Below are 56,283 nucleotides of genomic sequence, written 5' to 3'. Positions count from 1 at the left end.
CGGCGGCAGGGCGCTGGGGCCGTTGGGGACGTCCGCGGTGAGCTGCTGCAGCTCCTCGATCGTGCGCGCGGCCATGGCACGGCCGATGCGGTAGTCGTACTCGTCCTTCGTCAGCCTGCCCTCCGCGTAGGCAGCCTTGAGCACGTCGGCCGCTCGGTCCCGGTCCGCGTTTCCCGCCAGCATCCGCACCACCCCCAGAACCTCATATTGCACAGAGGGCGGCCATCCCCGGTAGGGGTGACCGCCCTCTGTAGCAGAGCTATGACCTCGGCTCAGGCCGTTGGACCGGCTCAGGCGTTGTACGGCCCGTAGTCGTAGTCCTCAAGCGGAACGGCCTGCCCGGAGCCCGTACCGAACGGCGAGTAGTCGATGTCGTCATAGCCGACGGCCGAGTACATCGCGGCCTTGGCTTCTTCGGTGGGCTCCACCCGGATGTTGCGGTAGCGGGACAGGCCCGTACCCGCCGGGATGAGCTTACCGATGATGACGTTCTCCTTGAGGCCGATCAGGGAGTCCGACTTGGCGTTGATCGCCGCGTCGGTGAGGACCCTGGTCGTCTCCTGGAAGGACGCCGCCGACAGCCACGACTCGGTGGCCAGCGAAGCCTTGGTGATACCCATCAGCTGCGGACGGCCGGAGGCGGGGTGACCGCCCTCCTGCACGACCCGACGGTTCTCACCCTCGAACTTCGTGCGCTCCACCAGCTCGCCCGGCAGCAGCTCGGCGTCACCGGACTCGATGATCGTCACGCGGCGCAGCATCTGCCGGATGATGATCTCGATGTGCTTGTCGTGGATCGACACGCCCTGCGAGTTGTAGACCTTCTGGACCTCGCCGACCAGGTGCACCTGGACCGCACGCTGGCCGAGGATGCGCAGCACGTCGTGCGGGTTGGTGGCACCCACCGTCAGCGCCTGACCGACGCTCACGTGGTCGCCCTCGCCCACCATCAGGCGTGCACGCTTCGACACGGCGTACGAGGTCTCGTCCGAGCCGTCGTCCGGGGTGACGACGACCTTCTTGGTCTTCTCCGTCTCCTCGATGCGGACCCGGCCGGCCGACTCGGAGATCGGCGCCACGCCCTTGGGCGTACGGGCCTCGAACAGCTCGACGACACGCGGCAGACCCTGCGTGATGTCGTCACCGGCCACACCACCGGTGTGGAAGGTACGCATCGTCAGCTGGGTGCCGGGCTCACCGATGGACTGGGCCGCGATGATGCCGACGGCCTCGCCGATGTCGACCAGCTTGCCGGTGGCCAGCGAACGCCCGTAGCACATGGCGCACGTGCCGACCGCCGACTCGCAGGTGAGGACCGAGCGGGTCTTGACCGTCTCCACGCCGTGCCGCACCAGCTCGTCGATGAGCACGTCGCCCAGGTCGGTGCCCGCCGGGGCCAGCACCTTGCCGTCGACGACGATGTCCTCGGCGAGGCAGCGCGCGTACACGCTCGTCTCGACGTCGTTCGCCTTGCGCAGCACGCCGTCGGCGCCCTTGGCCGCGATCTCCAGCTTGAGGCCGCGGTCGGTGCCGCAGTCCTCCTCGCGGATGATCACGTCCTGCGAGACGTCGACGAGGCGACGCGTCAGGTAGCCGGAGTCGGCGGTACGCAGAGCGGTGTCCGCGAGACCCTTACGGGCACCGTGCGTGGAGATGAAGTACTCCAGCACGGAGAGACCCTCACGGAACGACGCCTTGATGGGCCGCGGGATGGTCTCGTTCTTCGCGTTGGACACCAGACCGCGCATACCCGCGATCTGACGCATCTGCATCATGTTCCCTCGGGCGCCCGAGTCGACCATCATGAAGATCGGGTTCGTCTTCGGGAAGTTCTCGCTCATCGCCTCGGAGACCTCGTTGGTCGCCTTCGTCCAGATCGCGATGAGCTCCTGCGTGCGCTCGTCCTTGGTGATCAGACCGCGCTCGTACTGCTTCTGGACCTTCTCGTCCTGCGCCTCGTAACCGGCGATGATCTCCGGCTTGGCGTCGGGCACGACGACGTCCGAGATGGCGATGGTGACGCCCGAACGGGTCGCCCAGTAGTAACCGGCCGACTTCAGGTTGTCCAGCGCCGCGGCGACGGTCACCTTCGGGTAGCGCTCGGCCAGATCGTTGACGATCTGCGAGAGCTCCTTCTTGCCGACCGAGTACTCGACGTACGGGTACTCCTCGGGCAGCAGCTCGTTGAAGAGCGCGCGGCCCAGCGTCGTCCGCAGCCGGAAGCCGTCGCCGGGCTGCCACTCGGGCTCGCCCTGCTCGGGCATCGGCGGCGTCCAGTCCGCCGGCGGCACGGAGCCGATCGGGAAGCGGATGTCGATCTCGGCCTGCAGGGAGAGCTCCCCGGCGTCGAACGCCATGATCGCTTCGGCGGTGGAGTTGAACGACCTGCCGTCGCCGACCGTCTCGCGCTGCTCCTCGGTGGTGGTGAGGAAGAACAGCCCGAGCACCATGTCCTGCGTGGGCATGGTCACCGGACGGCCGTCGGCCGGCTTGAGGATGTTGTTCGAGGACAGCATCAGGATGCGGGCCTCGGCCTGCGCCTCCGCCGACAGCGGCAGGTGCACGGCCATCTGGTCACCGTCGAAGTCCGCGTTGAACGCGGTGCACACGAGCGGGTGGATCTGAATGGCCTTGCCCTCGACCAGCTGCGGCTCGAAGGCCTGGATGCCGAGGCGGTGCAGGGTCGGTGCGCGGTTGAGCAGCACCGGGTGCTCCGCGATGACCTCTTCCAGCACGTCGTACACGACCGTGCGGCCGCGCTCGACCATGCGCTTCGCCGACTTGATGTTCTGCGCGTGGTTCAGGTCGACCAGGCGCTTCATCACGAACGGCTTGAAGAGCTCCAGCGCCATCGCCTTCGGCAGACCGCACTGGTGCAGCTTGAGCTGCGGGCCGACGACGATCACGGAACGGGCCGAGTAGTCGACGCGCTTGCCGAGCAGGTTCTGACGGAAGCGGCCCTGCTTGCCCTTGAGCATGTCGGACAGCGACTTCAGCGGACGGTTGCCGGGGCCCGTGACCGGGCGGCCGCGGCGGCCGTTGTCGAAGAGCGCGTCCACAGCCTCCTGCAGCATCCGCTTCTCGTTGTTCACGATGATCTCGGGCGCACCGAGGTCGAGCAGACGCTTCAGACGGTTGTTGCGGTTGATGACACGGCGGTAGAGGTCGTTGAGGTCGGAGGTCGCGAAGCGGCCACCGTCCAGCTGGACCATCGGACGCAGGTCCGGCGGGATCACCGGCACGCAGTCGAGCACCATGCCTTTGGGGCTGTTGCTGGTCTGCAGGAAGGCGGAGACGACCTTGAGGCGCTTGAGCGCACGGGTCTTCTTCTGGCCCTTGCCGGTGCGGATGATCTCGCGGAGGCGCTCCGCCTCCTCGTCCAGGTCGAAGGTCTCCAGGCGCTTCTGCAGGGCAGCGGCGCCCATGGAGCCGTCGAAGTAGGTCCCGAAGCGGTCGCGCAGCTCGCGGTAGAGCAGCTCGTCGCCCTCCAGGTCCTGGACCTTGAGGTTCTTGAAGCGCGACCACACCTCGTCGAGACGGTCGATCTCGCGCTGCGCGCGGTCGCGGATCTGCTTCATCTCGCGCTCGGCGCCCTCGCGCACCTTGCGGCGGACGTCCGCCTTGGCGCCCTCGGCCTCGAGCTCGGCCAGGTCGGACTCCTGCTTCTTGGCCCGGGCCTCGAGGTCGGCGTCGCGGCGCTGCTCGATCTGCTGACGCTCGACGCCGACGTGCGCCTCCAGGGAGGGCAGGTCGCGCGTGCGGCGCTCCTCGTCGACGTACGTGATCATGTACGCCGCGAAGTAGATGACCTTCTCCAGGTCCTTCGGGGCGAGGTCGAGCAGGTAGCCCAGACGGGACGGGACGCCCTTGAAGTACCAGATGTGCGTGACGGGCGCGGCCAGTTCGATGTGGCCCATCCGCTCACGGCGCACCTTGGCGCGGGTCACCTCGACGCCGCAGCGCTCACAGATGATGCCCTTGAAGCGGACGCGCTTGTACTTGCCGCAGTAGCACTCCCAGTCCCGGGTCGGACCGAAGATCTTCTCGCAGAAGAGTCCGTCCTTCTCGGGCTTGAGCGTGCGGTAGTTGATGGTCTCCGGCTTCTTGACCTCGCCGTGCGACCACTGACGGATGTCGTCGGCGGTGGCGAGGCCGATCCGCAGTTCGTCGAAGAAGTTGACGTCGAGCACTCTCGTCAATCCCTCTCAGGGTTGTGTCGATGAATGGTCTGAACGGGGTTTGGAGGCCGGAGCCTCCAGGCCCCCAGGGCCGAGGGGGAGGCCGGAACGCCTGGTGGTCGCGTCCCGGCCAAGCCCGTCAGACCTCTTCGACGCTGCTCGGCTCACGCCGGGACAGGTCGATACCGAGCTCCTCCGCCGCGCGGAAGACGTCCTCGTCGGTGTCACGCATCTCGATGGACATGCCGTCCGAGGACAGCACCTCCACGTTGAGGCAGAGCGACTGCATCTCCTTGATGAGCACCTTGAACGACTCAGGAATGCCCGGCTCGGGGATGTTCTCGCCCTTGACGATGGCTTCGTAGACCTTCACCCGGCCGGTGACGTCGTCGGACTTGATGGTGAGCAGCTCCTGCAGCGCGTACGCGGCGCCGTACGCCTCCAGGGCCCACACCTCCATCTCACCGAAGCGCTGGCCACCGAACTGGGCCTTACCGCCCAGCGGCTGCTGGGTGATCATGCTGTACGGGCCGGTCGAGCGGGCGTGCAGCTTGTCGTCGACCAGGTGGTGCAGCTTGAGGATGTACATGTAGCCGACCGAGATCGGGTCCGGGAACGGCTCGCCGGAACGGCCGTCGAACAGGTGGGCCTTACCGGAGGGCAGCACCATCCGGTCGCCGTCCCGGTTCGGGACCGTGGCCTGGAACAGGCCGGTGATCTCGTCCTCGCGCGCACCGTCGAAGACCGGTGTGGCGACGTTCGTGCCCGGCTCGACGTCGTCCGCGCCGATCTGCTGCAGACGGCGCGCCCACTCCTCGTCGATTCCCGCGACGTTCCAGCCCTGGGAGGCGAGCCAGCCCAGGTGGATCTCCAGCACCTGTCCCGGGTTCATCCGGGACGGGACGCCGAGCGGGTTGAGGATGACGTCGACGGGGGTGCCGTCCTCGAGGAACGGCATGTCCTCGACCGGAAGGATCTTGGAGATGACGCCCTTGTTGCCGTGCCGGCCGGCGAGCTTGTCACCGTCGGTGATCTTGCGCTTCTGGGCCACGTAGACGCGCACCAGCTGGTTCACGCCCGGGGGAAGCTCGTCCCCCTCCTCGCGGTCGAAGACGCGGACGCCGATGACCTTGCCGGTCTCGCCGTGCGGCACCTTCAGGGAGGTGTCACGGACCTCGCGGGCCTTCTCACCGAAGATCGCACGGAGCAGGCGCTCCTCCGGGGTCAGCTCTGTCTCACCCTTCGGGGTGACCTTGCCGACCAGGATGTCGCCGGCCTCGACCTCGGCACCGATGCGGATGATGCCGCGCTCGTCCAGGTCGGCCAGGACCTCCTCGGAGACGTTCGGGATGTCCCGGGTGATCTCCTCCGGGCCCAGCTTGGTGTCGCGGGCGTCGACCTCGTGCTCCTCGATGTGGATCGAGGAGAGGACGTCGTCCTGCACCAGACGCTGGCTGAGGATGATCGCGTCCTCGTAGTTGTAACCCTCCCACGGCATGAACGCGACCAGCAGGTTCTTGCCGAGGGCCAGCTCGCCCTCCTCGGTGGACGGGCCGTCTGCCAGCACCTGCCCCTCGACGACGCGGGCGCCCTCGTCCACGAGCACCTTCTGGTTGAAGGAGGTGCCCTGATTGGAGCGGGTGAACTTCGCGACGCGGTACGTGGTGTACGTGCCGTCGTCGTTGGTCACCGTGACGTAGTCGGCGGAGACCTCCTGGACGACGCCGTCCTTCTCGGCCTTGATGACGTCACCGGCGTCGACCGCGCAGCGGTACTCCATGCCGGTGCCGACCAGCGGCGACTCGGTCTTGATGAGCGGCACGGCCTGCCGCATCATGTTCGACCCCATGAGCGCGCGGTTGGCGTCGTCGTGCTCGAGGAAGGGGATCATGGCCGTCGCGACCGACACCATCTGGCGCGGCGAGACGTCCATGTAGTCCACGTCGTCACCGGGGATGAGGTCGACCTCGCCGCCGCGGCGGCGGATCAGGACGCGGTCCTCGGCGAACCGCATCTCCTCGGTGAGCGGCGCGTTCGCCTGGGCGATGACGAAGCGGTCCTCTTCGTCGGCCGTCAGGTAGTGCACCTCGTCGGTGACGACGCCGTCGACGACCTTCCGGTACGGGGTCTCGACGAAGCCGAACGCGTTGACCCGTCCGTACGACGCGAGCGAACCCATCAGACCGATGTTCGGGCCTTCGGGCGTCTCGATCGGGCACATGCGGCCGTAGTGCGAGGGGTGCACGTCACGGACCTCGAAGCCGGCCCGCTCACGGCTCAGACCACCCGGGCCGAGCGCGTTGAGACGGCGCTTGTGGGTGAGCCCGGAGATCGGGTTCGTCTGGTCCATGAACTGCGACAGCTGGCTGGTGCCGAAGAACTCCTTGATGGAGGCGACGACCGGCCGGATGTTGATCAGCGTCTGCGGCGTGATCGCCTCGACGTCCTGGGTGGTCATCCGCTCGCGGACGACGCGCTCCATACGGGCGAGGCCGGTACGGACCTGGTTCTGGATGAGCTCGCCGACGTTGCGCAGGCGGCGGTTGCCGAAGTGGTCGATGTCGTCGGTCTCGATGACGATGTGGTCGCCCTCGGCCGACGTGGACTCCGTCTCGCCCGCGTGCAGCTTCACCAGGTACTTGATCGTGGCGATGACGTCGGCGGTGGTGAGCACGCCGGAGTCCAGCGACTCGTGCCCGCCGAGCTTCTTGTTGATCTTGTACCGGCCGACCTTGGCCAGGTCGTACCGCTTCGGGTTGAAGTACAGGTTCTCGAGCAGCGTCTGCGCGGCCTCACGCGTGGGGGGCTCGCCCGGACGCAGCTTGCGGTAGATGTCGAGCAGCGCGTCGTCCTGGCCCTGGGTGTGGTCCTTCTCCAGGGTGGCCCGCATCGACTCGTACTGGCCGAACTCCTCGAGGATCTGCTCGTTCGTCCAGCCGAGGGCCTTGAGCAGCACGGTCACGGATTGCTTGCGCTTGCGGTCGATGCGCACACCGACCATGTCGCGCTTGTCGACCTCCATCTCCAGCCAGGCACCCCGGGAAGGAATGATCTTGGCGGAGTAGATGTCCTTGTCGGACGTCTTGTCGATGGAGCTGTCGAAGTAAGCGCCCGGCGAGCGGACGAGCTGCGTGACGACGACACGCTCGGTGCCGTTGATCACGAAGGTGCCCTTGCCGGTCATGAGCGGGAAGTCGCCCATGAAGACCGTCTGGGACTTGATCTCGCCGGTCTCGTTGTTGGTGAATTCAGCGGTGACGAAGAGCGGAGCGGCGTAAGTGAAGTCACGCTCCTTGCACTCGTCGATCGAGTTCTTCGGCGGCTCGAAACGGTGGTCGCGGAACGTCAGCGACATCGACCCGGAGAAGTCCTCGATCGGGGAGATCTCCTCGAAAATCTCCTCCAGACCGGACTTGGTCGGGACGTCGTTTCCACTTTCCAGCGCCGCCTCGACCCGGGACTTCCAGGCTTCGTTACCGAGCAGCCAGTCAAAACTCTCGGTCTGGAGCGCGAGGAGGTTCGGAACCTCGAGGGGCTCCTTGATCTTTGCAAAAGAGATACGCAGCGGGGCGGTGCTGGCGCCGTTGTTCGAATTGGCAGTCGAGGCAGTGCGCGAGGCGGCCAAGAGGGGGTCCTTCCGAGGGCTCGGACTCTCTACGCGCATACCGGTGGCCCCTGGTGACGGGCAGGGAGCAGCTAACAGGCAGCGCAAAGGGTCAGTGTAGCCACAAGGCCCACTGATGTCCAGAGCAGATTTCCGGGGACCGGGTAGCGTCCCGGTCTCCGCCTCCAGCCGGTGGCAATCTCTCCTCCGGGAGGACCCTGTCCTTCGTTCCCTCCGGGAGGGCCCCCTAGTTGTTCATCTCCGCCGCGGCCCGTCCCGACGGCCTCGGATCGTCGGGGCGGAACGTGCTTGCCGCAACACTTCCCGCTTCGCCTTCGATCCATGCCTCGGAACACAGATCGATGTGTGGCGCGTCCCAGAGAATCGCGCGCCGAGTGCGGTTCGTCAAGGGCCCCACGAGCCCGAAGATCACCATACCCGCCCGTTCCGGGAGGCCCGGAACCCTTCCAGGGACGCCGAAGGGCGACCACCCGGCTGGGTGATCGCCCCTGGCTGGAGAGTCATACGACTCGGCAGGTCACTTGACCTCGACGGAGGCGCCGGCGCCCTCGAGGGACTCCTTGGCCTTGTCGGCAGCGTCCTTGGCGACCTTCTCGAGGACCGGCTTCGGGGTGCCGTCCACGAGCTCCTTGGCCTCCTTCAGACCCAGCGAGGTCAGCTCACGCACGACCTTGATGACCTGGATCTTCTTGTCGCCGGCACCCGTGAGGATGACGTCGAACTCGTCCTGCTCCTCGGCGGCGGCGGCCTCGCCACCACCCTGACCGGGGGCCGCGACGGCGACGGCGGCCGGAGCGGCAGCCTCGACGTCGAACTTCTCCTCGAACTTCTTCACGAACTCGGAGAGCTCGAGGAGGGTCATCTCGCTGAACTGCTCGAGCAGCTCGTCCTGGCTGAGCTTCGCCATGATGGCGGTCCTTCCACTAGTTCGGCTGGTGCCGTGTGTATGTATCGGCGGGCTTTCGGCCCGCTGCGGCCGGACGCGGTTGGCTACCCGGCCTCGACGGGAGCCGAATTACTCGGCACCGCCCTGCTCGACCTTGCTGCGCAGCGCGTCCGCGGTGCGGGCGAACTTCGTCAGCGGAGCCTCGAAGGTGGCCGCGGCCTTCGCCATGGACGCCTTCATGCCGCCGGCCAGCTTGGAGAGCAGCACCTCGCGGGATTCGAGCGCCGCGAGCTTGTTCAGGTCTTCGGCGCTGTACAGCGCGCCGTCGACGATCCCACCCTTGACGACCAGGGAGGGGTTGTCCTTGGCGAAGTCACGGAGACCCTTCGCCGCCGCGACCGGGTCACCGGTGACGAAGGCGACGGCCGACGAGCCCTGGAAGAACTCGTCGAGCTCGTTGATCCCGGCCTCGTTCGCCGCGATCTTGGTCAGCGTGTTCTTCACCACGCGGTACTGGGCGTTCTCACCGAGCGAGCGGCGCAGCTCCTTGAGCTGAGCCACCGAAAGCCCGGTGTACGCGGTGACCACTGCGGCGTTGGAGTCACGGAACTTGTTCGTGATCTCCTCAACGGCGGCGATCTTGTCGGGAGCGACCTGGTCCCTCGCCATGAGCCTCGGCCTCCTTCCGGGTGATGAGGACCGCTCGGAAGGGGCTGGAACGACGAAACGCCCCAGCGCAGGCGCATGGGGCGTGGCTCGACTATGGCGACGTGCATGCCACAGGAGCTTCCTCATTCACCTACGCGGGTCGCCCGCAGCTAGCGGATCCTTCGGTCACCGTGCTCCCGATTGAGCAAGATGACGACCAGCGGTCTTTGGCTTCGTACGAGATTACGCGAACGGCCCGCCAGCTCCAAATCCGCTGCCGGGCCGCCCGCGTACGGCTTCTGCCTGCCGGGACTCCCCCGGTCGGCGTCAGCTCTGCGAGCCGAGCACGTCCTCGAAGGAAAGCGTGTCGGAGGCCGCCGGCGGCTCGACGTTGACGTCGGTGCCGTAGTCCGAGTAGTACGCCGTCGAGTCCAGGTCGCCGTTCGTGCCCTTGGCCGTCTCCTGCTTCTTCACGAGCAGGTCGTCACCGTCGATCCACAGGTCGACTGTCTGGGTCTTGAAACCCTGCTCCTTCAGCTGGTCGGACAGCTGGTCCAGCTCCTTCTCGGTCAACTTCTTGGACTGCATCCGCGCCAGCTCGTCGACCTTGAGCGTGCCGCGGTAGTGGTCGGTCTCCTGGCCCTTGACCTTCTCCGTCCCGATCTTCTTCACCTTGCCGCTGGCCAGCAGCAGCTCCACGGAGCGGGCGGGGTTGTTGTTCTGCATCTGGTCCTTGATGAGTGCGCCCGACGGCCCCGCCTGCTCGGCGAGCTTGTCGTAGTCGTACTTCAGCCAGTGCTTGCCCTTGCCCGCCGTGGACGCGAAGTCGTCGCCCATGTTGAGGTACATGGCGTCCTCGGTGTACTTCGCCGGCATGGGCTTGCCGCTCGTCGGCAGCTTCTTGGCCGCGGCGCCCTGCTGCGTGACCGTCATCTCGGCGGTGGTGCCGCCGCCGGACCAGTCGAGCGCGCCCTCGGACTTCGTGGACATCTCGCCCTGCGGCGTGTGCTGCGTCTGCTCGGACTCGACCTTGGCCGAATCCTGCTCATCGGTGTTCTTCGACGCCTGCCTCAGCTCGGCGAGCACCGCCTGAGCGGGCGAGAGGCCGTCCTTGTCCGACCCGCCGCCTCCGGCGTTGTCGGAGCCGCCGCAGGCCGTGAGCCCGGCCATCAGAGCAACTGAGGCCGCAGCAGCGGCGATTCGAGCCTGACGCATCAGATCCCCCTGGTGTGAACTTGCACTGTCGGCGCACGAGCCTATCCCGCCCGTAGTCAGGACGTACAACGCCACTGGGCCCTGTCCTCCGCGGAGGACAGGGCCCAGTGGGTTCAGATCACGCCCGTGGCGCCGAGCTCGGCTCAGACGGCGGCCGGGTCCTCCTCGGTGAGGAGGTTGCGGGTGCGGTTGGGGTCGACCGGGATGCCGGGGCCCATCGTCGTGGTGATGGAGGCCTTCTTGACGTAGCGGCCCTTGGCGGCCGACGGCTTCAGCCGCTGCACCTCTTCGAGGGCCGCGGCGTAGTTCTCGACGAGCTGGGCGTCGTCGAAGGAGGCCTTGCCGATGATGAAGTGGAGGTTCGAGTGCTTGTCCACCCGGAACTCGATCTTGCCGCCCTTGATGTCGTTGACAGCCTTGGTGACATCAGGGGTGACGGTCCCGGTCTTCGGGTTCGGCATGAGACCACGCGGACCGAGCACGCGGCCGAGGCGGCCGACCTTGCCCATCAGGTCCGGAGTGGCGACGACGGCGTCGAAGTCCAGACGGCCTTTGGCGACCTCGTCGATCAGCTCGTCCGCGCCGACGATGTCGGCGCCGGCGGCCTCCGCGGCGGCTGCACGGTCACCGGTCGCGAAGACCAGGACCCGGGCGGTCTTGCCGGTGCCGTGCGGCAGGTTCACGGTGCCGCGGACCATCTGGTCGGCCTTGCGCGGGTCGACGCCCAGACGCATGGCCACCTCGACGGTCGCGTCGAACTTCTTCGTGGAGGTCTCCTTGGCGAGACGGACGGCCTCGAGCGGGGCGTAGAGACGCTCCCGGTCGATCTTCGCGTCCGCTTCGCGGAAGTACTTGCTGCGCTTCACTTCTGCTCCTGACAGTGGCGTCGTGCGGCGCTCGCCTCACGACAAATACGGAGTCGTGGTCCGGGCCTGCGCGGGCCCTCCCACAGGTCTGGGGCCGGTCAGCCCTCGACCGTCACGCCCATCGAACGAGCGGTACCGGCGATGATCTTCTCCGCCTGGTCCAGGTCGTTGGCGTTGAGGTCGGGCATCTTCGTGGTGGCGATCTCGCGCACCTGGTCGCGGGTGATCTTGGCGACCTTGGTGGTGTGCGGGGTGCCGGAGCCCTTGTCCACGCCCGCGGCCTTCAGGATCATCTTCGACGCCGGCGGCGTCTTCGTGATGAACGTGAAGGAGCGGTCCTCGTAGACCGTGATCTCCACGGGGATGACCCAGCCGCGCTGCGACTCGGTCGCCGCGTTGTAGGCCTTGCAGAACTCCATGATGTTGACGCCGTGCTGACCCAGCGCCGGGCCGACCGGCGGGGCCGGGTTGGCGGCGCCGGCCTGGATCTGGAGCTTGATCAGCCCCGCGACCTTCTTCTTCTTGGGAGGCATGCTCTCTCCGGGTCTTTAGTGAGAGGTGATTCGCCTCCATCCGTCATCCGCATGGAGGCATACCGCACCACGATAGCCCGTACCGTGGTGCGCACTGAAACCGGCAGCTCAGACGGCCTGGAGGCCGCACAGGAGCTGCCGGAAGCGGTCGGTGCGACTCAGTTCTTCTGGAAGTGGCCCGCCGAGTCTGCCACGTGCAGTTCCTCGTTAGCGCACCCTTTTGACCTGCACTGATCCCTCTGGCAGTTGTCGTCATCTGTCGCCGTTGGTCGCTCCCGCACGGCCCAGTGGCGGCCCGAAGTCACGACACGACCACTCTCACTGGTCTGAGCTGCGTACGCGCGGCATCCGAGCCTTGAGTTCTGCGACGGGCATCGTCCGGTTGATTCGAGCGATGCGGTCCGACGGGATTTCAGCGATCAGTGCATCTTCGAGGTCGTTGTTCGTGGTGATGTCGATGTGCACCCAGCCTGGTTCCGTTCGAACCTTCAGGGACTCTGTGGCCATCACGGCTGGGCGACCTTCGTACAGCGAGATGGCTTCACGGAAGTGGACGGTGGCGGGCTGCCACTCTGAGCGTTGGTTCATGTGGGTTATCGTAACTCATCGTAGTCATTCAACTACTCAGAGGTCGGTGGAGCGGCTTTGAGCTGGAGCTGCTTTGGGGCGAGAGATCAGGGGCTCGTAAGCTTGCCGCGACTCGGGCAGCATCTCGCCTGCCCGCAATAGCCCGAAGTGAGCCCCTGATCTTAGAGGCTCGCCCCAAAGTGGCTGCTTAAAGCCGTGGAGCCGGCCGACCCCCGCTCACACCCCTTCTTCTCCGCCCCTCTTCTTCCTGCGCCTTGGGGTTCGGCGGGTGGCTGCTCCGGGCCTGGCACGGAACTCGGTGTGCGCCGCATCGTTGCTTCGATCCTGCCTGGCTGCTGGTGGCTGGCGCTTGGGGCTGTGGGGTGCGTTGCCCGTGGGCGGGGTTCTGCTCTCCCGTGGGTTCGGCGCGGGCTTTGGTGGATCAAAGCGTCTATCGGACATCTCGCGGCGCTTTGCGGCGCGGGGCTGCGGCGCGGCGGCGCGGGCCGGAGGCAGGAGCGGAGCCGCAGCCGCGAGCCCCGAGCGGCCCGCATGTGCGGGCCGGAGGGCGTGTCCGTAGCGACGGCTGTGAAGCCGACTGATCTGCCAAGCGACCGGATGCCCGAAGGGCAAGAGCTTCCCCGCCATCGCGGTGCTGGCGCCGACACGTTGCCCCTGTGGGCTGGGCCTTCCGGCTGGCGCGGGCCTGGTTCGGTAGCTCCCGTACGGCAGCTTCCCCGGCTCCCTGCTCACTGCCGTTGAGGCTGACCGGTGCCGGCCGTCCCCTTCGACCGGTTCCCACTGAAGCGCACCGCCAGGCGAACCCCCACACCTCCCCACCCGAAGGGTGGTCTTGATGAAGTAGAGAAACCTGTAACGAGCGACAGCGGTTCAGGGGCCTTGCCTATGGAGCTGGCGGTGCTTCCAACTCCTTGAGCACGGACTCGGGCTCACCGTCGTACACAAGATGTGGCTCGTCTGGCTCAGGAGGGACAAACCGCCTCCGATAGCGACTCAAATCGTCTTCCGAGAAGTAGATCGAGTTCGGGTCTGCTTCATGCTGTGCATTCCGCTTGCTCACACGCGACCAGAGTTCTTCGTGAGTCGCCTCCAGGTACACCATCGCTACCGCGGCGCCTGCACTGGAAGCAATCGACCGCCAACGCTCACGTTCGCTCGGCGTCCAGAACCCGTGGTCGACCACCACGTCATGCCCGGCCTTGAGGTGGTCCCTCAACTCAACTGAGGTCTCCTCTAGGACTGGGCGTTCCAAGGTGGGAAACGAACCGCGGGGGAAGTCCACTCCGTAGACGCCGTGTCGGCGGTACATCTCTTCGTCTGGACACAGTCTGAGGAAGCCTTGGTCCTCGAGCGCCCGGGAGAGCGTTGTCTTGCCCGAGCCAGGCAGCCCGACCATGAGGACGCACTGCGGTCGACGGACGTGGTTGATCGTCATTACTGGGTGACTTCCGACTCCGTACGCCAAGTTCGGCCAGGGCCTCCGAGGTCGACGCCGTACTCAACAATGTCGCCATCACTATCGAGAAATTTGGCAGTCATCATGACCACCGGCTCTGCGGGGGGATTCGCGGGGTCCAGCTCCAAGAGCTTCGCGTCCTCGGGGGTCAGCAGTCGGGCCGATGCACTGTCGATGCGGTGGGTGATCGGCCTGCCGGTGGTCTCTGCGATGAGCTGGAGCGAGGTTCCCCCAGTCAGTCGCTCGCTCTTAGCAAGCTGAGGGATCAGCTTCCCGTACCGGGCCGGAATCCAAGATGTTGAGTGCGCGACGATCCCGTGACGGTCGCGATACACACGGCGCCGCCTGATCACGTCCGAGCCCGGCTTGATGTCCAGCGCTTGGGCAACGTCGGTGGGCGCCGGCGTGACGGTGGCCTGGTGGGAATCGGATCGTTCCCCTGATCCCCAGCTTGACCCAGTCACTCTGCCTCGATCTTGGCGTTGCGATCCCGAGGACATGGGGGCCGGGCGATCTAGCACCTCTGTGCCGATGCCGTGAATCCCCCGGACAAGACCCTCGTTGCGGAGCTTCCTTAGGGCCTTCTCAGCGGTTGCCGTGCTGACTTGCCACTCCTGCGAGAGGTTCTTGATGCTCGGCAAGAGCGTGCCCGGCTGCAGGTCGCCAGACGTGATCAGCTCCGCGTAATGGGCAGCAATGCGCGCGTATGGCGCGCGACTTTCGGTCAAATCGGCCATTTCGTCAGCCCCCTCTCGCGTCAGTGGGTCGGTTCCCTAGCTTACCCCTTGACACCCTAGGGTGCCCTAGGGAACCTTAGGGATGTGCACTTCGTTGATTCGCTCGGTTCGAAGAGCACGAAATGCCTGGTCAGCGACCAGGCAAAGCAAGGAGCGGCTCCTACCGCCAAGCAGACAGCCGCTCCCTGACCCTTGAAGGGGCACTCTCATGATGCCTGTGACGTTGGCCGCTTCGCACGTCGCATCTTTAACGCCGACGGAAATGTCGATTTCGGTCTCGGACCTGACGAATGCAGAGCGGGCCGTGGCGCTGTACGCATCCGACATGCCGAACGACTGCCGCTCTCAGCGTGGGGACCGGGATCGGCTGGAGTTCTGGATTGTTCAGGGTGCGACTCGTATGGGCCTGGAGTTCCTGTACCGCACGGCTGCGCTGCACTCCGGTTACCGGCTCTGTTGGCTCAACAAGAGCCTCTCCGCTGAACAGAAGCGGGCGGAGGCCGAGCGCTTCCCCAACAAGGCCCGTATCGACCTGGCCGGACAGATGGCCGCGAACTCGATCCTGCACTTCCGACCGAATGCTGAGGCCCTGGCTCGCAAGCAGGTCGCGTTCGACGGCGGGTGCCCCAAGTGCGAGGGCACTGGTGAGGTCTGGGGTCTGTGGGTCATCGACGTTGAGGCCGAGTGGTACGAGGAGGGCTATCGCTCCTGCTGGGTATGCCGCGACGACGAGCCCCCGACCACGGTCGAGTTCATGGCGGTGGCCGCGTGACTACCTTCCCCGTCTCGCCTGAAGCGGTGGCCCCTTCGGCTGCCGCGTTCGGCACCGACCCTGTGACTCTGGCGGACCTGCTGCGGGTGGCCAACTCCCCTGGCTTCGACCGATGGCAGGAACAGGTGCGCCGTACCGGCGGCTGCTCCGACCCGATCCGCCTGCAGGGCGGCACCGTCACCCGCGACGCCAAGACAGGGCAGGTGCTCTACTCCTACTCCACCGAGCACGAACCGGGCGGCACGCTACGGCTGGCGTGCGGCAACCGCCGCGCCTCGCGCTGCCCCTCGTGCGCCTGGACCTACGCCGGGGACACCTTCCACCTCATCCGGGCCGGACTCACCGGAGACCCCCGCAAAGGCACCCCCGCCACGGTGCGCACCCACCCCAAGGTCTTCGCCACCCTGACCGCACCCTCCTTCGGCCCGGTCCACAACCGCCCTGCCTCGGGCCGCTGCATCTGCGGGACCCGACACCCGGAAGATTCTCCGGCACTCGGGACGGCGGTCGACCCGGAGCGCTACGACTACGCCGGGGCGGTGCTGTGGAACAACCACGCCGGGCAGTTGTGGCAGCGCTTCACGATCTACCTACGCCGCGAGATCGCCGCACGCGCCGGGCTCTCCCAAGCCGCTCTGGCTGATCAGGCAAAGGTGTCCTTCGGGAAGGTCGCAGAGTTCCAGCGCCGTGGCGCGATCCACTTCCACGCCATCATCCGTATCGACGGGCCCGCAGGCCCCGAGACGATCCCGCCCTCCTGGGCCAGCACGGGCCTACTCGCAGATGCGATCCAGGCCGCCGCCACTCGGGTCGCGGTACCGGTGCCGGCATCCGGTGACCATCCCGCCCGGGAACTGCGTTGGGGCACCCAAGTCGACGTGCGCCCGGTTGGCGGGGATGAGGGGCAGGAACTCAACGAACAGGCCGTGGCCTCCTACGTCGCCAAGTACGCCACCAAGGCAGCCGAGACCACCGGCACCCTGGACCGCCGCATCGGCGAGATGAGCGAACTCGACAAGCACCCCGAACTGCCCGACCACACACGGCGGATGATCCGCGCCTGCCGCGATCTCGATGCGCTCTACCCGGACCGGAAGCTGTGGGCCTGGGCTCACATGCTCGGCTTCCGCGGCCACTTCTCCACCAAGTCCCGCCGCTACTCCACCACCCTCGGCGCCCTCCGCCAGACCCGAGCCGACTACCGCGCCCGCCAGGAACACCGCGAACGCGGACTCCCCGACCCCGACGACACGGAGGGCTCCACGCTCGTGCTCGCCCACTGGACCTACGCCGGCCACGGACACACACCCGGCGAATCCTGGCTCGCCGCCAACATCCACCGCGACCTGCAAACCAACCGCGAAACCGCACGCGAAGCCCTCGCAGACCTGGACGACTGGGAGGTGGCGGCATGAGGCGTCCGCTGCCTGAGCGGTACCTGACTCCGCTCGACCTTGCCGACCTGCTGGGCGTCCCAGTCGAGACGGTCTACCAGTGGCGCCGCAAGCGCACCGGTCCCCGCGGCTTCCGGGTTGGTCGGCACCTTCGCTACGACCCCGAAGACGTCCGGGCCTGGGTCACCTCCCAGATTGAGGAGGCTGCCTGATGGCCGGGCACGTCCAAGACCGCTGGTACAAGACCACCACCGGCCCCAACGGCAAACCCGTCAAGGTCAAGACCGACCGCCACGGCACCGGCATGCGCTACCGCGCCCGCTACGTCGCGCCGGACGGTACCGAGAAGAGCCAGTCCTTCCCCGACAAGCAAAAGCGCAAGGCTGACGCCTGGCTCGCCAACGTTGAAGCGGACATGAGCCGGGGGCACTACATCGACCCCAAGGCGGGCAAGGTCACGTTCCAGCGATACGCGATGGATTGGCTGGCGTCGCAGACCACCGACGTCACGACGCGCAACGCTGTCGAGATGCGGCTGCGTCTGCACGCCTTCCCGCATCTGGGCCCGCGTCCGCTGGTATCGTTCCAGCCTTCACACATCCGCTCGTGGGCTCGGCTGCTGGAGGACTCCGGAGCCGCTAGTTCGTACCGGCGTGTGATCTTCGGGAACGTCTCGGCCGTGCTCTCAGCCGCTGTCGATGACGGCTATCTCGCGCGGAATCCGTGCCGGGCTCGGTCGGTGCAGCGTCCGAAGCCTTCGGCCGGCCGAATTGCCCCGTGGACTGCGGATCGGGTCTTCGCCGTACGCCAGTCTCTGCCTGATCGCATGCGCGCGATCATCGACGTCGGTGCGGGATGCGGGCTCCGTCAGGGCGAGATCTTCGGGCTCGCAGTCGATGACGTAGATCCCCTGACGGGAGTGCTGCATGTCACGACGCAGGTGAAGCTCGTCAATGGTCGGCTGCTGTTCGCGCCTCCGAAGAACGGCAAGCTCCGGGACGTGCCGTTGCCCGACTCGGTGGCCTTCGCCCTGGCCGAGCACATGACGGCATTCCCGCCTGTAGAAATCACCCTGCCGTGGCTCCGCTCCGACGGACCTCCGGTGACGCGACTCCTCTACTTCACCGGCTCAGAGCTGGGCGCCCTGCGACGGAACGACTTCAACAAGCACGTCTGGAAGCCCGCTCTCGCTCAAGCGGGTGTGATCCCGGTGCCCGGCCCTGGTGAGAGGTACAAGGAGTCCCGCGAAGACGGCGTGCATGCGCTCCGGCACTTCTACGCCTCGGTCCTGCTCGACTCCGGCGAGAACATCAAGGCGCTGAGCACGTACCTCGGTCACGCCGATCCGGGCTTCACTCTGCGCACGTACACGCACCTGATGCCGGCCAGTGAGACCCGGACCCGGAAGGCCGTGGACGAGATGTACCGCACGGCCCGGAAGTCCTCCACGGCCCCGTGACGGCCCACAGGGCGTGAAACAGCCCCTGATCAACGCTAAGGCGCTGGTCAGGGGCTGTTTCGTGGGCTTGATCGCCTAGTTCTTCTGGATCTGGTCGAAGCTGAGCTCGACCGGGGTCTCGCGGCCGAAGATCTCGACGAGGCCCTTGACCTTCTTCGAGTCCGCGTTGATCTCGTTGATCGTCGCCTGCAGCGTCGCGAACGGGCCGTCCGTGACCGTGACGGAGTCGCCCACCTCGAAGTCCAGCACCTGGACCTCGACCTTCCGGCCCGGTCCGCCCGCCGGCTTGCCCTCCTCGTCGGCCGCGGCGGCCTTGGCGGCCTTCTCCTCGGCTTCGGGGGCGAGCATCTTGACGATCTCGTCGAGGGTCAGCGGGTACGGGTCGTAGGCGTTGCCGACGAAGCCGGTGACACCGGGGGTGTTGCGTACGACGCCCCAGGACTCGTTCGTGAGGTCCATCCGAACGAGGACGTAGCCCGGAAGCTTGTTCTGCCGGACGGTGCGGCGGTCGCCGTTCTTGATCTGGACGACCTCTTCCTGCGGCACCTCGGCCTGGAAGATGTAGTCCTCGACGTTCAGGGAGACGGCGCGCTGCTCGAGGTTCGTCTTCACGCGGTTCTCGTAACCCGCGTAGGTGTGGATCACGTACCACTCGCCGGGAAGGTGGCGCAGTTCGTCGCGGAGTTCCGCGACGGGGTCGGCGATCTCGGCTTCTCCGGCCTCTTCGGCCTCGCCCTCGGCCGCCGCGCCCTCCTCGGCGGACGCGGCCTCGTCGGCCTCGTCGGCCTCGTCCTTCTCGGAATCGGCTGCGGCCTCTTCCACGCCTGCTCCGGCTACGCCGGCGTCCGCCTGGTCCGCGCTGTCGTCCGCCGCCTCGACGATGTCGCGCGCGGTGTCGTCGCCCTCTGCAGGCTCGACGGCATCGTTCAGGTTCGGATCAGACACGTGGCTGCTTCTTCCTGGCTTCGTGGATTCCAACGTACGGAAAGCGCCGCGCAGCGGGGCCTGGCGGGCTCAGCCGAAAACGTACTTGATGGCCTCGGTGAACCCGTAGTCAATCACGCTCACGAAACCGATGATGATGACCACGAAGACGATCACCACGGAGGTGTACGTCGTCAGCTGCTGCCTGGTGGGCCAGACGACCTTGCGGAGTTCGGCGACGATCTGCCGGTAGAACAGAGCGAGGCGGCCCAAGGGGCCCTTCTTCCCACGCTTGCCCCCGCGACGGGGCCTGTCGCCCTCCGACGACCCGCCGGGCTCGGGGACCTCGGTGGTGTCCGTGATCTCCGTCACTCGTCCTCACCTGATCCGGGTCGTTGCCATGCGGCGTCCGGCCTGGCCACACGGCGGTGCAATTCAGTACGTACGCGCACACACGCCCTTTTGACGGTGTGTGGAGCAGGGCCGGAGGGACTCGAACCCCCAACCGCTGGTTTTGGAGACCAGTGCTCTTCCAATTGAGCTACGACCCTTTGCGATTCCCCAACTTACCGCATCGGAACGACTGCTCGGAGTTCGCGAGCCGAGAGGCGGTCGGGGCCAACGACGTAGGAGTGTACGTCCTCCACGGCCGGGCGTCGAACACGTAATGCTGCACACACAGCACCGTCCCCGGTGCCGGGGGCCGGGGACGTCTGGGAACATGCCCCTATGAGCGCTGCAACGCCACCTGCACAGTCCCCTACCGAACGACGCGTCTCGGCCCGCATCGGGTCGATCTCCGAATCCGCGACGCTCGCCGTCGACGCGAAGGCGAAGGCCCTGAAGGCCTCCGGACGGCCGGTGATCGGCTTCGGCGCGGGCGAGCCGGACTTCCCGACGCCCGGATACATCGTGGACGCCGCGGCCGAGGCCTGCCGTGACACCAGGAACCACCGTTACACGCCCGCCGGGGGCCTGCCCGAGCTGAAGGCCGCGATCGCCGAGAAGACGCTGCGCGACTCCGGCTACGAGATCGACCCGGCCCAGGTGCTGGTCACCAACGGCGGCAAGCAGGCCATCTACGAGTCCTTCGCGGCCCTCCTCGACCCGGGCGACGAGGTGATCGTGCCGGCGCCGTACTGGACGACCTACCCCGAGTCCATCCGGCTGGCCGGCGGCGTCCCGGTGCCCGTCGTGACCGATGAGACCTCCAACTACCAGGTCACCGTCGAGCAGTTGGAGGCCGCCCGCACGGAACGCACGAAGATGGTGGTCTTCGTCTCGCCCTCCAACCCGACCGGCGCGGTGTACCCGCGGGCCGAGGTGGAGGCCGTGGGGCAGTGGGCCGTCGAGCACGGACTGTGGGTGATGACAGACGAGATCTACGAGCATCTCGTCTACGGCGACGCGGAGTTCACCTCGCTTCCCGCCGTCGTCCCCGCCGTGCGCGACAAGTGCGTCGTCGTCAACGGCGTGGCCAAGACCTACGCCATGACCGGCTGGCGCGTGGGCTGGATCGTCGGGCCCAAGGACGTGATCAAGGCGGCGGCGAACCTGCAGTCCCACGCCACCTCGAACGTGAGCAATGTCGCGCAGGTCGCCGCGCTCGCGGCCGTCTCCGGCGATCTGGAGGCAGTGTCCGCGATGCGCACGGCCTTCGACCGCAGGCGCCGCACCATCGTGCGCATGCTGAACGAGATCGACGGTCTCGTCTGCCCCGAGCCGGAGGGCGCCTTCTACGTGTACCCGTCCGTGAAGGGCCTGCTGGGCAAGGAGATCCGCGGCAAGCGGCCCGCCACCAGCGTCGAGCTCGCGGAGGTCATCCTGGAGGAGGCGGAGGTCGCGGTGGTTCCCGGTGAGGCCTTCGGCACCCCGGGCTACCTGCGGCTGTCGTACGCGCTCGGCGACGAGGACCTGGCCGAGGGCGTCTCCCGCATGCAGAAGCTGCTCGGCGAGGCCCGCGACTGACGCGGCTGCCGGCAGGCACATTCTGAGGACGGTCCTCCGGCGTCGCCGGGGGACCGTCCTCATGTTCGGGCAAGCGCCCGTTCAGGGATGCGCGGCTTCCAGGTGGAGTGCGCGTACGGCAAAATCTGTGGATGGCTGTCCGAGATCTGCACGCCCTTCCCAAGGCTCACCTGCACCTGCACTTCACCGGTTCGATGCGTTCCTCGACGCTGCTGGAGCTCGCCGACAAGTACGGCGTCCACCTTCCGGCTGCGCTCAGCGGCGGTGAGCCCCCGAAACTGCGGGCCACCGACGAACGCGGCTGGTTCCGGTTCCAGCGCCTCTACGACATCGCACGCTCCTGCCTGCGCTCGCCGGAGGACATCCACCGGCTCGTGCGCGAGGCCGCCGAGGAGGACGTGCGGGACGGGTCGCGGTGGCTGGAGATCCAGGTGGACCCGACGTCGTACGCGCCCAGGCTGGGCGGCCTGATCCCCGCCCTGGAGACGATCATCGACGCGGTCGACGCCGCTGTCCGCGAGACAGGGCTGGGCATGCGGATCGTGCTCGCCGCGAACCGCATGAAGCACCCGCTGGACGCCCGTACGCTCGCCCGGCTCGCCGTGCGCTACCGGGACCGCGGCATCGTCGGTTTCGGGCTCTCCAACGACGAACGGCGCGGCTTCGCCCGGGACTTCGACCGCGCCTTCGCCATCGCGCGGGACGGCGGACTGCTCGCCGCACCGCACGGCGGCGAGCTGTCCGGCCCGAGCAGCGTCCGCGACTGCCTCGACGACCTGCACGCCGCGCGCCTCGGACACGGCGTGCGGGCGGCGGAGGACCCGCGGCTGCTGGCGCAGCTGGCCGAACGGAACGTGACGTGCGAGGTCTGTCCCGCGTCGAACGTCGCGCTCGGGGTCTACGACAAGCTCCAGGACGTACCGCTGCGCAAGCTCTGGGACGCGGGGGTGCCGATGGCGCTGGGCGCCGACGACCCGCTGCTGTTCGGGTCGCGCCTCGCGGCGCAGTACGCCATCGCACGGGAGACGCACGGCTTCACGGACAGCGAACTGGCGGAGCTGGCACGGCAGTCGGTCCGGGCGGCGGCGATGCCGGCCCAGGTCCGCGAGGACGTGCTCAGCGACATCGACAAGTGGCTGGCAGCGGGCTGATCCGCGGGCGTGCGGAGGCGGGGTGAGCCATGTGCGGGCCGGGCGTCGGCGAAAGTCAGGGGGCGGATTGGGGCATCGCCCGGCGCCCCCAGCGCACTCGGAGAGGACGCCAGTGCACCGGCCTGAGGGGCCGCGTGCCGCGCGGCCGTCCGTTCACAACTCGCAGCCGACCGTGACCGGTTCGTTGACCAGCGTGACGCCGAAGGCCTCACGGACGCCGTCGCGTACCTCACGGGCCAGTGCCAGCAGATCGGCCGTGGTGGCGTCTCCCCTGTTGGTGAGGGCCAGGGTGTGCTTGGTGGAGATGCGGGCGCGGCCCTTGCCGTAGCCCTTCTCGAACCCGGCACGGTCGATGAGCCAGGCCGCGGAGGTCTTCGTGCGCCCGTCGTCCGCCGGGAAGGCGGGAGCGGCGACATCGCCGCCCAGGCGTTCCGCGACTCGGGCCTTGAAAGCGGTGAACTCGGCTTCGTCCAGCACCGGGTTGGTGAAGAAGGACCCGGCGGACCAGGTGTCGTGGTCCTCGGGGTCGAGCACCATGCCCTTTCCGGCCCGGAGCTTGAGCACCGTCTCACGGGCCGTCTGCGCGGAGACCCGGTCGCCGGGCTCGACTCCGAGCACGCGGGCGGTCTCGGCGTACTTCAGCGGCGCCGAGAGCCCGTCCGCGTCCTCCAGCGCGAAGCGGACGCGGAGCACCACATAGCGGGACGGGTCCGCCTTGAAGCGGCTGTGACGGTAGGAGAAGCCGCACTCCTCGTTGGAGAGGGTGACGGTCTCGTCGGCGCGGCGGTCGTAGGCGACGACCTCGGTGATGGTGGAGGACACCTCCTGCCCGTACGCCCCCACGTTCTGGATGGGCGTCGCGCCCGCCGATCCCGGGATGCCCGCCAGGCATTCGACACCGGCGAGGCCGGCTTCGACGGTGCGGGCGACGGCGTCCGACCAGTTCTCCCCCGCGGCGATCTCCAGGTCCGTGCCGGAGAGCGAGAAGCCGGTGGTCGCGATGCGCAGGGCGGTGCCCGGGAAGCCTTCGTCGGCGATGACGAGGTTGCTCCCGCCTCCCACGATCAGCAGCGGGGTGCCTTCGGCGTCCGCCTCCCGCACGGCCGCGATCACCTGCTCGTCGGTGGCAGCCGTACGGAGGCGGGCAGCGGGACCGCCCAGGCGGAAGGTGGTCAGCGGGGCCAGGGGGGCGTCATGGAGTTCCTGCACGCGCTCAAGCGTACGAGAGCCCGTGCGGGGGCGCCGTCCCGGCCGGACGGCGCGCGTCCCGTCACGCGAGCCGCAGCACCGCGCGGGACATGCCCAGGACCTTCTGCCCGGCGCTGCTCACCGTCAGATCCACCCGCACGGTGCGCTGCTCGTCGTCGATCTTGGCCGCGACCTTGCCGTGGACCTCGATCTCGGCGCCCTTCTCGTCGTCCGGCACCACCACGGGCCGGGTGAAGCGCACGCCGTACTCCACCACCGCGGCCGGATCGCCCGTCCAGTCCGTCACGACGCGGATCGCCTCCGCCATCGTGAACATGCCGTGCGCGATGACGTCCGGCAGGCCGACCTCTTTGGCGAACCGCTCGTTCCAGTGAATGGGGTTGAAGTCTCCCGACGCTCCCGCATAGCGGACGAGGCGCTCCCGGTCGACGGGGAAGGTACGCGCGGGCAGTTCGGTGCCGACCTCGACGTCGGCGTACGCGATCTTCGCTGACATCAGGTCACGCTCCCTTTGTCTCCGCCGCGGGCGCATCGGCCTCGGGGCCGCGCGCCACCAGTTTCGTGTACGCGGTGACGACGAGTTCGCCCGCCTCGTCGTGCACGTCCCCCCGGACGTCGAGGATGTCGTTGCCCGCCATCGACTTGATCGCCTCGATGGTGGTCGAGACCGTGAGCCGGTCCCCCGGGCGTACGGGGCGCACGTGGACGAACTTCTGGTCGCCGTGCACGACCCGGTCGTAGTCGAGGCCCAGTTGGGGGTCCTCGGTCACCTGCCGGGCGGCGTTGAAGGTGATCGCGAAGACGAAGGTGGGCGGGGCGATCACATCGGGGTGGCCCAGCGCCGCCGCGGCCTCCGGGTCCGTGTAGGCCGGGTTGGTGTCGCCGACGGCCTCGGCGAACTCGCGGATCTTCTCGCGGCCCACCTCGTAAGGAGGGGTGGGCGGATAGGTCCGTCCGACGAAGGACTGGTCGAGCGCCATGGGCGCGGCACCTCCTGAAGGCGATGGGTGAACCGTGTGCCGGGGCCGGACGGGGCGGGCACGGGGAACGACGCGAGGCCGCCCCCTGTGCCGGGGACGGCCTCGTCGAAGGGCCTGGTTCAGCGCGTCTCGCGGTGCGCCGTGTGGGCGTTGCAGCGCGGGCAGTGCTTCTTCATCTCAAGACGGTCCGGGTTGTTGCGCCGGTTCTTCTTGGTGATGTAGTTCCGCTCCTTGCACTCCACGCAGGCCAGCGTGATCTTCGGGCGGACGTCTGTGGCAGCCACGTGAGTGCTCCTTGACGGACAGATGGGCTAGAACGCAGGAAGAGTAGCCGATCGAAGGACCGAACCCACAATCGGCTACATTCGGTGAAGTAGCGGTGACCGGACTTGAACCGGTGACACAGCGATTATGAGCCGCTTGCTCTACCGACTGAGCTACACCGCCAAGATGTGCGAACCCCCATCTTTCCGACGGGAGATCCCACACATCAGAGCCCCAAAACGGAATCGAACCGTTGACCTTCTCCTTACCATGGAGACGCTCTGCCGACTGAGCTATTGGGGCGAGCGGTGAAGACATTACACGCCTGACAGCCAAAGGTGAAATCCGTATAGGACCCGCCCAGGCCCGTCCGGAGCCCTCCGCGCGCCACCGGCGGAACGTGCCCGGAGGCCGTGCGAGGGGCCAACACCCCCTCGCACCACGTCAGTACGACTATTCCCCTCTTCCTCGCCGGTGCACTACGCGAGCCCTACTCTCGACTCACGCTGCGTGATCATGATCATCCGCCTACGTGGGGAGTGCGATGGCCGACAGCCAGCCACAGGAGCCGAGGGACGGCGACGGCCCCCGCGAGGAACCTCGTGACACCGACGGGAGCGGCTCCTCCCGAGGCGACCGCAACGCCTCCTCCGGAGACGGCCGTACCGGCGGCGCGGGGAAAGGCGCGGGCGGCAGGACCGGCGGCCGGAACGGCGCGGGCAAGGCACCCCGCCGGAAGGCCGCGCCCGGCACCGGTTCCGGGGCGGGCGGCCAGCGCGAAGGCGGCACCGAGAGCGGAACCGGCTCGCGGACGGTGATGCTCTGCAGCGCCCGGCTCGCCGACGGCCGCACCGTCGACGTCCGCCTCGGCGACGGCCGCATCGAAGCGGTCGGTACGGCGGGCAGCCTCGCTGCCGGGCCGCAGCCGCCCGGCGGCACGCGCGTCGACCTGTCCGGGTACCTGCTCCTGCCCGCGCCCGCAGACCCCCACGCGCACTACGACACGGCACTCACCGCCGTCCCGCCGCACTCCGACGGGCCGCCGCGCAGCGCCCCCGAGGACGTGCAGCGCCGTACGACCGAAGCCGCGCTGCTCCAGCTCGGCCAGGGTGCGACCGCCACCCGGACGCACGTGCACATCGGGGACGTCGCCGGGCTGCGCTCGCTGGAGGCGGTACTGCAGGCACGGCGGGCGCTCCGCGGACTCGTGGAGCTGAGCACGGTGGCGGTGCCGCGGCTGCTGACGGGCGTGGCCGGGGCCGACAACCTGTCGATGCTGCGGGACGCCGTGAAGATGGGTGCGACCGTCATCGGCGGCTGCCCCGACCTGGACCCCGACCCGGCCGGCTACGTGGACGTCGTCCTCGAGGTCGCCGCCGAGCACGGCTGCGGCGTCGACCTGCACACGGACGGCGACGACCCGGCCCGGCTGTCGAGGCTGGCCGCCGCTGCCGGCGGGCTGCGCCCGGGGGTGGCGGTCGGGCCGTGCGCGGGGCTGGCCAGGCTTCCGCACAAGCAGGCCGCCCGGATCGCGGAGCGGCTGGCAGCCGCGGGCGTCACCGTCGTCTGCCTGCCGCAGGGCGGCTGCGGTGTGATGGAGCGCCCCTCGCCCGCGCTCCCGTCCCGTACGGCGCCCGTACGGCTGCTCACCTCGGCGGGCGTCCCGGTGGCGGCGGGGAGCGGAGCCCTTCGGGACGCCGCGAACCCCGTGGGCAGGGGCGACCCGCTGGAGGCGGCGTACCTGCTCGCGTCGCACGGCGAGGCACGCCCGGAAGCCGCCTACGACATGGTCTGCGGGCAGGCGCGTGCCGCGATGGGGCTGCCGGAGGTGCGGGTGGAGGCGGGTTTTCCCGCGGAACTGCTGGCCGTACGCGGGACGGAGCTCTCCGGCGCGCTGTCCCTCGCGTACAGCCGGATCGTGGTGCACCGGGGGCGTGTGGTGTCGCGGACGAGCGCGGTGCGGGAGTTCTGCGACTTCACCGGGACGTCCGAGTTCGATCTGCCTCGCCAGTCGCAGGGCTGACGCGCGGGCGTACGGCGGTGGCGGCTCTCGGCGCCGCTCGCGGGACGCCGTCACGTCGTGCGATGCCGCCGGTGCTCAGAGGCGTACGGTCGGGGCATGCGCACAGTCATCGCTGGAGGACACGGTCAGATCGCGCTGCGGCTGGAGCGGTTGCTCGCCGGGCGGGGAGAAGAGGTCGCGGGGCTGATCCGCAACCCTGATCACGCTGAGGATCTGCGCGCGGCGGGCGCCGAACCCGTCGTGTGCGACCTGGAATCGGCCTCGGCGGACGAGGTCGCCTCGCACCTGGAGGGCGCCGACGCCGTCGTCTTCGCCGCCGGTGCGGGCCCCGGGAGCGGCGCCGAGCGGAAGGAGACCGTGGACCGCGCGGCGGCGGTGCTGCTCGCCGACGCCGCCGAACGCGCGGGCGTACGGCGGTACTTGATGGTCTCGGCCATGGGCGCCGACGCCGGACTCACCGATCCGCCTGCGGAGATGGACCCCGTCTTCGCCGTGTATCTGCGCGCCAAGGGCGCCGCGGACGACGCCGTACGGGCCAGGAGCGGGCTCGACTGGACGGTGCTGCGCCCGGGGCGTCTGACCGACGGCCCCGGCACGGGCCGCGTCCGGCTGGCGGAGCGGACCGGACGGGACGAGGTGCCGCGCGACGACGTCGCCGCGGTCCTGGGCGCACTGCTGCACGCGCCGGGAACGGCGGGGCTCACGCTGGAGATGGTCAGCGGTGACACCCCGGTCGAGGAGGCCGTCGCGTCCGTCGCGGGCGGCTGAGCGCGAGGTACCCGGGGCGGGCGCGTGCACGGCGTGGAGGTTCAATTCCGCCGTCCTGCACGCAGTTTGAGCAGCTCCGCGTTGAACTGGGCGCCGGTCAGCAGCGCGAGGTTCGACATCCACAGCCAGATGAGGAAGACGACGATCCCCGCCAGGGACCCGTACATCCGGTGGTAGGTGCCCACGCGCGTCGCGTACAGAGCGAACCCGAGCGAGGCGACCAGCCATAGGACCACGGCGAGAGCGCCGCCCGGCACCCTGTTCCGCACGCCGCGGGTGCCGGGCGGGCCGGTGCGGAAGAGGACCAGCACGAGCACCGCCGCGAGGCACAGCAGCAAGGGCCACTTCGCGGTGTTCCAAGCGTCCGCGGCCACCTCGTCCATGCCGAGCAGGCCGCCCGCCGTACGGGCGAGCTCGCCGCTGAGGACCAGCACGAAGACGCTGGAGACGAGCAGCGCCAGGAGCGCGAACGCCGTGAGGACGATCCGCGGCACCGTCCGCCACACCGGCCTGTGGTCCTGCACGCCGTGCATGGCGTGCAACGCGCGGCGGAAGACGCTGAGATAGCTGGAGGCGGACCACAGCGACGCGGCCGTCCCGAAGACGGCCAGCAGCCAGGCGGCGCCGCGGCGTCCCGCCATGTCCTTCAGCGCGCCGGCCATGAGCTCGCCGGACTCGGCGGGCAGGACGGTGGTCACGCGGGTGATGAGCTGCTGCGTCGCGTCCGCTCCGGCGAGGCCCGTCGCCGAGACGGTGACGAGCAGCGCCGGGAAGATCGCGAGGACGGCGTAGTAGGTGAGCGCCGCGGCCCAGTCGGTGACGTCGTCGTTCCAGATGGACACGGGCGTGCGGCGCAGCGCACGACGGCAGTCGGCGGCTCCCGGCAGGAACGCACGCGCGGCGTTCCGCACCTCTCCGCCGGACGCTCCATCGGGCGCCTCTGTGGTCACTCTGCTCCTCCTCGCCCGGCCTGCTGTGCACCTGACGGAAGGCGCCGCGGACGGCTCGACTCGCGGACTCGCGTCCGCGCTGGTGCGGGTTACGGCTGGTACGCGTCTGGCCGCCCGCGACGGGCGGGAAACATCCGACGGCCGGCGGCGTGCCGCATCACCGCACCCGGATGTCCGGTAGGGCGCCACGTACCGGCGGCGAGGGCGGCGTCGCTGCGCGGGCGGGAGGCTGCGTTCGCACGCGGCGGCAACGGTCTTCGGTGGCGGCGGACGGTTCGCTGCGCTGAGCCTCAGAATGCCGTTCTGACCTGCGGAAACGTCTCGGGTAGCAGGCTGCCCACACTATGTCAGACTAGGACATAAGCACCTGAACAGGTGAAGGCAGACCTTGCAGGAGGAGGGTCTCGACATGGCAACTCATGCCGCCAGTGGTGGAGCGCATTCGGGCACCGCGGTGCGCCATACCGGCAAACCGACGACGATGTTCAGCGGCTGGACCAGGCTGGCCGGTGCTCTGATGTTCTTCGGCGGATTGCTCGCCGTTTCCTCCGGTGTCGCAGCCCTGCGCGAGGACGCCGTATTCGCCTCGACGAGCAACTACGCATTCGACTACAGCCTCACGGGCTGGGGATGGGTCCATCTCTTCCTCGGCGCCGCCATAGCGGTGGCGGGCCTCGCCGTGATGATGACGGGGGCCACGTGGGCACGGTGGATCGGCATCACACTCGCCGGTCTGGGCATGATCGCGAGCTTCATGTGGCTGCCCTACTTCCCGCTCTGGGCAGTGATCACGCTGGCGATAGACGTGTTCATCATCTGGGCTCTGTGCGCGGGGATGAACACACGATCCCAGGCTTCCACCTAGCAACCGGGCAGCGGTCCCGGGCCGGACGTGCCGGCCCGGGACCGTTCTGCTCCGGAGCCGCTCGCGGTAACCCGCGGGCGGCTGCGGGCCGTTGAGGGGCACGTCCGGGCGGGGTGGCCGAAGTGGTCATTCTCATGGGCGCACGTGGGTGCGGGCGAGTTCCTTGAGCGCCATACGGGCCGCCGGGGTACCGGCGGGGGTCTGCCAGTAGGGGTGGTCGGCGATGAGGCGGGAGAGTTGCTGCAGTCGCCGTCGGTGCCCGGTCGTGCCCTGGTCGGACGCGGCGTTCGCGAGCCGCCAGTACGTGGCGTACCAGGCCGTCTGGGCCTCGAGGAGATCGTGAGGGAAGGCGTTGGCATCCATGCCAACGAGTAGATCGTATGTTCGATTTTCTAGGCAACGGGGCGCGCGGGGATTCACCGCCGCACCAGCATGAGCTGCGACTCGGCAGCGGGGGTGCGCGGACGTCCAGTTCGCGGCAGGGCGACAGGACCGACGTCCCCTGCCCTGCCTGATCGCCGTGCCGCGTGCGGAGTTGCTCGCGTCCGGCCCGAGGCGCTTACACGCTCCGGAGCGAGGGATTGCGGCCTCGACGCAGCCCGCCGGCTGTCAGACGGCGCTGCCAGACTCCTCCGCATGGCCGTCTTCTTCGACTACTTCAGCGCGCCCGATGACCGGGCCGCGGCGTCAGCCTTGGCGGAGGGACCTGAGGACGCCGGCTTCGACACGGTTTACGTCAAGTCGATCGACCCCGCTGTCCTGCTCGGTCAGGCGGTGGCCCTGCTGCTTCGTGAACCCTTCTCGCGGATTGACGAATATCCCCGGTTCTGCGATCCGGTGACGCCCCCGGAGGAAGAGAACACGTTCGTCCTCACCGTTCCCGACGAGGTGCGCGACGCCTTGGCGGATGCGACCCGCGAGCGGTTGGCCGAGATCTGCATACCGTGGTCGCAGGCGGAGGAGTTCTACGGTCCCGCCGATCCCGACTGGCTGACAGGCTTCCTCAACGAGCTTGCAGCGGTGGCCGTTCGGGCGCGGCCTCTCGGCCACAGGCTCTACTGCCGCGTGCTGGTCTGAGCGCGCTGTTTTTCAGCGGTCCAAGATGCTCCGACGTGGGCGCCGTACGCCTGCGCATACAGCAGGAGGCGCTCGGCGATGAGTTGCCGGACGCGCCGAGGAGGTCCGCCTCCCGGCTCACGCGGCGTCCTCTGCTGTGCGTCCCCGTAGATGTGCTTGCCGACCCCGATTCGCTGCCATCCAAGGGCTTCGTGGACGCGCATGGCCGCGGCGCCCTTCGCCATCACGTCGAACACGGGCCGCAGGCTCTTCTGGCCGGCGTAGTCCATGCGGCCTGCGTGAGTCGCCGGCCAAGGAGCCATGCGCCTGGCTTCCGGCGCTACGTGCTGACGAGTACGCGTGACGAGGTCATACGGCCAGCTCCACCCCCGCAGCCGCTTCACGACCAGAACCACATCTGCCCTTGATCTATGACCTGTCTGGCACCTGGGGCAGCCAGGACACCGCATCGCCTCGAAAAGACTGGTTGACCGGGACGAATTCGTCACCGTCAGGCTCGTCCAGCGCGGGGATGTTGACTCCCATCCACGTGTCGCCAGAGTCGATGGCTGCCACGTGACTGCCGCAGGTAGGACAGAACCCGCGCTTGGTCTCCCCCGGGAACGTCTCGTACCAGGTCGGCTCGCCGCCCTCGCCTGTCCATTCAAAACTGTCGAGAGAAAAGGCTACCCACGACATCATCGGGCAGCCTCCGCGCTTCTTGCAGTGCTGGCAGCTGCACGTGTGGGGGTAATCCGCTTCGCCCTTCGCGATGAACCGGATAAGACCACACAGGCAGCCACCAGTGCGAGCTGCGGTGACGCTTTCGTGAGTAGAATCCATAACTCATCTCTCGTGCGTGATGGGTCAGTTGGATCCACAGTGTGTCAGCGACGCCGGATCTACAGATTCCAACGACAACTCGTAATCACCTTCCGCCGAGCCCGACAGGCGTGAACACCTGATACGGATGAGCCCCCTGAGCTGGAGATCATTCCAGGAGGAGATCCGCTCACGCGACGATGGCTGAGATCACTCCTCCTGCGACACCGAGGACTCGCTCATCTGCTGTCGATCTGCATGATCACCGCGCTGCCTCTTGCACGCGGTCGACCCGCTCAACGCCCCGGATCTACCACGTCCGCATCCCACTCCAAGATCCCTGAAGGTAGGGATCACCACACCCCAACGCTTCTCTGAAAGCTCAGCAAGTCATCCAGGTGCACTGACAGCAGAACATCAGGGACAGTTGCGGTAGAGCGCGTCCTTCGGTGGCCCGGACCGCCGTGAGGCGTGCTCGCTACGTGCCAGAGGGGGGGGGAAGCGCGGAGAACCGCGGGCGCGAGAGGGAATCAGAACATGAATCGACCCCCGACCGATCTTGCTGGTCAGGGGCCGTTCTACATCCGTGTGGCGGCGCCAGGATTCGAACCTGGGAAGGCTGAGCCGGCAGATTTACAGCGGGCTCCCTCCCCCTCCCCCGAGCTGCGGTTCTTCCCGAAGGGAACGCTGCCGGGGGACATTGGGGGGAATCGGCCGTCTGCACTGTGGGGGCCTCATCGGGCCAGCAGTGTTCGGTAGGCGTACGAGATCACCTGCAAGTCATCATCCTCCGCAGCCATGGCGAGAGGCAGTGGAGTACGCCTCCGGAAACGCAGAGTGCTCGAGGCTGTCAGGATCCCTTCTTGCCTTGTAGCGGTTATTCCGTGCACCTCCACGTGACTGTGGCAGCAGAACTGGAGCCGGAGAGGCGGCACGTCACCGCTGTCAGTGCCAGATGGGAGGGTACCTAGCCCCGTCACGGACTGAAGGGTTGGCTATGCAGAGGGAGTTACGTGAAGCGCTCACCGCTCAGAGGCGGCATGAGACATGGGCCAGCGGCATTGACTTTGCAGCACCTCGACAAGCGACCACGACCATCGCCTTGCCAGGAGCGGGCAAGACTCGTGCAGCATTGAGTCTTCTGATGATCAATGGCCAGCATCGTTCATCGTCACGGCTCTCGCTGTGGGAGAAGTCACTGATCGATCGCACCAGTGCTTCGGCGCTCCAGGCCCAGGGCTTGAAGCTAAGGGCGGAGCCTTACGCTCCACGTCGCATGCGGGTCGTCACGTCCGATCGTGAGAGATACCGCGCTCTGTCGCGCCGCGCCCTCGCGCGAGAGCAAGCTGGCAAGCACCTGGAGCGTCGCGTTGTCTCCGAAGATCGAAGGAGGCGAGACTCTGGATCTCGCAAAGCAGTTCAGATACGGAGCCGCGGGCGGTGCGAGAACCCGGAGTGCCTGAACCCCGATCTGCCCTACAGGACTGCAGCGGGTCAAGCCCTTCTGCAGGTCGATCACGTCGACGAGCACGCATCGGGAGGGCGCGATCACCCGAGCGTCATGATTGCCCTCTGCCCGAACTGCCATGCCAATAAGACCCACGGCATTGACCGGGAAGAGTGGACGGAACTATTTCGAGCTGAGGCAGTTCGTCTGGATGCCGAGTGGGCAACGAAGGGCTGCAGCGACGAGCGGAAGTAGTTGGCGGGCGGCCTGGCAACGAACGCACAGCAGGCCGCACTGCACCGGAAGATTTACACTCTCCACCGGCAGCAGCCGTGACCTGGATATTCCTAGTGAGAGCCCAGGTCGACCCCACGGGAGCCCCACGGAGCATGTCTGGCTGCTCTAGCAGAGGGTGGTCATGTGCGTGTGCCTGTTCGGCAAGTCCATGCGCACAAGGAAGCCACAACCCGCGTCCGGCGCCTCCTACTCATGCTCAACTCTAGGCGGGGCAGGCCAAGACCCGGGGCGGGCCCTTCCGCTCTCAATCGGTGCGTCGTGACGCTGAACCCACTCAGAAGCGGAACCCGAAAAGCCCCCCGTCTTCCATATTGTCGTTTAGACGAGGTTCGCGAACAAAAGGATTCGACTCGAAACCGAGACGCTCAGCCTTGCCCAAATCGTCGGAGTTGATTGTTGCAATGTATTGCATTCGCTCCTCCACACTCACTTGCGCGGCCAGAGCGAAAGCCTTGGCCAACTGACGTTCATCGACACCATCAAAGAGGTGGCTGTCGTGCACAAGAAAGTCTGGCCCTCGCCCATGACGATGAGCAAGGACGGAGAGGGCGAGGTCAAAGCAAAAGATCACCATGTTTCCAATACCGCGGCTATTGTCACTGCGAATGTATGGCGTAATTTGAAGGTTTTCCCGGCCCGCCTCGATCCGCAGGTATGCGTCACGTTCACCATAGAGTTCTCTCGCAAACCGGGAGAATAGAAGCGTGGCCTCTGCCTGCTGCTCACGGCGTTCATTAAGGTCGGTCTCCACTGCTTGCTGTTGCTGCAAACGTTGAGCCTTAATCTGTCGCGAGCTGGCTTCAAGCGCCTGAGCTGCCGCATACCTGTGACGGAGCGCCTCAACATTTGCCTGTTCGCGGGCCAACGCCTGCTGGAGAGCTGTGAGAGCTTCAAGAGCACCGCCCTCGCTCAACATTCGAAGCAATTGCGATTGGCGCTCCCCGAGCCTGGCACGCTCCTCTCTTCGGGCAGCCAATCGATTCGTCAGAGATTCAATTTCTTCCTCCAGGAAGGCCCTTCGGTTGCGCACCACGGATTGGTGAAATGTTTGAACGTCCGCAAAGCGTCGATTAACTTGTTCGCCAAGCACAATACCGAGTTCTCGGTACGCTGGCTCCAAATAATCCACTGCAACGTCACGGGCCTCGGCCACAGCTTGCCGTAGCTCCTCGAGGTTGCTTTGATCGACCACATCGTCCTGGGCGAGTTGCTTAATATCTCGATCCAGTGCGTCTGCCTCCTGCTTAACCCGCTCATACTCAGGCACTACCTGAAAGTCAGAGATTTGGTCTTCCAGGCGCCGCAGTTTTGCTTCAGCAAGAGCGATCTGGCCTCGCAGGTCGGCAGTGGAACCAACAATTTGACCCCAAACTGGATCGTTTACCGCCTTCCGCAGTTGAGTGCGGGTAGCCTTCTGCGCGGTCAGTTTTCGATATCCATCAGCAAGTTCGTAGTCCAGACCTAGGAGATAAGCCAGGTTAGTTGCAGCGTCTGCTTTCCGTTGCTTAGAGAAGCTCTCAGTGGCTACATTGAATCCATGCGAAGACACGCGTCTAACTAAGAACGAAAGCATCGTGCGACCGCTCACGCCGGGGCAATCTGTGCGAACCCCAAACAGATCTCTCTCGATTTGCCTATTCCATTCATCGAGTGAGATCTCGACTTCTCCGTGAATTCCGAACAGGTCATCTTCCTGCTGAGGGCGGATGTCAGGGTTAATTTGAACTGAGGTTGGCCGGTTCGCACTCCGCTTCACAGACAACACTCCATTGCCTGGCCAATCCATATCCAGGCGGAATTTTCTCTTTCGTAGCTCCGCAAGGCTTACTGCTGAGCGCTTGTCTACCCGGGCTCCCAGAAGGAAATGAATGAGCTCAATTAGGCTCGACTTTCCTGCGCTGTTGCGGCTGTCGGTCTCTGTGGAGGAGGCGCGTCTATCCGCCACTATCAAGTTCATGCCGCTCGTGAATGATGCGGTCTTGAACTCCGGGTAATTAGCGCTGACCTGATGCAGCATAACTCCTCCTTGCCACCAACAGATCCCGGCGTAGATCCACTGCACCCAAACTGTAAAGCATGTCCAATGCGAGAACGAACCATTCAAACGACACTGGAGAATAGTGTCCATTCTCCAGACGCCATGCCCTCAGTCTCGCCCAAGCCTGACTCACGCTGCGAGGCTCTCCAAGTTGCATAAGGATCTGTGCCCCTACTGCCAAAAGGCAGCGATCCGCAGGGATCCCCTTGGTTGGTGTGATCATGCCGTCGCTCCCACGGCAGGAGAAGTCCACCCCGGCGGCGGAACCTCAAAGATATCGCACCTATCGAAAAAGTGGGCTAGCACTACCCAGGCGGCACGGTGCAACTTGGGGTGCTGTCGCTCATTTCCGAGGACGTACATTTCTAATTGCCAGAGAACCTCTTCAGGCTCTTCCCAGTCAGTCTTGAGTTCTTGGTAGTAACTCCGGAATCCCTCGGCGACCTCGTCATGTTCTACCTCGCGGCGTGCTCCAGAATAGAAGGCGTCGACTAAGTGTGCCTGTCGCCTACCCTTCTGTAAAACTTCACGCGCTTCCTCGTCAAGGCAATTGAAATCCATCTTTGTGATTGGCACGTTATCCAGTGGCATAAGTGGATCCGAACTGGTTCTCAGTTCCCGCAAATGCTTCAATAACGGAGCGAGGTCATCCATGCCAATCCCGTACACAACTGGGCGCGCGGGAATCTCAAAGTCTAGGACATCTTGGGCAGAATCCAGATCAAGGCGCATACACTCGTGCCACAGACGACGAGCCCCCATCTGCTCAAACGTGAGAGCAGGGTTAGCGCTTTGCGCCTCAACTAAATGAGTCGCGATCTCCGGGTGCATACCTCTGCGATCATTGTGGACGAAGACGAAGGTGCCGAATTCTCCCGATCGCTTTTCCTTCGCCTTCTCCAGATCGGAATAGAATTTGGCTTTAATGTCAGCTGACTTAACAGTCTGCGGTGCGTAACTGGCAAAGAGCTTCCGGTCGTGGAGTGTTAAGCCATCAGCTCCCTGGTCACCCAGATTCCCGTGCGTTCGCACGTCGAGAAAACCTGGATACCGCGCACACATCAGATTGTGGAAGAAGTCTTCAAAGGCGGTGTCTGTTAAGTCGCTCATTCGTTCAAGAAACCGAACTCGCGCGAACAGTCGCTGCTCGTAACTCATCCTCATATAGCCCCCTCGCTACCCTGAGCACCACGGTAGCCCTTTGCGTCACAGGCAGGAACCCAGCAACCGGGTCCATGCGCCCTCTGTCTCGCGCACAGCAGTACCACGAGAGCGGTCGTCCGTAGGTGGATGGCGTGGCAACCTATGGGATCGACTGCATGTCACGGCTCACTCAAACCCGATATGTAAGAGACCTGTGCAGACTGGCCTTGGTTGCTGATTCAACCGTCACGGTCTCATCACGTCATCGTGTATGGATGATGATCGGGGCAGGCATGAACGGGGCAACCGAGGTTGATGACGTAGCGCGAGCCAGCCACAGCCTTACAGAACGCCAGGGCCGCTCCTCCTCAGCGCAAAGTCGGCCTCGGCGTAACGTCCTCAAAGCCATGCGCTGCTGGTTCTGCACTTCGCTGGGCAAGCCATCCTGAGACTCGTGGCCCACCGTTAACAGCCACGCCTTCACTTACCGTTCGGATGTACTCGAACCCCTGCCTCAGGTAGTACCGCTGGAGACCGTCGTTCGTCGTCCACGCGTCGAGACGAAGCCACTTGGCGCCCGCTCGGTACGCCCGATCGCCCGCCCAGTCGAGTAGTTGCCCACCGAGGCCCCGGCCGGCGTGACTGCGAGCGATCGTGAGCTTGGTGACGAACATCGAGGGCTCACTGAGTTCTAGGTCCGTCCACAGCCCTTCTTCCGCCTCCGGATCAAGCGTGATGGTGCCCGCGGTCTCCGCACCGTCGGTCAGCATGAAGACCGATCCGGCTTCGATCGTGGCCAGGAGGCGGTCCGCCGGATAGGGGCGCTGCCATTGGTCGCTGCCGAGCTGGAGCAGCCAAGCTGCGGCTTCCTCGCGGAAAGCCAGCAGCTGGGCTACGTCCTCGGGTTGAGCTGACCTGATCTTCACTGCGGTTCGTTCTCCCGGCCGGCCTGGTCGCCGATCTCGTAGTTCATCCGGTTCAGATCTCCACGGAAGGTGGTGACCGTGCACCGGATCGGCCGCTGGTCGGAGTAGCCCGTACGCATCCACAGGAGCACAGGGACACCCGCCCCGATCTCCAACCTTCGCGCCTCGTCGGGCGTCGGCATCCTGGTGGAGATCTCATCGAAGTAGCCGACCTGTTCAGTGCCGTGCTCTGCGAGGTACCGCGTCGTCCCCTGCTCGATGTCGCCCGGTTCCGCCAGGCGCGGAGCCTCTTCGACGAGCCATGAGGGGTAGTACGTCGCCTGCGTCGACCAGGGCACGTCGTCCACGAAGCGGTGGCAGAAGCGCAGGACCGTACGAGAACCCGGCTCGACCTTCAAGCGCTCCGCCACGTCATCCGGCGCCGGGTGGATCTCGACTCGGAACGTCTGGTGCGGGCGGCGCCCGGCATTGGTCACGTCCGTGCTGTACGCGTCGCCGTTCTGCGGGAAGCTCAGGTCCTCGAAGCGGGAGGCGTTCAGCTCGAAGACTTCGTGCTTGGCGACCTCGTAGCCAAGACCTTGGCTTGAGGTCACGAGCCCCTGCGTCACCAGCAGCCCGAGGCCCGAGCGCACCGTGTTCCGGGAAGCGTCGAAGCGCGCGGACAGCTCACTCTCGGAAGGCAGGCGCGCCCCCGGCGGGTAGGTGCCGTTGTCGATCTCGCGGCGTAGCGCGTCCGCGACTTGCCGGTACTTGGGCTGCTTGCTCATGCCCCCATCATGGCTCACTCGCTCAACTTGTTGGTACATGCGGGTCCCAATCTCTTGACGACGCCCCCTCAGGGGGTGCAGAGTCAACTTCATCAACTTGTCCCTACAAGTTGAGCAGGTGGTGCAGCACCTATAAGACTGCTCACCTGTGCCGAATTCCCAACTCAAGAGCGTGATCCACCACCGCAGTACGGCCGTGACCGCATCAGCCGAGGTGAGTGGAGACCAGTCGGCCGAGAAGGGGCCCGGTGTCACAACCCGGCCCTACACCCCGTGCAGGGGGACACGCCACCGACTCAAAGAACGGCGCGGCACACCTTCCACGCTGCGACAACGATCCGGGATGAAGGTCTCCCCGAGTCAGAGCAGCCCGCGTCAACGAGATCGATCCGCAGCCCTGCGCTGCCCAGGCGCCCCTGACGGCCACGGCCGACGGGGGCGGTGGGGGACGCAGGAAGCGACCCACAACACGAAGCGCGCCGCCCGGAGGGGCAACTCCGAGCGGCGCTGATACAGGTAGGAGTCACCTGTGGTCACGATGATGGCACGCCCCTTACGGGTCGTCAGCAGTGACGGCGAAGAGCCGGAGCCGCAGCACGAGCGGGACACAAGCAATCCGGATTCGATGCCGCCGTTGCCGCAACGCAAGTTCACCGACGGCCCGGCGCTGGACCGCAAACTCGTTCATGTTCGGCGACTCGATCTGACGCCGCTGATGGGCAACTGCGGCACCTGCGGAGAGTCCAACGAAGACGGCTGTGCCTGCAAGCGGTGCGGCGTCTGACCAGCCCAACCACTTTCCCGCGGTGAGCGGGAGTCCGCGAACGGCACGCGCCCCCGGAGTTGCAGCTCCGGGGGCGCCTTGCTGGGCCGTTCCACATCACCGGAGGAGTCCGACCCCATGAAGCACATCGGCACTGTTCAGGCGGTTGTTACCGCTGATGACTACGACCGCGAGCCCACGGCCGCGGAGCTGGAGGGGATCGAGCGGGAGATGCCGCTCATCACTGCGGAGCGTGAGCTGTTGGAGGTGAGGATCACGGTCCTGGACCGGCTGCCGAACGAGCTGGACCGGCGCCGTATCCGCCGTGCCCGCCGCCGGGTGCTGGCCGCCCGGCGTGAGCTGGCCAACCAGTCCGTCCTCGAGCTGCCGGGGGTGTCTGCGTGATCCGCATCGTGACCTCTCGCCGTCTGGTGGAGATGGAGTCCGCACGCAACCGGCTGCGCGAGCAGGCTGAGGCGGCCGAGGGCCGGGCTCAGCAGGCTCTGGACCGCGAGATCGCCACCCAGGTGCGGCTGGCCGGTGAGCGTGCGGAGCTGGAGAAGCAGCTCTCTGGCGCTGACTTCGCCCGCGAGGTGGCCGAGAGCGCCAACACCAAGCTCCGTGCGGAGGTTGAGGAGCTGGTGGAGGAAGTCCGTCAGGCCGAAGCCCGGCCGAAGTGCGTGTACGTCCTGACGCGCTTCGGTGAGATCCACAGCGTCCACACCAGCCACGAGGGGGCTAAGGCCGCAGCCGCCCGCGAAGGCGCGGGCGGGGAGTGGCATGACACCCCTGACGGCAAGCCGCTGCCGGAGTCGTCCTGGCGCGTCACAGGCGCCTACGTGTGGCCTGAGCAGGCGGGAGGTACACCGTGATGGATCTGCTGAGGAGTCTTGTGCAGGGGCAGCCCGGGTGGCTGCCCCTTCTCGTTGCCACCGCCGTCACCTTCCTCATGCTCGCAGTCGGGATCGCGCTCATCGCACGGCGGCGCGGCAAGACACCGTGGCTGGCCGGCATCGGCCCGCAGGCCGTCGTCGCCCTAGGCGGTGTCGCGGTCTCCGTCCATGGCCTGTGGGGCTTCGCCCGCGACACCGCGGAGCTTTCGCCGTGGCTGGCGGTGGCGTTCATTGCCGTGTTCGACGCGGCGGAGATGACGCTGCTGGTCATGCTCTACCGCGCCGCCGACCCCAAGGTCGGATGGACGGATGAGCTGCGGCTGATGCACCGCACCGCCTGGACCCTCGTGGCGTTCTCGTCGCTGATGAACGCCGTCCACGCCCCGAACTGGTGGGCACGGCCGGTCATGGCGGCAATCCCGCCGCTGGCGACGTGGCTGATCGAGCTTCAGCTCCGGGCCAAGCTCCACCGCACCGACAAGGGCCAGGAGGTGGAGGAGGGTGGCCGACCGGGCCCGATGCGGCTGCTGCTGCTTGTCTGGCAGCACGCATGGGCCGGCCTCTTCGCCTCCCTGGGCCTGGATCCCGGGCAGTCCGCGAGCGGGATTGCTCGTGCTGCGCGGGCGCAGAAGGCCGCACGCCGCGTCTACCGCCTGCGCCTGGCCCTCAAGGCTCCGGGCGCCGCTCATGGGCGGGGGCAGCGGAAGGTGTCCCGTCGTCGGCGGAAGTCGCAGAAGGCCCTCGATAAGGCTGATGTGGCGACCGACCGGGGGCAGGCGCTGGCGATGGTCCGGCGCCTGGCGGCGCTCACCCGCGCGGATGAGGTCGCCCAGCTCGACTACACCAACCCGTCGGTGGTCCTGGAACTCCTTGAAGGGCTCGCGGTTACGGAGGCGGTTGAGCACGCTGCTGCCGCCTCCCGCGCGGCAGAAGCCGAGACCGCGCGGCAGGAGGCAGAGGCTGCGCGGGAGCGCGCGGAAAGCGCGCGGCAGGAAGCTGAGGCCGCGCGGCAGCGCGCGGAAGAGGCCACCGAAGCCGCGCAGGAACACCTCGAATCCCTTCAGGGGGAGATCGAGAAGGCCGCGGGCGAAACCGAGGCTGCGCGGCAGCGCGCGGCAGACGCGCGGAGCCTGGAGGAGACCGCGCGGCAGCGCGCGGAAGCCGCCACCGGCAGCGCGCGGCAGGAACTGGAAGACGCCCACAACGAAGCACGAAAGGAGCTGACCGACCTCCGCCAGGAGGCCGAGACCGCTCAGCGGAGGCTGGATGACCTGACCGCCCGCGCCGACACCGCCGAGCAGACCGCACGGCAGCGGGAGGCGGCGTTGGTGCAGCTCAGCACCCAGGTTCGGGAAGCTGAACTGTTGCGCGAGCGGCTGGCTGGGGACCTCGCCCCCTACGCCGCCGGCGCCCCCGAGGGGGCCAAGGACGGCGAGGGGCCGCTGTTCCGGTCGGAGGCCAAGCAGGCCGGATGGGAGCATTACCAGACCGTCCTACAGCACTCCCACGGGAGCGTCGAGCCGACTGCCGGCGACCTCGCCGACCGGTTCGGTGTCGACGGTGGAAACGCGCGGAACTGGCTGCGGGACTTCCGTGCCGCGCGCGCCGCGCAGCTTGCCGAGCGCCCGCCGCGCGCTGCCGCGCACCCCGCGGCTGACGGCGCCCTGATGGGTGTCTCGTGATGGCCGTCGCGCGGTTCTACGACCCGGAAGGCGCGCGGTACGGGATGCCCACTTACCCCTGGCGGCTCGCCCCGCAGGGTCTTGCCACGCGTCGCCAACTGCGGGCGCGCGGTCTGCGCCCTGGCGGTCAACCGGTGGCCGGGCAGGTCATGTGGCGCTCGCGCCACTGCCCGTCCGGCGCCCGGGTGGCCTACCTCTACCGCCTCGATGAGGCAAAGCCCGTACGGCCGATGACGCCGGGCCGTGCTCGCGCGCTGGAGAAGGCGCTGGCCGCCCGCCGCACCTGCCCCGAGTGCGGGATCGATCGGGGCTACTGCATCCCGACCTCGCTCGGGATGTGCCCGCACTGCGCCCACTCGGGCGGCTACGAAGCCGCCGCCTGAGCTGCACCAACGCACCAGGAACCGACACCGAGTGCACCACTCAACTGGGAGGAACACCCGCATGGCCAGTCAGAATCTGCGCAACGCCGCCCCGGACGTGCCCTACATCGGCGGGAAGGCGAAGACGACCCCGCCGCCGCACGCCGTGCCGCCGTCGCAGAGGCACATCAACAAGTCCAACTCGCTCAACCCGGCGCTGAACGGCTCGATCAACATCAACATCACCAAGAACGGTGGTGGCAGCGCCCCGAAGAAGAGCGGTCAGGAGGGCATGCCCGGCGGTGACTTCCTGTCCAACGAGGACATCCGCGCGTTCTGCGAGTACGGCCGCAAGGCGGCCCGCCAGCGGGCCGTCGAGCGGGCGCTCGATGCGGAGATGCTGGAAGGCAGGCTGCGCAACATCCCCGACACCACCGGGTCCATGGCCGGTGCCCGTTCCCGCGCGCGGCGGGTAACGCGGTGGCTCAAGCGGATCGCGCAGGCGGAGAAGCTGATGGCCAAGTGGTACTCCGCGCTGTACTCCGCCTTTGAGCGGGAGTACGAGGCGGAGCTGATGAAGATTGGCAAGGCCCGCCCCCAGCAGAAGCAGCACTCGCATTTCGGCTGGAGGTGACGTGACCAGCCTCGACCTGGTGGTGGCCGCCGGTGCGGCTCTGGCCTTCGCCGTCGTGCTGCGGGTGCGGTTCTACCTGCTCCTCGGTGACGGCCTGATGCTCGCCGGCGGCCTCTTCTTCGCCTACCTGCTGGTCGCCGCCCTCCTGCGCGGCTGACCACCGATTCCCCTGCGTCTCTCGCCCTGGTGCCCGGTCCACATCGTGTGGGCCGGGCACCGGGGCTTTCTGGAGTGATCCTGATGACCAACAGCACGAAGTCCGCACTCAAATCTGACGTGCGCAAGGGCCTCTCGTCGCCGCACGCACGTCCCTGGCTCGCTGCCGCCGCGCAGGTGCCCGCCACGTTCGCCGCGCACCAGGCATGGGGCAACGAGCCGCTCGTGGCCATGGGCATGACCCTCGCCGCCGGCGCCCTGACCGCGGCGACGTGGTGGGCGGGGAAGAACACCAGCGAGGCCCGCCGCCTGCACGCCACCCTCACCACCGCGGCCGCGACCGGCTACCTGACCGTCGCCAGCTTCACCGATCCCCTCGGGGATTCGCAGCTGACCTGGCTCGCCATCGGCGGGAGCGCGTTGGCCGCCTCGTGGAACGTCCGCAAGGTCCTGCGGGTCAACCCCGACGCCGCCAAGGGTGAGGGTGAGGAGACCGGCATCCTGACGAAGTCGCTGGGTAAGGCCAAGGCCCGGCTGCGTGGCGAGCCGAAGGTCGAGCCGAACAAGGTCACCGCCAAGTACCAGCTCGCTCCGGGCGAGTTGACCAACGCCGACCTTGGCAACCGCATCAACCAGATCGCGTCCGAGTTGGGCATCTCCCCCAACAGCATCCGCATCCAGCCGGACGCGGAGAACGCCGCGCAGGGCGAGATGGTCTTCGTCCCGACCGACATGCTCAAGACCCCGACCGCCTGGCCCGGCCCGTCCCACCCAGGCGGCTCGATCACCGACCCGGTACAGCCGGGCATCTACGAGGACGGGGCCCCGGCTGAGCTGTGGTTCCCTGCCGACCAGGACAGTGGCCGCAACGCCACCCACTTCCTGACCGCCGGCATGAACGGCTCGGGGAAGTCCGCCGGGGTCTCCATCGCGGTAGCCGAGGTCCTCACCCGGCGGGACGTGATCGTGTGGGCCGTGGACCCCTCCAAGGGCAAGCAGACCTTCGCGCCGTTCCTGCCCTACCTGGACTGGGTCGAGATGACCACCGCCGGGGGCGAGGCGATGATCGACGCCCTCTCCCCGGTCATCACCGCCCGCGCCGACGCCCTGGGCGAGCACGGCTACAAGAACTGGACCCCGGACGCCTACCGGCAGCTGGGCATGCCCTACATGGTCGTGTGGATCGAGGAGGCCGCGAAGTTCTTTCGTGAGGGCACCGAGATGGAAGGCCTGGTCATGGAGGCCCGCTCCGCCGGGATCTCCGTCATCATCAGCCTCCAACGCCCCTCCGCGACCTCCATGCCCACCGACGTGCGTGAACAGCTCGGTGGCGTGATGTGCTTCGGCGTCAAGGGCGGCACCACCGCCGACATGGCCCTCCCCGAAGACGTCCGCGACGCCGGCGCCCGCCCCGAGGCGTGGGAGAACCGCAAGCCCGGATACGCCTACCTGGTGGCCCCCGGCGTCGACGAGGACCGCTACGCCACACCGCTGCGCACGTACTACACCGACGACCAGCAGATCGAAGCCGTGCTCGCCTCAGTCCCGCGCCCCGCGGCTGACCCCGTCACCGCCACCGCGGCCGGCGAGGCGTATGCGGAGCGCACCCACTACACCGACGACACGACCCGGGAGATGCCCGTGCACACCGACGAACGCGCCGGACAGGACGAGGTGCTGCTGGAGCGGCAGATCAACCGCGACATCGACGCCCGCCTCCCCAGCGACGACGACGGCAGCGGCCCGAGCGTGGAGCAGTTGAACGCTGACCCCGACCGCGAGATCCCGCCCGTCAGCGTCTCCGAGGTGTGGGCGTTCGCCAAGCCCGCACCGACCCCGGAGAAGAGTCCGGAGGAGGCCTACAGCGAGCTGCTGGCGATGCTGGAGGAATACCGGCGCGACGGGCTGGAGCACGTCGGGCCGAAGCACTTCCAGCCCTACGGCCGCGAAGGCCGCATCGGCCGCTCCCGCGCCTGGATCAGCGCCCGCCTCAACGAACTCGCGGACGAGGAAATCCACCTCGCGGAGACCGACGACGCCGGGGTCTACACACTCCTCTACCCCACCCTCGCCGCGGCGAGCTGACACCCCACCCCACCTGCGGTAACACTCCAGCTGACACCCCCTGACACCCCACCTCGTGAAGACGGGGTGTCAGGGGGTGTCAGCCCCTTGCGAACCGGCCCCACACGGGGTGTCAGACCCCTGTCAGAGGGGGTGTCAACGGGGGTGTCAGAAGGGGTGTCAGCTCACGCGCGCGCACGCGTTGACCTATAGAAACCGGCCCTCGCACGGCGCTGACACCCCGCGCTGACACCTCACGCCCGCGAAGACGAGCATCCGCGGCCCGGCCACCGGGACCGCCCCTACAGCCACGCCCGGAGGCACCCATGCACACCCCCACCCACACGCACACGTCCGCGCAACTTGCCCGCACCGACACCCGCGTGCACCGGCCCGCGCCCCTCACCGTCCACCCGCCCGCACCGGCTCCGGCTGTCGAGCGGCGGATCGTCGGCTACGAGCACTACGCCGGCGGCCTGGTCCCCGTCTACGAACAGCACGCGCCAACGCTGCCCACGCCACCGCGGGACCTCACCCCACAGCCGCTCTTCGACCCCCGCGCCCAGCGCTACCTCGCCGCAGGCGTCGGCACCGGCGCCGCCGCCGCAGGCATCGGCTGGGGTATCGGCCAAGCCCTCACCGGCCTCACGACAGGCGCCGGAATCTGGATCCTCGCCGCACTCATCGCCCTCGCCACCAACCGCAGCGGCGCCACACACATCACCCAACACAACACCGCCACCGGCCTCTTCAGCCGCGCCGGCGGAACCATCAACCGCCCCTGACGCCCGGAGCGACCGCCTCTCTCGCCAAAGACATGCGGTCGCTCCGGCTTCCCCTGCCCCTGAGAAAGAGACTGAGGAGGTCTCCAGCATGACCCAACCTGACCCACTCCGCACAGCGTTGGACCTGGCGGCGTCGGAACTTCCAGTGCTGCCACTGCGGGCCGCGAAGCTGCCGGTGGGCAACTGCCGAGCCTGCCGCAACAACGCCTGCGGCGGACGCCCCCACATGGCAACCCCCGGCCCGTGCGCCTGCCCGGCCCCGTGCCACGCCTGGGCAGCAGCCACGACCGACCCGGCTGTGCTCACCTCCCCTCCGTGGCGGAAGGCGTGGGCTGATGCTGCGGCCGTGGCCTACCACCCCGGCGGGGCCGGCCTGACAGTCGTGGACCTCGATGACGCCGCCGCCGTCGCGTGGGCCCGCGAGGCACTGCCGGCCACCCGCACCGTGGCAACGACGCGCGGGGAGCACTGGATCTACCGCGGCGTCATGCCGTCCGCGAACGGCGTGCGGCCTGGCGTGGACATCAAGTCCACGATGTCCTACGCCCGCTGGATCGGCCCCGGGGACGGCGCCAGGGCTGAACTCCCGGCTGCCGTACGGGCGCTGGCCGTGAAGGAACCCACCGTCGTCCGGCCGACTCCCGGGGCCGTCACCGTGCCGCTGCCGGCCGGAGGTGGTGAGTGCCGACACCGCACTCCGGTGTTCCTCGAGCGCGGGATCGCCATGGCAGAGCAGCACATCACCGAAGCCACCAGCGCGATCCACGCCACCGTCTACCGGACCTTCCTAGCCGTGCTATCGGCCCACGGCCGGTGCGGCTGCCTCACCGAGATTCACGTCGCGCGGCTGTTCGCAGCCGCGCAGGCCAAGGGCGAGTCCGTGCGGCACTGCACGGAGGCGTGGACCAACGCCCGCACCAGGTTGGGGATGTAGCCCATGTCCGAGGAGGAGAAGAACCCGGCACGCGAGGTCATCGCCAACTACGCGCAGGAGCGCTTCCGGTACTTCCGCACCGCCGACGGGACCGTGTACGCGCAGCGCAACGGCCAGCCAGTGGCCCGGCCGATCCGCTCCCAGGGCACGACCGGCAGCCACCGTCAGGAGTTGATGGTCGGCATGTTCCACGACGGCCTGGGCGTGTTCAACGGCACCGCCATGAAGGAGGCACTCGACTTGATCGAAGCACTCGCGCTCAGCCAGGACGTGCAACCCGTCCACCTCCGCGTCGCCCCCGGCTTCCACGGTGCGACGTGGCTGGACCTGGGCCGCAACGACGGCCAGTCCGTCCACATCCACCCCGGCGACTGGGACATCACCGTCCCCGACCCGCACGAAGTGCGCTGGCGCCGCACCCAGCTCACTGGTGAACTGCCCCTGCCGGCCAAGGACACCGACGGCAAGGGCATCGACCTGCTCCTGAGGCTGTGCAACTTCGCCACCGCGGAGACCGAATGCCTCGCCCTCGCCTGGCTTCTCGGCTGCCTGGAACCCTCCGTGCCCGTCCCGGCGCCGTTCCTGACCGGCCCGCAGGGCGCGGGCAAGTCCACCGCCGGGCGGATGCTCGTGCGGATCATCGAAGGCATGAGCGGCGACCTGCGCCACGCGCCGAAGGACGAGGAGAACCTGATCGCGACGGTCGCTGCCGGATGGGTCACCGCGCTGGACAACCTCTCCCACATGACCCCAGACCTCTCCGATGCGATGTGCCGCATCGTCACCGGAGCGGAGAACGTCAAACGGGCCCTGTTCACCGACGGGGACGTCTTCCGCGTCGGCTACCGCCGCCCGCTGCTGATGACCGGCATCGACGTCGGAGTCATCCGCCCCGACCTGGCGGAACGGCTCCTGCCGCTGCGTCTGGAGCGCCCCAGCGTCCGGCGCACCGAGGCGGAGCTGTGGGCGGAATTCGAAGAGGCCCTGCCCGTCATCCTCGGCTCCCTGCTGGACCTCGCGGTGCAGGTGCGGGCGGTCGAGGCGCAGACCCCCACCGATCTGCGAATGGCGGACTTCGCGCACCTGTGCGCCCAGCTGGATACCGCAACCGGCCTCGGGGCCCTGGCTGCCTACCGGGCCAGCCTGGATGACCTCAACGACGACGTCATCGAAGGCGACCTGCTCGCCCAGACCGTCCTCAAGCACGCCACCGAGCTCACCGCCGGGGCCCCGGAGCGAATGACCTCCTCGGAATGGCTCAACACCCTCAGCCGCCTCTACAGCGGCGAGGAGTGCCGTCCGATGCCCAAGGGCTGGCCCACCACCGGCAAAGTCCTCTCCGACCGGCTCAAGCGCCTCCAACCCACCCTGGCCGCCCGGGGGGTGCTCATCGACTGGGGCCGCACCAAACAGGGCCGCTACATCGAAATCACCCGACGGCCCGCACCCCCAGCCGAGCAACAGCAGCTGGGCTAACCGGCCGGGCGAACAAGCAAGAAGAGCACCACTCCGCAGCGCCGGGCGGTGCTCTTCTTGCCCTTCGGCGGCTTGCCGCCGCCCGAAGAACGCGCCGCGAAGCGGCTCCTTCTCAACTCCCTGAGCCGCATCCAAAGACAACAGAAGCCCCTCTTTTTTCCTAAGTAGGGGAAAGCTGCGTCACCGCGTCACCAACGACGGAAAAACGACTTCTGACCTGCCGAAACAGGGGTGACGCAGACCTGAAACCTGCGTCATTCCGCGTACACCTGCGTCACCCCGCAACGAACGCCTGCGACACCAAACGCCCAACCGCGTCACCCCTGCGTCACCACAAAACCCCAGGTCAACGCCACGAGATGACGCAGGTGACGCGGTGACGCAGAAATCCCCACCTCGGACACACAGCCCAACGCGACCACGAGGAGAGAACGAACTTGGCACGCTCCCAGATGCTCAAGCTCCCCGAAGTCCTCGAAGAGATCGGCATGAGCCGAGCGGCGTTCTACCGCATGCGCGCCCGGGGCAAAGCGCCCCGGCTCGTGAAGCTCCCCAACGGTCAACTGCGCGTTCGCCGCAGTGACCTGGACGACTGGTGGGCCGACTGCGAGCAGTCGACTGCCGCCTGATCCACCCCGACGACTGGCAGAAGGGGCCCGCTTGCCCGGCGGGCCCCTTCTGCGTGGAGAGCAATGCCTCTGACTTTCGACGTACGCATCTACTCGCTCGAAGTCCGCCGTGACCGTCCGAAGCCGTACCGGCTCCGGTGGCTCGTCGGCCGACGAAAGCACTCCAAGAGCTACAAGCTCAAGCCTCAGGCAGACGGCCGGCGCGCTGAGTTGATGTCCGCGCTTCGCCGCGGCGAGCAGTTCGACGAAGACACCGGCTTGCCCGTCTCAGAGCTGAGGGCGCTCCGGGGGTCGATCACCTGGTACGAGCACACCCGGGCGTACATCGACCGGAAGTGGGACGGCGCTCCCGCGAAGTCAAGGAAGAACTACGCGGATGCACTGGCCACCATCACACCTTCACTGGTCAAGACGCGTTCAGGATGCCCCGCGGTCGATGTGCTCCGACGTGCGCTATACGCCTGGGCGTACAACAAGAAGCGCTGGGACGATGAGCCGCCGGACGACGTGGCCAAGGCACTGAGTTGGATCGAGAAGAACTCCCTGCCGGTGTCGGCCCTGGAGGACCCCGAGGTCGTCCGCCGGGCGCTGGACGCCCTCTCGCGGAAGCTGGACGGCACCCAGGCGGCAGCGCGGACTGCGTTGCGCAAGCGCGCCTGCCTGAGCGACGTGCTTGGTCTGGCAGTCGAGAGAAAGTACTTCAGCACTCCGGTGAACCCGCTCTCCACGATCCAGTGGACAGCGCCGAAGTCGGTCGAAGAGGTCGATCCCGGGAACGTCGGCAACCCTCGGCAGGTGCGTGCGCTGCTGAAAGCAGTGGGCGAGCAGGGCGCCCGAGGTGACCACTTGGTGCCCTTCTTCGGCTGTCTCTACTACGCGGCCATGCGGCCGGCGGAGGCAGCCGCGCTGACGAGGGCGCAGTGCCAGCTGCCCGAGAAGGGCTGGGGCGTGCTGACGCTCAGGAGGGGCGTCGTGCGCGCGGGCCGTGGCTGGACCGACGACGGCCAGGCGCACGAGCAGCGAGGACTCAAGGCGCGTGCAGCGAACGACTCTCGCCCCATCCCCATCCCTCCTCACTTCGTGCGGATGTTGCGCGAACACCTGGCCCAGCACGGTACGGCTCCGGACGGCCGGCTGTTCCGGACCAGTCGCGGCGGGCTGTTGCAGGAGACCGGCTACGGCGAAGTCTGGGCGAAGGCCCGGGAAAGGGCACTCACGGCTGAGGAGGTTTCCTCTCAGCTCGCTCGGCGTCCTTATGACCTACGGCACGCAGGGGTCTCCTTCTGGCTGGGCTCGGGCGTCGACCCTATGGAGTGCGCTCGTCGCGCCGGCCACAGCATCGCGGTGCTGTTCCGCGTCTACGCGAAGGTGCTTGCCCAGACTCAGGACCGTGCCAACCGGCGCATCGACGCGGCCATGCGGGAGTGGAACGAGCCAGAGGAGTAGGTCGTCCCCCGGGGGACAGCTGGGGGGATGCGCACTGGTCAGCCTTGGAACATAGGCGAAACAGGGTGAGACAAAGTGCGCATTTCACACTCCGGCCTTGCCGTCGTTCGAACAAAGAAAAACCCCCTCCTGCGCTGCGTTTCCGCAGTTCAGAAGGGGGCTTTTCGTCTGTGGCGGCGCCAGGATTCGAACCTGGGAAGGCTGAGCCACACCGCCTGGGATTGCTGCCCGGACCGCCTGAGGCGGTGCTCTGTGGCAACGGTGTAAACCATACCCGATGACCGGGGGTGGTCCGCCACCCGGTTGATCAGGGGTGGGAGCGGCGCTCAGTGACTAGGCTGAACCGGCGGTTCGCACGCGGGCCGCGTCCCTGACGTATCTATCGACGAGGAGCCAACTCACCATGGCCGACTCCAGTTTCGACATCGTCTCGAAGGTCGAGCGGCAGGAGGTCGACAACGCCCTCAACCAGGCCGCCAAGGAGATCTCGCAGCGTTACGACTTCCGGGGTGTGGACGCCTCGATCGCGTGGTCGGGCGAGCGGATCGAGATGAAGGCCAACGCCGAAGAGCGGGTGAAGGCCGTCCTCGACATCTTCCAGTCCAAGCTCATCAAGCGTGGCATCTCGCTCAAGGCGCTGGACGCGGGCGAGCCGCAGGCCTCCGGCAAGGAGTACAGGATCTCCGCGACGCTGAAGGAGGGTATCGCGCAGGACGACGCGAAGAAGATCGCGAAGGTCATCCGCGACGAGGGCCCGAAGGGCGTCAAGGCGCAGGTGCAGGGCGACGAGCTGCGCGTCTCCTCGAAGAGCCGCGACCACCTGCAGGAGATCATCGCGCTTCTGAAGGGGAAGGACTTCGACTTCCCCATTCAGTTCGTGAACTACCGCTGAGCGGACGGCCGGTCCGCACACGAGCCGGGACGAGCCGGCCGGGCGGTCCCGCCGCGGGCGCAGAGCGCCGACGCCGGCACGGCGAGGGCCGCGCCCCCGATGCGTTCGGGGGCGCGGCCCTCGCCGTGTGCTGCCGGGAGGTCGGCGTGACTCCCCGCGTGAGCGGTGTCCGTGCCCCGGCCCCGCCGCCCGGGGCGGGCCGTCCCTTGCCCGCGCTGTTCGCGCGGGAGGCCGGGGCGTCCCCGCGCGGGCCGTGGACGCGTGCTCCGCTGGCACGCGCGCACGGGCCCGGCGGGGAGCCTGAGGGTCGAACTACTCGTCGGGGTGGCTGAGTTCGAGGTCGAAGTCGTCCACGCCCGAGCCCTCGACGTGCAGGGCGGTCGCCACCGGCGGGTAGCCGGCCGCGATGACGGTGTAGTCGCCGGCGTCGAGGTCCGTGAAGGCGTACGCGCCGTCCTCCGCCGTCGTGGAGGAGGCGACGACGTTGCCCGCGGCGTCCACCAGGGAGACGCGGGCGTCCTGGAGCGGCCCGTTGACGGCGCGGACGGTGCCGTGCACGCGTGCTCCCGCCGACAGTTCGATCTCGACGCGGGTCACGCCCTGCCCCTCGACCTCCACCGGGCGTGCGGCGGGCCGGTGTCCGGGCGCGTTCACCGCGAGGGTGAAGTTCCCGGCGACCAGCTCGCCGAAGGTGAAGTCGCCGTTCCGGCCCGTCCTTCCCGTGGCCAGCACCTCACCCCGTACGTCGGTCACGACGACGAGCGCCGCCGCGACCGGCTGCCCGTCGGCCGAGCCGCGCACCACTCCGGTGAGGCGGCTGGTGCCGGTGAGGAGGATGTCGTGGGTGAGGGTGACGTCCCCCACGACGACGGTGGACGCCTGGGGCTGGTGGCCGTCGGCGCCTGCGATCAGCACGTAGCTGCCGGGCCCGGGAGCGTCCAGGACGTACGAGCCGTCGCCGTGCGCCACCGAGCGCCCGATCTGCCGGCCACGCTGCGAGATCAGCGTGACGGCGGCACGCGGCACCGGCGACCCGTCGGCGTTGCGGACGGTGCCGCGCACGCCGCTGCCCTCGGGGTCGTACGGCTCGCCGCCCGTGGAGGCAGCACCCGCCAGGACGAGGCTCCGGTCCTCGTGTGCGGCCTCGGAGCCCTGCTCGTACGACGACGCGGCCACTCCGGCGGGGACGGGGACGCGCTCCTCCTCGCGGGGCGGCGAAAGCTGCGGAGGCACAGGAGTGCCGGGCCCCGGGGAGCCGTCGCCTGCGGGGACCGCGGCGTCACGCAGGCCGTCGCCTTCGACGTCGACGTTGGGCAGGGCGCGGTCGAGCCAGCGGGGCAGCCACCACGCGGCGCGTCCGAGGAGCGCGAGGACGGCGGGGACGATGGCCATGCGCACGATGAAGGCGTCGAACAGGACGGCGACGGCGAGGCCGAAGCCGATCATCTTGACCATCGAGTCGGCGGACCCTATGAAGCCCGCGAACACGGCGATCATGATGACGGCGGCGGCGGTGACGACCCGCGCTCCGTGCCGGAACCCGGTGACGATCGCCTCCTTGGGCCGCTCCCCGTGGACGTAGGCCTCGCGCATGCGCGTGACCAGGAAGACCTCGTAGTCCATGGCCAGTCCGAAGACGACGCCCACCATGAAGATGGGCATCATCGACATGACGGGGCCCGTCTCCTCGACGGCCAGCAGGTCGGCGAGCCAACCCCACTGGAAGACCGCGACGACCGCGCCGAGCGCGGCGAGCACGGAGAGCAGGAAGCCCAGCGCGGCCTTGAGCGGCACCAGGATCGAGCGGAAGACGACGATCAGCAGCAGGAACGCGAGGCCGACGACGAGCGCCAGGTATGGGGCGAGGGCGTCGTTCAGCTTCTGCGAGACGTCGATGTTCATCGCCGTACTGCCGGTCACGAGGACGTCCGTGCCGCCGCCCGGCTGGACCTCGCCTCCGTCGTCGCGGATGTCCTCGACCAGGTCCTCGGTCTTCGCGGAGGACGGCTCGGAGTCCGGGATGACGTTGAACATGGCGGTGTCGCCGGACTTGTTGAACGTCGGCGGGGTCACCGTGAGCACGTTGTCGAGGCCCTTGACGGCCTTGACCACCTCACCGGCGGCGGCCTTCGGCTGCTCGCCCGGGGCGACGTCGACGACGACCATGAGCGGGCCGTTGAAGCCGGGGCCGAACCCCTCGGAGAGCAGGTCGTACGCCTTGCGCTGCGTGGTGTCCGTGGGCTGCGAACCGTCGTCGGGCAGGCCGAGTTCGAGCGACTTGACGGGGACGGCGGCCGCGCCGAGGCCGAGGACGGCGATCAGCAGGACGATCAGGGGCCGCCGGATCGCGAACCCGGCCCAGCGGGTGCCCAGGTTCGGCTTCGGCTCGCTGCGCGGGACGTCCTCCGCGCCGGTGTCTGCGCGGGGTGCGCCGTCGGGGCGCCCGTCCTTCGCCGAGCGCCGGGTCTTCTTGTGCCCGCCGTCCGGCCTGCGCTTCGCGCCCGCCGGACGGACCCGCTTGCGCGCGTATCCGATCAGCGCCGGGATGAGGGTGAGCGCGATGAGTACCGCTATGGCGACCGTCCCCGCGGCCGCGACACCCATCTTGGTGAGTATCGGGATGTCGACGACGGCCAGGCCGACCAGGGCGATCACGACGGTGAGGCCCGCGAAGACGACTGCGGAGCCCGCTGTGCCGACCGCCCTGCCGGCGGCGTCCTCCCGCTCGCGGCCGTCTGCGAGTTCGGCGCGGTAGCGGGAGACGATGAAGAGCGCGTAGTCGATGCCGACGGCGAGGCCGATCATCATCGCCAGCGTCGAGGTGGTGGAGTCGAGTTCGAGCGCGTTCGCGAGCGCGGTGATGCTGGAGACGCCGATGCCGACGCCGATCAGAGCTGTGACCAGCGGCAGCCCGGCCGCGATCAGCGAACCGAAGGTGATCACCAGGACGACGGCGGCCACCCCGATGCCGATCACCTCGGTGGCGCCGGTCTCCGGGACCTCCTGGAGCGCGTCACCGCCGACCTCGACGGTCAGGCCCTCGTCCCTGGTGTCCTGTGCGACGTCTTCGAGCGCGTCGCGGGAGGAGTCCTCCAGCTCCATGCCGGAGACCTCGTACGAGACCTGCGCATAGGTCGTCGTGGCGTCGCGGCTGACGGCCTTGACCTTGAACGGGTCGACGACGGAGGCGACTTCGGAACCCGTGCCGAGCTCCTTGACTGCCTTCTGGACCGCTGTCCTGTTGCCCGGTTCGGTGATCTTCTCCCCGTCGGGCGCCTTGAAGACGACGCGCGCCGTGGCTCCGTCGGGGCTCGCGCCGGGGAAACGGTCCTCCAGCAGGTCGAAGGCCTTCTGCGCCTCCGTGCCGGGGATCGAGAAGGAGGCCGACCCCGCTACGGGCGCCTGTGCGGCGCCGACGCCCGCGAGCGTCAGCAGGGCCACCCAGAAGAGGGCGACGAAGTGCCGTCGCCGGAAGGCGAATCGGCCCAGTTTGTAGAGGAATGTTGCCACGGGGGCTTACTCCCGGTCAGGTCGTGGTGGCTTGAGGGGCTGGATGTGTCGGCCCGACGACGTGAGCGGTCGCGTCAGGTGCTCGTTCCGGGCGTGGTGCTCGTGGCGGAACGTGTCTTCGTGTGGGCGGCGGTACGCGCTCCGGCGGGAGCGGTGATTCACGGGACGTGTCACACCCCCAGGGCGGGGAGGACGACGGCGTCGATGTAGGAGCGGAGGAACTCCTGCGTCGGGGGAAGGCCGTCGATCAGAGTGCGCACTCCGACGGCGCCGATCAGCATGTGCACCACGTACTCGCAGGCGGGGTTGTCGGCGCGCAGCTCCCCGCGCTCGACGGCACGGTGGAGCATCCGCCGCAGCTCCGCGAGCTCCGGTTCGATCAGCAACTCGCGGAATGCCTGGAGGAGATCGGGGTTGCCGTGCACCGCCATGGCCATGCCGCGCATCAACTCGGAGTGCTGTTCCACCTGGACGTCGTCCTGGCAGCGGACCAGCTCGTGGAAGTCGCCGCGCAGCGTGCCGGTGTCGACGTCGGCGAGCTCGACGGGCCGCTGGTGGCGCAGCGCCTTGACGACGAGTTCGGCCTTGCCGCCCCACTGGCGGTAGAGGGTGGCCTTGCTCGACCGGGTGCGGGCGGCCACGGCGTCCATGGTCAGGGCGTCGTAGCCGACTTCCCGGAGCAGGCCGATCACGGCCGCGTAGAGCTCGGACTCACGCTCGGGCGTGATCCGGCTGCGGCGCACCGTCGATGCCTCGGCCATGCGCTTCCCCACTCCGAACGAAACGGTTTCGTACACCGGGAATCTACCGTGGCGCTCAGCGAAACGAAACCGTTTCGTACGTGGCGCAGCTCACCTTAGGGCGGCAGGCTCCTCGGCGGGAGCCGGACGCGCCGGTGACGCACCTGCCCGCGGGTCCGGCCCGGAGACCAGGGGCGCGAACGCGGCTCAGAGGCGCCGGCCCGCCATGCGTTCCAGGCGGGCGACGCGCTGCGCCATCGGAGGATGCGTGGAGAAGAGGCGGGTCATGCCCTCGCCGCGGCGGAACGGGTTCGCGATCATCAGATGACTCGCCGTCTCGAGGCGCGGCTCCGGGGGAAGGGGAAGCTGCTTGGTGCCCGCCTCCAGCTTGCGCAGCGCGGACGCCAGCGCGAGGGGGTCGCCGGTGAGCTGGGCGCCCGCGGCGTCGGCCTCGTACTCCCGCGAGCGTGAGACCGCGAGCTGGATCACGGCGGCGGCCAGCGGGCCGAGGACCATGATCATCAGCATTCCGGCGAGACCCGGACCCTCCTCGTCGTCGCCGCGTCCGAGGGGGATCAGCCAGGCGAAGCTCACCAGGAACATCACCACCGAGGCGAGAGCGCCGGCGACGGAGGAGATGAGGATGTCGCGGTTGTAGACGTGGCTCAGCTCGTGCCCGATGACGCCGCGCAGCTCGCGCTCGTCCAGCAGGCGGAGGATGCCGTCGGTGCAGCACACGGCGGCGTGCCGGGGGTTCCGGCCGGTGGCGAAGGCGTTCGGCGCCTGCGTCGGCGAGATGAACAGGCGCGGCATCGGCTGGCGGGCGGCGGTGGAGAGCTCGCGGACCAGGCGGTAGAGCTCCGGAGCCTCGAACTCGCTGACGGGACGGGCGCGCATCGCACGCAGAGCGATCTTGTCGCTCTTCCAGTACGCGTAGCCGTTGGTGGCCAGCGCCACGACGAGCGCCAGCAGCAGCCCCGTACGGCCGAAGAAGCCGCCGACGACGAGGATGAGAGCGGACAGGCCCCCAAGGAGCACAGCTGTCCTCAGCCCGTTGTGCCGGTGCACAGTACGCCCTCCAGAATTGCGGCAGGGGAACCCCGAGCCGGGGTGGTCATGCAACGGTCCCGTGGACCTTCTCGCCCTGGTCAACGCCGGGCGCGGGGCAACAGTTCCCTGGCGGGGGCCGGGCAAGCGGAGGGGCAGCCGCGGCGGGGCGTGCGCCCGGGGCGCGGGAAAGGGCCTGCCGGACGGGTGCGGGCGGGCGGGTGCGGCCGGGCGACACGCCCTAGGGCGTGTCCGCAAAGTCGGTGTTGGCGTTGGTTAGTTGTGGTGCCTCGTCGTCATGAGCTGACTGATCAA

General features: G+C 67.8%; 54 protein-coding genes, 3 tRNA genes and 1 pseudogene (1 of these 58 only partly in view). 25 read left to right on the top strand and 33 right to left on the bottom strand.

What is annotated here, in order from left to right; genetic code table 11:
* The 11 genes from IEY56_RS23075 to IEY56_RS23025 form a co-directional block, all read right to left on the bottom strand.
* Positions 1–213, bottom strand: partial view of a DUF1707 and DUF4190 domain-containing protein gene (locus tag IEY56_RS23075; RefSeq protein ID WP_308424175.1) — the 5' end (the start) only. 309 nt of this gene lie to the left of the window's left edge; only the first 213 of its 522 coding nucleotides appear in the window; its start codon is at positions 211–213; the stop codon falls past the left edge of the window.
* 77 nt (positions 214–290) lie between these two features.
* On the bottom strand, positions 291–4,190 hold the full coding sequence (locus IEY56_RS23070) for a DNA-directed RNA polymerase subunit beta' (protein ID WP_189039214.1): 3,900 nt from the start codon (positions 4,188–4,190) through the stop codon (positions 291–293).
* Between the two features lie 127 nt (positions 4,191–4,317).
* Positions 4,318–7,803 carry a DNA-directed RNA polymerase subunit beta gene (gene rpoB, locus IEY56_RS23065; RefSeq protein WP_189039213.1) on the bottom strand — a complete coding sequence of 1,162 codons (3,486 nt, stop codon included), beginning with the start codon at positions 7,801–7,803 and terminating at the stop codon, positions 4,318–4,320.
* A 517-nt stretch (positions 7,804–8,320) separates the two neighbouring features.
* A complete protein-coding gene (gene rplL, locus IEY56_RS23060) occupies positions 8,321–8,710 on the bottom strand; it encodes a 50S ribosomal protein L7/L12 (RefSeq protein WP_189039212.1) in 390 nt (129 codons plus the stop codon).
* A gap of 108 nt (positions 8,711–8,818) precedes the next feature.
* Positions 8,819–9,358, bottom strand: a complete 540-nt coding sequence (gene rplJ, locus IEY56_RS23055; protein WP_189039211.1) for a 50S ribosomal protein L10 — start codon at positions 9,356–9,358, stop codon at positions 8,819–8,821.
* A 306-nt stretch (positions 9,359–9,664) separates the two neighbouring features.
* Positions 9,665–10,552, bottom strand: coding sequence for an SCO4651 family lipoprotein (locus IEY56_RS23050; protein WP_189039210.1), 888 nt, complete (start codon positions 10,550–10,552; stop codon positions 9,665–9,667).
* Positions 10,553–10,695: 143 nt separating this feature from the next.
* Complete coding sequence (gene rplA, locus IEY56_RS23045) at positions 10,696–11,418, bottom strand: 50S ribosomal protein L1 (protein WP_189039209.1); 723 nt, start codon at positions 11,416–11,418, stop codon at positions 10,696–10,698.
* Between the two features lie 98 nt (positions 11,419–11,516).
* Positions 11,517–11,951 (bottom strand): 50S ribosomal protein L11, encoded by a 435-nt coding sequence (gene rplK / locus IEY56_RS23040; RefSeq protein WP_028433846.1) that lies wholly within the window; start codon positions 11,949–11,951, stop codon positions 11,517–11,519.
* Positions 11,952–12,269: 318 nt separating this feature from the next.
* On the bottom strand, positions 12,270–12,539 hold the full coding sequence (locus IEY56_RS23035) for a hypothetical protein (protein WP_189039208.1): 270 nt from the start codon (positions 12,537–12,539) through the stop codon (positions 12,270–12,272).
* A gap of 883 nt (positions 12,540–13,422) precedes the next feature.
* Complete coding sequence (locus IEY56_RS23030) at positions 13,423–13,974, bottom strand: P-loop nucleotide/nucleoside kinase family protein (RefSeq protein ID WP_189039207.1); 552 nt, start codon at positions 13,972–13,974, stop codon at positions 13,423–13,425.
* On the bottom strand, positions 13,974–14,732 hold the full coding sequence (locus IEY56_RS23025) for a GntR family transcriptional regulator (protein WP_189039206.1): 759 nt from the start codon (positions 14,730–14,732) through the stop codon (positions 13,974–13,976). The genes IEY56_RS23030 and IEY56_RS23025 overlap by 1 nt, the downstream gene beginning before the upstream one ends.
* 208 nt (positions 14,733–14,940) lie before the next feature.
* On the opposite strand from IEY56_RS23025, the gene IEY56_RS23020 reads away from it, so the two are divergent.
* The 4 genes from IEY56_RS23020 to IEY56_RS23005 are packed head-to-tail and all read left to right on the top strand — an operon-like array spanning position 14,941 to position 18,357.
* Complete coding sequence (locus IEY56_RS23020) at positions 14,941–15,504, top strand: hypothetical protein (RefSeq protein ID WP_189039205.1); 564 nt, start codon at positions 14,941–14,943, stop codon at positions 15,502–15,504.
* Positions 15,505–15,530: 26 nt separating this feature from the next.
* The gene (gene repSA, locus IEY56_RS23015) at positions 15,531–16,919 is read left to right on the top strand and encodes a replication initiator protein RepSA (RefSeq protein WP_189039257.1); all 1,389 of its coding nucleotides are present in this window, start codon (positions 15,531–15,533) and stop codon (positions 16,917–16,919) included.
* On the top strand, positions 16,916–17,110 hold the full coding sequence (locus IEY56_RS23010) for a helix-turn-helix transcriptional regulator (protein ID WP_189039204.1): 195 nt from the start codon (positions 16,916–16,918) through the stop codon (positions 17,108–17,110). Before repSA ends, IEY56_RS23010 begins: the two co-directional genes overlap by 4 nt.
* Entirely contained in the window at positions 17,110–18,357 is a 1,248-nt protein-coding gene (locus IEY56_RS23005; protein ID WP_189039203.1) for a tyrosine-type recombinase/integrase, read from the top strand. Before IEY56_RS23010 ends, IEY56_RS23005 begins: the two co-directional genes overlap by 1 nt.
* A gap of 75 nt (positions 18,358–18,432) precedes the next feature.
* Here IEY56_RS23005 and nusG read toward each other — a convergent pair whose 3' ends face one another.
* From nusG to IEY56_RS22990, 3 genes are all read right to left on the bottom strand, one after another.
* Positions 18,433–19,302 carry a transcription termination/antitermination protein NusG gene (gene nusG / locus IEY56_RS23000; RefSeq protein WP_189039202.1) on the bottom strand — a complete coding sequence of 290 codons (870 nt, stop codon included), beginning with the start codon at positions 19,300–19,302 and terminating at the stop codon, positions 18,433–18,435.
* 69 nt (positions 19,303–19,371) lie between these two features.
* Positions 19,372–19,644: a preprotein translocase subunit SecE gene (secE, locus tag IEY56_RS22995; RefSeq protein WP_368073305.1), complete on the bottom strand. Its 273-nt coding sequence runs from the start codon at positions 19,642–19,644 to the stop codon at positions 19,372–19,374.
* 115 nt (positions 19,645–19,759) lie between these two features.
* Positions 19,760–19,832: transfer RNA gene (locus IEY56_RS22990), tRNA-Trp, on the bottom strand.
* Between the two features lie 178 nt (positions 19,833–20,010).
* Here IEY56_RS22990 and IEY56_RS22985 point away from each other — a divergent pair.
* Positions 20,011–21,249: a pyridoxal phosphate-dependent aminotransferase gene (locus tag IEY56_RS22985; RefSeq protein ID WP_189039201.1), complete on the top strand. Its 1,239-nt coding sequence runs from the start codon at positions 20,011–20,013 to the stop codon at positions 21,247–21,249.
* Between the two features lie 131 nt (positions 21,250–21,380).
* Positions 21,381–22,400 carry an adenosine deaminase gene (locus IEY56_RS22980; RefSeq protein WP_189039200.1) on the top strand — a complete coding sequence of 340 codons (1,020 nt, stop codon included), beginning with the start codon at positions 21,381–21,383 and terminating at the stop codon, positions 22,398–22,400.
* Between the two features lie 153 nt (positions 22,401–22,553).
* Here IEY56_RS22980 and IEY56_RS22975 read toward each other — a convergent pair whose 3' ends face one another.
* From IEY56_RS22975 to IEY56_RS22950, 6 genes are all read right to left on the bottom strand, one after another.
* Complete coding sequence (locus tag IEY56_RS22975) at positions 22,554–23,609, bottom strand: UDP-N-acetylmuramate dehydrogenase (RefSeq protein WP_189039199.1); 1,056 nt, start codon at positions 23,607–23,609, stop codon at positions 22,554–22,556.
* A 61-nt stretch (positions 23,610–23,670) separates the two neighbouring features.
* Positions 23,671–24,105 carry a MaoC family dehydratase gene (locus tag IEY56_RS22970; RefSeq protein WP_189039198.1) on the bottom strand — a complete coding sequence of 145 codons (435 nt, stop codon included), beginning with the start codon at positions 24,103–24,105 and terminating at the stop codon, positions 23,671–23,673.
* Positions 24,106–24,109: 4 nt separating this feature from the next.
* Positions 24,110–24,589: a MaoC family dehydratase N-terminal domain-containing protein gene (locus IEY56_RS22965; RefSeq protein ID WP_189039197.1), complete on the bottom strand. Its 480-nt coding sequence runs from the start codon at positions 24,587–24,589 to the stop codon at positions 24,110–24,112.
* A 119-nt stretch (positions 24,590–24,708) separates the two neighbouring features.
* Complete coding sequence (gene rpmG / locus IEY56_RS22960) at positions 24,709–24,873, bottom strand: 50S ribosomal protein L33 (RefSeq protein WP_003948671.1); 165 nt, start codon at positions 24,871–24,873, stop codon at positions 24,709–24,711.
* Positions 24,874–24,963: 90 nt separating this feature from the next.
* Positions 24,964–25,036: transfer RNA gene (locus IEY56_RS22955), tRNA-Met, on the bottom strand.
* A 47-nt stretch (positions 25,037–25,083) separates the two neighbouring features.
* A tRNA-Thr gene (locus IEY56_RS22950) sits at positions 25,084–25,156 on the bottom strand.
* 241 nt (positions 25,157–25,397) lie between these two features.
* Between IEY56_RS22950 and IEY56_RS22945 the strand changes: the two genes are divergently transcribed.
* Complete coding sequence (locus IEY56_RS22945; protein WP_229712136.1) at positions 25,398–26,876, top strand: amidohydrolase family protein; 1,479 nt, start codon at positions 25,398–25,400, stop codon at positions 26,874–26,876.
* A 96-nt stretch (positions 26,877–26,972) separates the two neighbouring features.
* A complete protein-coding gene (locus IEY56_RS22940; protein ID WP_189039196.1) occupies positions 26,973–27,644 on the top strand; it encodes an SDR family oxidoreductase in 672 nt (223 codons plus the stop codon).
* Between the two features lie 41 nt (positions 27,645–27,685).
* Here IEY56_RS22940 and IEY56_RS22935 read toward each other — a convergent pair whose 3' ends face one another.
* Entirely contained in the window at positions 27,686–28,594 is a 909-nt protein-coding gene (locus IEY56_RS22935) for a YihY/virulence factor BrkB family protein (protein WP_308424174.1), read from the bottom strand.
* 409 nt (positions 28,595–29,003) lie between these two features.
* Here IEY56_RS22935 and IEY56_RS22930 point away from each other — a divergent pair, with 409 nt between their 5' ends.
* Entirely contained in the window at positions 29,004–29,459 is a 456-nt protein-coding gene (locus IEY56_RS22930; protein WP_229712135.1) for a DUF7144 family membrane protein, read from the top strand.
* 132 nt (positions 29,460–29,591) lie between these two features.
* Here the strand turns inward: IEY56_RS22930 and IEY56_RS22925 are convergent, their stop codons facing one another.
* On the bottom strand, positions 29,592–29,822 hold the full coding sequence (locus IEY56_RS22925) for a DUF8825 domain-containing protein (protein ID WP_189039194.1): 231 nt from the start codon (positions 29,820–29,822) through the stop codon (positions 29,592–29,594).
* Between the two features lie 273 nt (positions 29,823–30,095).
* Between IEY56_RS22925 and IEY56_RS22920 the strand changes: the two genes are divergently transcribed.
* Positions 30,096–30,536 carry a hypothetical protein gene (locus IEY56_RS22920; protein ID WP_189039193.1) on the top strand — a complete coding sequence of 147 codons (441 nt, stop codon included), beginning with the start codon at positions 30,096–30,098 and terminating at the stop codon, positions 30,534–30,536.
* Here IEY56_RS22920 and IEY56_RS22915 read toward each other — a convergent pair.
* Complete coding sequence (locus IEY56_RS22915; RefSeq protein WP_189039192.1) at positions 30,515–30,805, bottom strand: hypothetical protein; 291 nt, start codon at positions 30,803–30,805, stop codon at positions 30,515–30,517. The genes IEY56_RS22920 and IEY56_RS22915 overlap by 22 nt on opposite strands.
* 139 nt (positions 30,806–30,944) lie before the next feature.
* Positions 30,945–31,358: a GFA family protein gene (locus IEY56_RS22910; RefSeq protein ID WP_189039191.1), complete on the bottom strand. Its 414-nt coding sequence runs from the start codon at positions 31,356–31,358 to the stop codon at positions 30,945–30,947.
* A gap of 934 nt (positions 31,359–32,292) precedes the next feature.
* Here IEY56_RS22910 and IEY56_RS29120 point away from each other — a divergent pair.
* A complete protein-coding gene (locus tag IEY56_RS29120; RefSeq protein ID WP_373292165.1) occupies positions 32,293–33,039 on the top strand; it encodes an HNH endonuclease signature motif containing protein in 747 nt (248 codons plus the stop codon).
* Between the two features lie 316 nt (positions 33,040–33,355).
* On the opposite strand, the gene IEY56_RS22900 is transcribed toward IEY56_RS29120, so the two are convergent.
* The 5 genes from IEY56_RS22900 to IEY56_RS22885 all read right to left on the bottom strand — a co-directional run bounded on the left by IEY56_RS22900 (position 33,356) and on the right by IEY56_RS22885 (position 37,955).
* Positions 33,356–35,098, bottom strand: a complete 1,743-nt coding sequence (locus tag IEY56_RS22900) for an ABC-three component system protein (RefSeq protein ID WP_189039189.1) — start codon at positions 35,096–35,098, stop codon at positions 33,356–33,358.
* Entirely contained in the window at positions 35,076–35,342 is a 267-nt protein-coding gene (locus tag IEY56_RS29115; RefSeq protein WP_373292164.1) for an ABC-three component system middle component 6, read from the bottom strand. The genes IEY56_RS22900 and IEY56_RS29115 overlap by 23 nt, the downstream gene beginning before the upstream one ends.
* A complete protein-coding gene (locus tag IEY56_RS22895) occupies positions 35,339–36,277 on the bottom strand; it encodes an ABC-three component system protein (protein ID WP_189039188.1) in 939 nt (312 codons plus the stop codon). The genes IEY56_RS29115 and IEY56_RS22895 overlap by 4 nt, the downstream gene beginning before the upstream one ends.
* Before the next feature lie 353 nt (positions 36,278–36,630).
* Positions 36,631–37,188, bottom strand: a complete 558-nt coding sequence (locus IEY56_RS22890) for a GNAT family N-acetyltransferase (protein WP_189039187.1) — start codon at positions 37,186–37,188, stop codon at positions 36,631–36,633.
* Entirely contained in the window at positions 37,185–37,955 is a 771-nt protein-coding gene (locus IEY56_RS22885) for a GntR family transcriptional regulator (RefSeq protein ID WP_189039186.1), read from the bottom strand. Before IEY56_RS22885 ends, IEY56_RS22890 begins: the two co-directional genes overlap by 4 nt.
* A 529-nt stretch (positions 37,956–38,484) precedes the next feature.
* Between IEY56_RS22885 and IEY56_RS22880 the strand changes: the two genes are divergently transcribed.
* The 14 genes from IEY56_RS22880 (at position 38,485) to IEY56_RS22815 (ending at position 50,671) form a co-directional block, all read left to right on the top strand.
* On the top strand, positions 38,485–38,739 hold the full coding sequence (locus IEY56_RS22880) for a hypothetical protein (RefSeq protein ID WP_189039185.1): 255 nt from the start codon (positions 38,485–38,487) through the stop codon (positions 38,737–38,739).
* Between the two features lie 117 nt (positions 38,740–38,856).
* Positions 38,857–39,123 carry a DUF6284 family protein gene (locus IEY56_RS22875; protein WP_189039184.1) on the top strand — a complete coding sequence of 89 codons (267 nt, stop codon included), beginning with the start codon at positions 38,857–38,859 and terminating at the stop codon, positions 39,121–39,123.
* 8 nt (positions 39,124–39,131) lie between these two features.
* Positions 39,132–39,590 (top strand): hypothetical protein, encoded by a 459-nt coding sequence (locus IEY56_RS22870; RefSeq protein ID WP_189039183.1) that lies wholly within the window; start codon positions 39,132–39,134, stop codon positions 39,588–39,590.
* Positions 39,590–41,293, top strand: a complete 1,704-nt coding sequence (locus IEY56_RS22865; protein ID WP_229712139.1) for a DUF2637 domain-containing protein — start codon at positions 39,590–39,592, stop codon at positions 41,291–41,293. The genes IEY56_RS22870 and IEY56_RS22865 overlap by 1 nt, the downstream gene beginning before the upstream one ends.
* A complete protein-coding gene (locus IEY56_RS22860) occupies positions 41,293–41,676 on the top strand; it encodes an RRQRL motif-containing zinc-binding protein (RefSeq protein ID WP_189039181.1) in 384 nt (127 codons plus the stop codon). The genes IEY56_RS22865 and IEY56_RS22860 overlap by 1 nt, the downstream gene beginning before the upstream one ends.
* Before the next feature lie 61 nt (positions 41,677–41,737).
* Entirely contained in the window at positions 41,738–42,289 is a 552-nt protein-coding gene (traA, locus tag IEY56_RS22855) for a plasmid transfer protein TraA (protein WP_189039180.1), read from the top strand.
* A gap of 1 nt (position 42,290) precedes the next feature.
* On the top strand, positions 42,291–42,446 hold the full coding sequence (locus tag IEY56_RS22850; protein WP_189039179.1) for a hypothetical protein: 156 nt from the start codon (positions 42,291–42,293) through the stop codon (positions 42,444–42,446).
* An 83-nt stretch (positions 42,447–42,529) separates the two neighbouring features.
* Positions 42,530–44,530, top strand: a complete 2,001-nt coding sequence (gene traB, locus IEY56_RS22845; RefSeq protein WP_189039178.1) for a plasmid transfer protein TraB — start codon at positions 42,530–42,532, stop codon at positions 44,528–44,530.
* 305 nt (positions 44,531–44,835) lie between these two features.
* Complete coding sequence (locus tag IEY56_RS22840; RefSeq protein WP_189039177.1) at positions 44,836–45,294, top strand: hypothetical protein; 459 nt, start codon at positions 44,836–44,838, stop codon at positions 45,292–45,294.
* An 88-nt stretch (positions 45,295–45,382) separates the two neighbouring features.
* Complete coding sequence (locus tag IEY56_RS22835) at positions 45,383–46,228, top strand: bifunctional DNA primase/polymerase (protein WP_189039176.1); 846 nt, start codon at positions 45,383–45,385, stop codon at positions 46,226–46,228.
* A gap of 3 nt (positions 46,229–46,231) precedes the next feature.
* Positions 46,232–47,704 (top strand): AICE element replication initiation protein, encoded by a 1,473-nt coding sequence (locus IEY56_RS22830; RefSeq protein ID WP_189039175.1) that lies wholly within the window; start codon positions 46,232–46,234, stop codon positions 47,702–47,704.
* A 437-nt stretch (positions 47,705–48,141) separates the two neighbouring features.
* The gene (locus IEY56_RS22825) at positions 48,142–48,333 is read left to right on the top strand and encodes a helix-turn-helix transcriptional regulator (protein WP_189039174.1); all 192 of its coding nucleotides are present in this window, start codon (positions 48,142–48,144) and stop codon (positions 48,331–48,333) included.
* Between the two features lie 63 nt (positions 48,334–48,396).
* Complete coding sequence (locus IEY56_RS22820; protein ID WP_189039173.1) at positions 48,397–49,779, top strand: site-specific integrase; 1,383 nt, start codon at positions 48,397–48,399, stop codon at positions 49,777–49,779.
* 403 nt (positions 49,780–50,182) lie between these two features.
* Entirely contained in the window at positions 50,183–50,671 is a 489-nt protein-coding gene (locus IEY56_RS22815; protein ID WP_045867278.1) for a YajQ family cyclic di-GMP-binding protein, read from the top strand.
* 312 nt (positions 50,672–50,983) lie between these two features.
* On the opposite strand, the gene IEY56_RS28670 is transcribed toward IEY56_RS22815, so the two are convergent.
* From IEY56_RS28670 to htpX, 4 genes and pseudogenes are all read right to left on the bottom strand, one after another.
* Positions 50,984–51,733 carry an MSCRAMM family protein gene (locus tag IEY56_RS28670; protein WP_268241343.1) on the bottom strand — a complete coding sequence of 250 codons (750 nt, stop codon included), beginning with the start codon at positions 51,731–51,733 and terminating at the stop codon, positions 50,984–50,986.
* Between the two features lie 210 nt (positions 51,734–51,943).
* Positions 51,944–54,181 (bottom strand): annotated as a pseudogene (locus IEY56_RS22810) (MMPL family transporter); the annotation flags it as partial.
* Positions 54,182–54,351: 170 nt separating this feature from the next.
* Positions 54,352–54,942: a TetR/AcrR family transcriptional regulator gene (locus IEY56_RS22805; RefSeq protein ID WP_189039171.1), complete on the bottom strand. Its 591-nt coding sequence runs from the start codon at positions 54,940–54,942 to the stop codon at positions 54,352–54,354.
* A gap of 186 nt (positions 54,943–55,128) precedes the next feature.
* Positions 55,129–55,989, bottom strand: a complete 861-nt coding sequence (gene htpX / locus IEY56_RS22800; RefSeq protein ID WP_189039170.1) for a zinc metalloprotease HtpX — start codon at positions 55,987–55,989, stop codon at positions 55,129–55,131.
* Positions 55,990–56,283: the final 294 nt, after the last annotated feature.

The organism is Streptomyces daqingensis (assembly GCF_014645895.1).
GTDB lineage: Bacteria > Actinomycetota > Actinomycetes > Streptomycetales > Streptomycetaceae > Streptomyces > Streptomyces daqingensis.
The sequence above is the reverse complement of the archived record's forward strand: the minus strand, read 5'-3'. Positions and strand labels throughout refer to the sequence as shown.

What these genes read in the sequence shown, in the direction of transcription:
- IEY56_RS22915 (WP_189039192.1), bottom strand. Translation starts at nt 30,805, where the DNA reads ATGGACTACGCCGGCCAGAAGAGCCTGCGGCCCGTGTTCGACGTGATG.
- traB (WP_189039178.1), top strand. Translation starts at nt 42,530, where the DNA reads ATGACCAACAGCACGAAGTCCGCACTCAAATCTGACGTGCGCAAGGGC.
- IEY56_RS23020 (WP_189039205.1), top strand. Translation starts at nt 14,941, where the DNA reads ATGATGCCTGTGACGTTGGCCGCTTCGCACGTCGCATCTTTAACGCCG.
- IEY56_RS22860 (WP_189039181.1), top strand. Translation starts at nt 41,293, where the DNA reads ATGGCCGTCGCGCGGTTCTACGACCCGGAAGGCGCGCGGTACGGGATG.
- IEY56_RS23050 (WP_189039210.1), bottom strand. Translation starts at nt 10,552, where the DNA reads ATGCGTCAGGCTCGAATCGCCGCTGCTGCGGCCTCAGTTGCTCTGATG.
- IEY56_RS22830 (WP_189039175.1), top strand. Translation starts at nt 46,232, where the DNA reads ATGTCCGAGGAGGAGAAGAACCCGGCACGCGAGGTCATCGCCAACTAC.
- IEY56_RS23025 (WP_189039206.1), bottom strand. Translation starts at nt 14,732, where the DNA reads ATGGCCGATTTGACCGAAAGTCGCGCGCCATACGCGCGCATTGCTGCC.
- IEY56_RS22900 (WP_189039189.1), bottom strand. Translation starts at nt 35,098, where the DNA reads ATGCTGCATCAGGTCAGCGCTAATTACCCGGAGTTCAAGACCGCATCA.
- IEY56_RS22835 (WP_189039176.1), top strand. Translation starts at nt 45,383, where the DNA reads ATGACCCAACCTGACCCACTCCGCACAGCGTTGGACCTGGCGGCGTCG.
- IEY56_RS23035 (WP_189039208.1), bottom strand. Translation starts at nt 12,539, where the DNA reads ATGAACCAACGCTCAGAGTGGCAGCCCGCCACCGTCCACTTCCGTGAA.
- IEY56_RS22985 (WP_189039201.1), top strand. Translation starts at nt 20,011, where the DNA reads ATGAGCGCTGCAACGCCACCTGCACAGTCCCCTACCGAACGACGCGTC.
- IEY56_RS22805 (WP_189039171.1), bottom strand. Translation starts at nt 54,942, where the DNA reads ATGGCCGAGGCATCGACGGTGCGCCGCAGCCGGATCACGCCCGAGCGT.
- IEY56_RS22965 (WP_189039197.1), bottom strand. Translation starts at nt 24,589, where the DNA reads ATGGCGCTCGACCAGTCCTTCGTCGGACGGACCTATCCGCCCACCCCT.
- IEY56_RS23010 (WP_189039204.1), top strand. Translation starts at nt 16,916, where the DNA reads ATGAGGCGTCCGCTGCCTGAGCGGTACCTGACTCCGCTCGACCTTGCC.
- IEY56_RS22840 (WP_189039177.1), top strand. Translation starts at nt 44,836, where the DNA reads ATGCACACCCCCACCCACACGCACACGTCCGCGCAACTTGCCCGCACC.
- rplK (WP_028433846.1), bottom strand. Translation starts at nt 11,951, where the DNA reads ATGCCTCCCAAGAAGAAGAAGGTCGCGGGGCTGATCAAGCTCCAGATC.
- IEY56_RS22930 (WP_229712135.1), top strand. Translation starts at nt 29,004, where the DNA reads ATGGCAACTCATGCCGCCAGTGGTGGAGCGCATTCGGGCACCGCGGTG.
- IEY56_RS22920 (WP_189039193.1), top strand. Translation starts at nt 30,096, where the DNA reads ATGGCCGTCTTCTTCGACTACTTCAGCGCGCCCGATGACCGGGCCGCG.
- IEY56_RS22940 (WP_189039196.1), top strand. Translation starts at nt 26,973, where the DNA reads ATGCGCACAGTCATCGCTGGAGGACACGGTCAGATCGCGCTGCGGCTG.
- IEY56_RS22970 (WP_189039198.1), bottom strand. Translation starts at nt 24,105, where the DNA reads ATGTCAGCGAAGATCGCGTACGCCGACGTCGAGGTCGGCACCGAACTG.
- IEY56_RS22925 (WP_189039194.1), bottom strand. Translation starts at nt 29,822, where the DNA reads ATGGATGCCAACGCCTTCCCTCACGATCTCCTCGAGGCCCAGACGGCC.
- IEY56_RS23005 (WP_189039203.1), top strand. Translation starts at nt 17,110, where the DNA reads ATGGCCGGGCACGTCCAAGACCGCTGGTACAAGACCACCACCGGCCCC.
- IEY56_RS22875 (WP_189039184.1), top strand. Translation starts at nt 38,857, where the DNA reads ATGAAGCACATCGGCACTGTTCAGGCGGTTGTTACCGCTGATGACTAC.
- IEY56_RS22980 (WP_189039200.1), top strand. Translation starts at nt 21,381, where the DNA reads ATGGCTGTCCGAGATCTGCACGCCCTTCCCAAGGCTCACCTGCACCTG.
- rplL (WP_189039212.1), bottom strand. Translation starts at nt 8,710, where the DNA reads ATGGCGAAGCTCAGCCAGGACGAGCTGCTCGAGCAGTTCAGCGAGATG.
- rplJ (WP_189039211.1), bottom strand. Translation starts at nt 9,358, where the DNA reads ATGGCGAGGGACCAGGTCGCTCCCGACAAGATCGCCGCCGTTGAGGAG.
- IEY56_RS22910 (WP_189039191.1), bottom strand. Translation starts at nt 31,358, where the DNA reads ATGGATTCTACTCACGAAAGCGTCACCGCAGCTCGCACTGGTGGCTGC.
- IEY56_RS22820 (WP_189039173.1), top strand. Translation starts at nt 48,397, where the DNA reads ATGCCTCTGACTTTCGACGTACGCATCTACTCGCTCGAAGTCCGCCGT.
- IEY56_RS22895 (WP_189039188.1), bottom strand. Translation starts at nt 36,277, where the DNA reads ATGAGTTACGAGCAGCGACTGTTCGCGCGAGTTCGGTTTCTTGAACGA.
- IEY56_RS29120 (WP_373292165.1), top strand. Translation starts at nt 32,293, where the DNA reads ATGGGAGGGTACCTAGCCCCGTCACGGACTGAAGGGTTGGCTATGCAG.
- IEY56_RS29115 (WP_373292164.1), bottom strand. Translation starts at nt 35,342, where the DNA reads ATGATCACACCAACCAAGGGGATCCCTGCGGATCGCTGCCTTTTGGCA.
- IEY56_RS22865 (WP_229712139.1), top strand. Translation starts at nt 39,590, where the DNA reads ATGGATCTGCTGAGGAGTCTTGTGCAGGGGCAGCCCGGGTGGCTGCCC.
- IEY56_RS22945 (WP_229712136.1), top strand. Translation starts at nt 25,398, where the DNA reads ATGGCCGACAGCCAGCCACAGGAGCCGAGGGACGGCGACGGCCCCCGC.
- IEY56_RS22885 (WP_189039186.1), bottom strand. Translation starts at nt 37,955, where the DNA reads ATGAGCAAGCAGCCCAAGTACCGGCAAGTCGCGGACGCGCTACGCCGC.
- IEY56_RS22815 (WP_045867278.1), top strand. Translation starts at nt 50,183, where the DNA reads ATGGCCGACTCCAGTTTCGACATCGTCTCGAAGGTCGAGCGGCAGGAG.
- IEY56_RS23030 (WP_189039207.1), bottom strand. Translation starts at nt 13,974, where the DNA reads ATGACGATCAACCACGTCCGTCGACCGCAGTGCGTCCTCATGGTCGGG.
- traA (WP_189039180.1), top strand. Translation starts at nt 41,738, where the DNA reads ATGGCCAGTCAGAATCTGCGCAACGCCGCCCCGGACGTGCCCTACATC.